Genomic DNA, 57,671 nt, shown 5'->3' on the forward strand with positions numbered 1-57,671 from the left:
TCGATTTCGTATCTGCTTGTCTCTCTGCTGTTAAAAGGAGATTACTATTCCATCTTTATGATGGCCAGCGTGCTTTTGGCAGCTGGCGGAGCCGCCAGTCTGATGAAAGCCATCCGAAAAGAGAAGCGCTCTGTCCATGAACAAGGCGGGGGCATTTAACTATTAATCTGAGTTTATTTATCTGTTAACTGGGAGGAAAATGTACTATGAGTCTAGCACCGCACGGAGGAACATTAGTTAATCGGGTGAATGAGCAGTATGATCTTACATCCGTCCAAAAAGAAATTGAGCTGGATTTGATTTCGTTTGCTGATTTAGAGCTGATCGGAATCGGTGCCTACAGCCCGATTGAAGGATTTTTCACAGAAAAAGATTACGTGTCAGTCGTTGAAAATATGCGTCTGGCATCCGGGGCCGTCTGGTCTTTGCCGATTACGCTTCCGGTCGATTCAGAAAAAGCGGCTGAGCTTGCTGTCGGAGACACCGTAAAACTGACTTACGGCGGAGAAACATACGGCGTAGTGGACATCGAAGATATTTATACGCCGGATAAACAAAAAGAAGCCGTTCACGTATATAAAACCGATGATGACGCTCATCCAGGAGTGAAAAAACTATTTTCACGCGGCGATACGTATGTCGGCGGGCCGATCACATTAATTAAAAAAGCGTCAAAGCAGTTTCCTGAGTTTACATTTGAACCTGCTGAAACGAGACGAAGCTTTGAAGAAAAAGGCTGGAAAACCATCGTCGGTTTCCAAACGAGAAATCCGGTTCACCGCGCTCACGAATATATCCAGAAAACCGCGCTTGAGACGGTTGACGGCCTGTTTTTGAACCCGCTCGTCGGTGAAACAAAATCAGATGACATTCCGGCGGATGTCAGAATGGAAAGCTATCAGGTGCTGCTCGATCATTATTATCCGAAAGACCGCGTTTTCCTCGGTGTATTTTTGGCGGCAATGCGGTACGCGGGACCGAGAGAAGCCATTTTCCACGCGCTTGTCCGCAAAAACTACGGATGCACGCATTTTATCGTCGGCCGCGATCATGCCGGCGTCGGTGATTACTACGGAACATACGAAGCGCAAGAGCTGTTTGATCAATTTACAGCGGATGAGCTCGGGATTACACCGATGAAATTCGAGCACAGCTTCTTCTGCCAAAAATGCGGCAACATGGGAACCGCCAAAACATGTCCGCATGACAGAGAAGACCACGTCATTCTGTCGGGAACAAAGGTCAGAGAAATGCTGCGAAGCGGCGTCATGCCGCCGGCGGAATTCAGCCGTCCTGAAGTTGTCGATGTGCTGATTAAAGGGCTGAAAACGAAAGAAGAAGCAGGCGTTTCTTAAGGAGGAAAAAAGAGTGACAAATCGTGATATCGTATGGCATGAAGCCTCAATAACGAAAGAAGAATACCAGCAGAAAAACAAGCATAAAAGCTCTATCCTCTGGCTGACGGGTTTAAGCGGTTCAGGGAAATCTACCATTGCAAACGCCGCAGCCCGCGAGCTGTTTGAACAGGGCTATCAAGTCATTGTGCTTGATGGAGATAACATCCGTCACGGCTTAAACAAGGACTTAGGATTTTCTGATGATGACCGCAAGGAAAATATACGCCGAATCGGGGAAGTGGCAAAGCTTTTCGTTCAGCAGGGCACCATCGTCATTACGGCTTTTATTTCTCCGTTCCGTGAGGACAGAGATCAGGTGAGAGAGCTGATGGCAGAAGGCGAATTTAATGAAATCTATGTAAAATGCGACCTCGATATATGTGAAAAGCGCGATCCGAAAGGTTTGTATAAAAAAGCCAGAAACGGCGAAATTCCGTTCTTTACGGGAATCGACTCACCGTATGAAGAGCCGAATGCGCCTGAGCTCGTACTTGATTCAGGAAAATATGAACGCGAAGAATGCACCGGCAGACTGATTGATTTTGTGAAAAACAGCTTAGCATAATAAGTCCGAAAAGGCCGCGCAATCAGCCGGATATCCTCCCTAATGGCGGGATACGGTAAAATAGCTGAGGTGCGGCCTCGCGGCTGTTCTGTGAAGATGTCAAAACGGATCGGGGAGACATGCTATGGGGAAAGTATTTATCGTTGGAGCCGGTCCGGGAGATCCGGACTTATTAACGGTCAAGGCAATGAAAGCCATACAGAAAGCGGACGTTATACTATATGACAGATTGGTAAATAAAGAGATTTTACAGTATGCAAGAGAAGAAGCGGATCTGATTTACTGCGGAAAGCTCCCGGATTTTCATATTATGAAGCAGGATACGATCAACCGTTTCCTTGTGAAGTATGCGAAAAAGGGAAAAACCGTGGTCAGGCTCAAGGGGGGCGACCCGTTTGTTTTCGGCCGCGGGGGCGAAGAAGCGGAGGCTCTCGCGCAAAACGCCATTCCGTTTGAGATCGTTCCCGGCATTACATCGGGAATCGCGGCAGCTGCTTACGCCGGCATCCCCGTTACGCACAGGGAGGCGAGCTCCAATGTCGCATTTGTTACAGGGCATTATAAACAAGAAGACGACTTTGAAGAAAAATGGAAAGCACTGGCGACGGGCATTGATACGCTGGTGATTTATATGGGGATTAAAAATATCCGGCAGATTGAAAGAATGCTGCTGGAAAACGGCAGAGACGGCGGCACTCCGGCGGCCTTTATTCATTGGGGAACGACGGACAGGCAAAAAACAGTCGTCTGCACCGTCAGCACACTTTCAGACACAGTGATAAAAGAAGAAATCAAAAATCCGAGCTTAATCGTCATCGGTGATGTCGTTAATTATCACTGCAAGCTGGACTGGTTTGAATCTGAACTGAAAAATCCGGATCTGAGCGAGGCGTTGTAAATGAAGCAGGCGATTTTATACATTGGGCACGGAAGCCGGCTGAAAAAAGCGCAGGCAGAATCGGCCGCGTTTTTAAAAGGGTGCATGCCGCACGCTGACGCCCCCATTCAGGAAATCTGTTTTTTAGAACTGCAGGAACCGTCTATTGAAGCGGGCTTTGAAGCATGTGTCAAACAAGGCGCCACTCATATTGCAGCTGTGCCGCTGCTGCTCTTGACCGCTGCCCACGCAAAGCATGACATTCCGGCTGAAATCGCCCGTGCAGCGGCCCGGCATCCCGATATAAAAGTAACATACGGTGTCCCGATCGGAGTGGATGATGAAGTCGTCAAAGCGGTGCATCATCGCATTGAGGACACCGGAGTGCCGATTGAGCAGGCGAAAGTGGTGCTGATCGGCAGAGGAAGCACAGATCCGGCGGTTAAAAATGCCGTCAGTGAGATTGCCGGAAAACTTGAGGCGATCACACCTGTTAAAGAAGTCATCCCTTGTTTTTTAACAGCCTGTGATCCCCACTATAAAGAAGTGTTTGCAGGCCTTGAAGAAGATGGCGGAGCACCCGTTTTTATCGTCCCGTATCTTCTGTTTACAGGGCTTTTAATGACTGAAATTCAACGGGAAGTCCAAAAGCTTCAGACGGTCAATCGAAATGTGCATCTCGCTTCATACTTAGGTTTTCACCCGCATATTAAGCAGGCGTTTTTGAACCGTGTGACAGAGGCTGTTCGAAACCCCGGCGGGCAGTTTGATTTTAAGGGGGGACAGTATGCTGCCTCTTCACATTAATCTCAGCGGAAAAAGAATTGTCATCGCGGGCGGGGGCAGTGTTGCCTTAAGAAGGCTCAAAACAGTGCTTCCGGAAGGCGCGGATATTACTGTAATCAGTCCCGATGTCCTGCCGGAAATTAAACAGCTTGCGGATGAAGGACGCATCCGCTGGATTGCCCGGAAAATTGAAATGAAGGATCTCACGCCCGCTTTTTTCATTATTGCCGCGACAAATGACCGAGGCGTGAATCAGAAGATAGCCGCAAGCGCTTCTGAAACGCAGCTGGTCAACTGTGTAAGCAACGCTGAACAGGGCACAGTATATATGCCGAAGATCATCCGCAAAGGACGCATTGAAGTATCAGTATCAACAAGCGGCGCAAGCCCGGTACATACGAAAAGACTGGCTGAAAACATTGAGCCCTTGATTACTGATGATTTGGCTGAAGAAGTGGATCGATTGTTTGAGAAAAGAAGAAGACTATAAAAACTATACCTTGTCTGTCATCAGGCAGGGTATTTTTTATGCTTTCCTGACTGTCTTGCTGCTTTCGAGACGAGGAGAAATGATTCAAAAAAAGGAAGCGGGCTGTTTCGTTCAGAATTTGCTTATGTGAACGCTGACACGGGGGTCACCGCCGTCCGGATACAAAGGACCAAGCCGATCTTTACTTGACGGGAAACCGTTCACATCCTTTAAAGATCGGTTCTGACGGCTGAGAGAGTGTCTCCATTTATGTTCAGAAATGAGGTAATAAAAAAACACCACCAAGCTGAGTGCGGTATCAGCTTGATGGTGCGTTTATTTTTTCAGCCGTATGACAAGATCGGCATCAGGTGTGACAAATACAGTATGCTGGCTGTCATAGGTGACGAAGCCGGGCTTTGCGCCGTTTGGCTTTTTCACATGTCTGATTTTTGTATAATCAACCGGTACGGAGCCGGAATCTTTCGCCTTGGAAAAATAAGCGGCGATCGCAGCTGCTTCCAATATGGATTGTTCATCCGGATCGCTGCTTTTAATCACAACGTGGGAACCTGGAATGTCTTTCGTGTGGAACCATACATCATCCCTTGCGGCGGCTTTTGTCGTTAAGTACTCATTTTGTTTATTATTTTTGCCGACAAGGATCGTCAATCCCTGCGAAGATTCATATTGCTCTAAAACAGGAACGTGCTGTTTCTGTTTTTTCTGTCCTCTTTGCTGTTTCGGACGCAGGTATTTGCCTTCGACAAGCTCCTCCCTTATTTCGTGAATATCCTTTGTGGAAGCGGAGGAAAGCTGCTGGATCAGCTGATCGAAATAAGCGATTTCCTCCTCGGCCAGGCGGATCTGTTCTTTTACAACCTCAACGGAATTCTTCGCTTTTTGATATTTTGTAAAATACATCTGCGCGTTTTCGGACGGTGTTTTGTTCGGATTTAAAGGGATGGTCACCGTCGGACTCTCTTCATCATAGTAATTGATGACGTTCGCTTCTTTGTCGCCTTTTTTCAGCATATACAAATTCGCCGTCAGCAGCTCGCCGTATAGCTGGAATTCTTTCGCGTTCTCTGAGTAGTCCAGTGTCTTTTCCAGTTTTTTGATCTTGTTGGCGTTCTTTTTTCGTTCATTTGCGACAAACCGCTCAAGATCCTGGGCCTGCTGTTTAACGCGGTCGCGCTCTGCTTTTCCGAAATAAAACCGGTCTAACAGTTCACTCAGTGATTGAAAGGTTCGCTCTTCTCCGTTTACATGCGTGAGAGACAGGAGATAAAAGTATTCCTTTCCGCCTGCTGTCGTGATGTTCGGTGTAAACCTGCAGTCCTTCACGCTGCGGAACATCTCTGTCAGCGTCTTCGGCAGCGTTATTTTGTTAGCGAGGCCCGCTCTGTGAACAGCTTCTTTTGCAAACAGCGGAGAAACCCCGGAGAAATGTGTGACGATCTGCTGGTCAAGCCGCCCTTCCTGAAAACTGAGATGACGCAAAATGTCCTCTTCATCCGCAGCAAGCGGCGAAATTTTTTCCTGAGCGGGAGGGAGTTTGTAATCATAGCCCGGCAGAACGGTCCGGTAGCTGTTCATCGACGGAGATAAATGCTTCAGTCCGTCAATGATGGCACCTTCTCCGTCAGTGAGAATAATATTGCTGTGGCGCCCCATAATTTCAACATACAGTGTTCTGACGGTTTCGTCGCCGATTTCATTTCTGCTTTTTATGCGGAATATCATAATCCGGTCTAATCCGGCCTGTTCTATTTTCTCAATAAAGCCGCCTTCTATATGCTTTCTGAGCAGCATACAAAACATCGGGGGCTCGCTCGGATTTTCATAGGCCTGGTTTGTCACGTGCACCCGTGAATAGCTCGGATGCGCCGATAATAATAATTTATGGTTTTTTCCGTTAGCGCGGATATGGAATATTACATCGTGCTTAAAAGGCTGATGGACTCTCGTAATCCGGCCTCCGGCGATCCGGCTGTTTAATTCATGTGTCATTCCGTATGTAAACATGCCATCAAAAGACATATAAAACACCCTTTCCTTCTTCCTGCATTCGATAATTATAGCATGAAAAGGGACGAGTCAGAATAAGCTTGTTTACAGAGTGACATCTCTAAAGCGAGGCAGGGGAGTGGACGAGAAGAATGAAGTTTCATGAAATGGGTCAAACCGATTTGCTGAAAGCAACAAATACGTCCATTAAACAGGGATTGACCGAAAAAGAGGTGAAAAAACGCCTTGAAAAGCACGGACCGAACGAGCTTCAGGAGGGCAAGAGGACACCGGCGATCGTCGTGTTTTTCGCCCAATTTAAAGATTTTATGGTGCTCGTGCTGCTTGTGGCAACCTTAATTTCCGGGTTTTTAGGCGAATATGTAGATGCCGTGGCGATTATGGCGATTGTATTTGTCAATGGGGTGCTCGGTTTTTTTCAGGAGAGACGGGCGGAGAAGTCTTTACATGCATTAAAAGAGCTGTCAACGCCGTATGTGTCAGCATTGCGGGACGGGAGCTGGAAGAAAATTCAGTCCAAGGAGCTCGTTCCCGGCGATATCGTGAAATTTTCAAGCGGCGACCGGATCGGCGCTGATGTCCGGATCGTTGAAGCGAAGAGCCTTGAAATCGAAGAATCGGCGCTGACCGGGGAATCGATCCCGGTTGTCAAACAAGCTGATAAGCTGAGAAAGCCGGATGTTTCTTTAGGCGATATCAACAATATGGCGTTTATGGGGACGATCGTAACGCGTGGCAGCGGTGTCGGCGTCGTCGTCGGTACAGGAATGAATACGGCAATGGGGAAAATCGCCGATATGCTGGAATCCGCCGGCAATCTTTCAACACCGCTGCAGCGAAGACTGGAAGAGCTCGGCAAAATCTTGATTATCGTCGCGCTGCTTTTGACGGTATTGGTCGTTGCAGTCGGCGTCTTACAGGGACATGAGCTTTACAGCATGTTTTTGGCCGGGGTGTCATTGGCCGTCGCAGCGATTCCGGAAGGGCTTCCCGCCATTGTTACGGTGGCATTATCAATCGGCGTTCAGCGCATGATCAAACAAAAATCAATTGTCAGAAAGCTCCCGGCAGTTGAAACATTGGGCTGCGCCTCTGTCATTTGTTCTGATAAAACCGGCACGCTGACACAAAACAAAATGACCGTCACCCATATGTGGTCAGGGGGAAAAACATTTAAAGTGTCAGGTATCGGCTATGAGCCGGCGGGAGTTTTTACACGCGATGAGCGGGAAATCAAGCCGAAAGATGAGAAGATGCTTGAACAGATGCTGGTTTTCGGCGCATTATGCAATACGTCCGAAATAGAACTGAAAGACGGTCATTATGTGCTTGACGGCGATCCGACAGAAGGAGCGCTGCTGACGGCCGCGAGAAAAGGCGGCTATTCAAACGACTGGCTCAGTGAACAATACCGGGTTGTTGCCGAGTTTCCGTTTGACTCCGTCCGCAAAATGATGACCGTCATCGCCGAAGATAAGGAAAAAAAGCGGTTCGTCATCACCAAAGGAGCGCCTGATGTGCTGATTGAACGCTCGTCACATATGATGCACGGCGGCAGAAGTGCGCCGTTTTCAGAAGAAAAGAAAGCTGAGGCAGAAGCGGTCTTGAAAGAACTGGCGTCGCAAGCCCTCCGGACGATCGCGATTGCTTATAAACCGTTAAATCCGGGTGAAAAGCCGACAATGGAGCAGGCGGAAAAGAACCTGACGATACTCGGCCTGTCCGGCATGATTGATCCGCCTCGTCCGGAGGTCAGACAGGCCATTAAAGAATGCCGTGAAGCGGGCATTAAAACGGTGATGATTACCGGTGATCACGTCGAAACGGCAAAGGCGATCGCGAAAGATTTGCGGCTTCTTCCGAAAAAAGGGCGTGTGATGGACGGAAAAACGCTGAATAAGCTTTCTGAAAAAGAGCTTACGGAGACAGTCGATGATATTTACGTATTCGCACGCGTATCACCTGAACATAAATTGAAAATCGTCAAAGCGTTTCAGGAAAACGGACACGTCGTCGCCATGACAGGAGACGGAGTAAATGACGCCCCGGCCATAAAGCAGGCTGATATCGGCGTTGCTATGGGCGTGACGGGAACGGATGTGGCAAAGGAAGCGTCCTCTCTTATTCTGGTAGATGATAACTTCGCTACGATTAAATCAGCCATAAAAGAGGGGAGAAATATCTATGAAAATATAAGAAAATTCGTCCGGTATTTACTCGCCTCCAACGTCGGTGAGATTTTAGTCATGCTGTTTGCGATGCTTCTCGCTCTGCCGCTGCCGCTCGTTCCGATTCAGATATTGTGGGTGAACTTAGTCACTGACGGGCTGCCGGCTATGGCGCTCGGTATGGATCAGCCGGAAGATGACCTGATGAGGCGGAAGCCGCGGCATCAGAAAGAAGGGGTATTTGCTAGAAAACTGGGCTGGAAAGTCGTCTCAAGAGGATTTTTAATCGGAGCCGCAACCATTTTAGCGTTTATCGTCGTGTATCACCGCAATCCTGAAAATCTCCCGTATGCACAGACCGTCGCATTCGCGACTCTTGTTCTGGCTCAGCTTATACACGTATTTGACTGCCGGAGCGAAACGTCTGTTTTCTCCCGTAATCCGTTTGAAAATATCTATCTGCTCGGCGCCATCGTTTCTTCTGTTTTCCTGATGGCCATCGTCATCTATTATCCGCCGCTGCAGCCTATTTTCAAAACTGTGCCGATTACGCCGGCCGATTGGATGCTGATTCTCGGCATGTCGGGCATACCTACTTTTTTGCTGGCGGGTTCACTTTTGACAAGAAAAAAATAATTCCATATGATATAATCTTAGGGGTAATAGCATGTCTATTGCCCTTTTATTTTGATAATGGGAAAGAATTGGGTGTTTCATATGATACGGAGTATGACAGGCTTCGGCAGCGCAAGCAGCACAAAAGGCGATCTTTCGGCAACCGTTGAGTTGAAATCCGTCAATTACCGGTTCAAAGAAGTGAACGCCCGTCTGCCAAGGCCTTTGCTATATGTAGAGGATAAGCTGAAACAAATCATATTGCAGCATATACAGCGCGGAAGAGTAGAACTGTTTCTTACTGTAAACAGTGACGCGCTCATAAAAAGAAGCCTGAAAATCGATTGGGAGCTCCTTGATGAATATGTGAGCGCCGCCCGCGTCATGAAAGATCGCTACAGCCTGGCCGCTGAACCCGACGCAATGGATTTCTTTGCTTTTGAACACATTGCACAGATTCATGAAGAGCAGATGCGTGATGACAAGCTTGAAGAAGTCATCACGGAGGCTGCTGAGCTGGCGGTAAAGGAACTTTGTGACATGAGGGAAAAAGAAGGCCGGCTTTTGGCGGAAGACTGCTTTCTGCACATTGAGCGGCTTGAGACGCTGTCCGAACGGGTGAAAGACCGCGCTTCGGCCGTTGTTACCCATTACCGCGAGCGTCTTTACGCCCGAATGAAGGAATGGACGGAGGACGCGATTGACGAAAGCAGGCTGATCACGGAATGCGCCATTTTCGCCGACCGTTCTGATATAACGGAAGAAATTACCAGATTAAAGAGCCATTTTGTTCAATTCCGTGATATATTAAAAGAAGGCGGTGCAGTCGGCCGCAAACTTGATTTCCTCGTTCAGGAACTTAACCGCGAAGCGAACACGATCGGCTCAAAAGCCAATGATCATCAAATCACAAAGCTTGTCGTGGAAATGAAAAGTTCTATTGAAAAATTGAAGGAACAAGTGCAAAATATAGAATAGCGACTGTGCGTATTGTTTACAGACGGTCTCTTCAGGTTACACTAGAGACGTCTATTTTACAGGGGGAACGTAGAAGATGACGATTAAACTGATTAATATCGGATTTGGCAATATCATCTCCGCCAATCGGATGATTTCGATTGTCAGCCCGGAGTCTGCGCCAATAAAGCGAATGATCCAGGATGCAAGAGACCGCGGAATGCTAATAGACGCTACATACGGACGAAGAACCCGTGCAGTTGTCGTCATGGATAGTGATCACATTATCCTATCTGCCGTCCAGCCTGAGACAGTTGCACACAGACTTTCTGTGAAAGAAGAAATTATGGATGAAGGGCAGGGGTAATTGCCGCATGAAAGAAAGAGGGTTATTAATCGTTCTCTCAGGTCCCTCCGGAGTTGGAAAAGGAACGGTTCGGCAAGCAATATTTTCACAAGAAGATACAAAATTTGAATACTCAATTTCAGTCACGACGAGAAACCCGAGAGAGGGCGAAGTCGACGGCGTCGATTATTTCTTTAAATCAAGAGATGAATTCGAACGCATGATTGAAAACAACAAACTGCTTGAATGGGCAGAATATGTCGGCAACTATTACGGAACGCCCGTTGATTATGTCGAACAGACGCTTCAAGAAGGAAAAGACGTCTTCTTAGAGATTGAAGTGCAGGGCGCGCTCCAAGTGCGGAATGCATTTCCGGAAGGCCTGTTTATCTTCTTAGCGCCGCCGAGTCTTTCTGAGCTGAAAAACAGAATCGTGACAAGAGGGACAGAAACAGACGATTTAATTGAAAACAGAATGAAGGCCGCCAAAGCTGAAATCGAAATGATGGACGCGTATGATTATGTCGTGGAAAACGACAATATCCAAACGGCTTGTGATAAAATTAACGCAATTGTTCTCGCCGAGCACTTAAAGCGTGAACGCGTTGCTCCGAGATATAAGAAAATGCTGGAGGTAGAATAACTTATGTTAGATCCGTCAATTGACTCTTTAATGAATAAATTAGATTCTAAATATACTTTGGTGACTGTGTCTGCAAGACGCGCGCGTGAAATGCAGATCAAAAAAGACCAGCAGATTGAACATACCATTTCTCACAAATATGTAGGCAAAGCTTTAGAAGAAATTGACGCGGGCCTGCTTTCGTTTGAAAGAGAAGACAGCGAATAACAAGCACACGTAGCAACCTATCTCTACATAGGTTGTTATTTTTTTCCGTTTGGGATTTGTCCAATGCTTTCATAAAGGAGAGAGACTTCATGAAAAACCGAAACATTCTGCTATGCGTAAGCGGAGGGATTGCCGTTTATAAAGCTTCCGCGCTCACGAGCAAGCTGGTCCAGGCCGGTGCGAACGTAAAAGTGATTATGACTGAGTCCGCGCGTGAGTTTGTTTCTCCGCTGACATTTCAGGCGCTGAGCCGGAATGAAGTGTATACAAATACTTTTAAAGAACAAAATCCGAAGGTGATTTCTCATATTGACGCCGCTGACTGGGCGGATTTAATTATCGTCGCACCCGCTACGGCAAATGTCATCGGCAAGCTTGCCAACGGAATTGCTGACGATATGCTCACAACGACGGTGCTGGCGGCGGAGGCTCCGGTGTGGGTGGCGCCTGCGATGAATGTCCATATGTATGATCATCCGGCGGTGAAACGGAACATTTCCGTGCTTTATCAGGACGGCGTCCGTTTTATTGAGCCGAGTGAAGGCTATTTGGCATGCGGATATGTCGGCAAAGGAAGGTTAGAAGAGCCGGAGCTTATTGTTGAGCGTGTCAGAGAGCATTTTAAGGAGCCGGAAGACGATGCGCCGCTGAAAGGAAAACATATTGTCATTACGGCGGGTCCGACGCGCGAAGCCGTGGACCCCGTCCGCTTTTTCACAAATAAATCCACCGGCAAAATGGGCTATGCCGCTGCCGAAGCTGCCGTCCGGCTGGGTGCGCGGGTGACGCTGATTTCAGGTCCGGTGTCAATAGAACCTCCTGAGGGGCTGTATCAGTTCCTTCCCGTGCAATCAGCAGCAGATATGAGAGACGCCGTGCTATCTGTGTTTGATTCATGTGACATCGTCATTAAGACGGCGGCCGTGGCCGATTTTACGCCGGCGGCTGTTTCTGAACATAAAATGAAGAAGAAAGACGGTTCACTCGTGATCGAGTTCAACCGTACGGCAGACATCCTGAAAGAACTCGGCGAACGGAAAACACACCAGCTTCTGATCGGCTTTGCGGCTGAAACACAAGACATCGAACGCTATGCGCGCAGAAAACTTGAACAGAAAAACCTTGATATGATCGTGGCGAATGACGTGAAAGCCGAAGGAGCCGGGTTTGGCACAGATACGAATGTCGTCACCTTCTATTTCCGGGACGGAAGAAAGCGGGAGCTTGCGCTTATGTCTAAACTTGACGTTTCCTTTGAAATGCTGAAGGAAATAACAGCTTTGAAAGACGAGGACCGAAAACCCGTATGAATGTAGCTGAAGTCATTGTTGATGTAAGCTCCAAAAACATTGACAGACCCTTTGATTACAAAATCCCCGATCATTTAAAGGGAATGATCGAAGTCGGCATGCGGGTGATTGTCCCGTTCGGCCCGCGCAAGCTTCAAGGGTTTGTGACCGGTTTGAAAGATTCGTCTGAATTAAACGGCGGGTCAATGAAGGAAGTGGAGAAGCTTCTTGATTTGACGCCCGTTCTGACTGAAGAACTGATGCAGCTGTCTTCATGGCTTTCTGACAAAACGCTGTCGTTTAAAATCACGGCGCTTCAGGCCATGCTGCCGGCAGCGCTGAAGGCGAAGTACGAAAAAGAGCTGAAAGTCGTTGACGAAGAAGCGCTGACACCGGACATCAGACAGCTTTTCAGAAATCAGAAAAGTCTTCTGTACTCGGATATTACCGATGAACGCCTTCTTTCGTCACTTCAAAAATTCGTGCGCAAAGGAAGCATTGATGTCACATATAAGGTCGCCCAGAAAACGAATAAAAAAATGATCCGCATGATCGAAGCGGGGGCAGACAAAGAGGAACTCACCCGGCACGCAGATTCATTGACAAAGCAGGCTGCTAAACAGCTCGCCGTGCTTACTTATTTTATCGGCGGGGGAGAAAAGATTTCCGCGGCTGAGCTTTGCAAAAAGACCGATTCCAGTTCAGCGACGCTGAAAACGCTTCTCAAAAAGGGGCTTCTTACGGAAAGTTTTGAGGAGGTTTACCGCGATCCTTATCAGGACAGAATGTTCAAAAAAACAGAGCCGCTAGCCCTTACTGAAGAGCAGCAGGACGCTTTTGAGCCGATTAAACAAGCCGTAGCCGATCATGTTCATCACGTCTTTCTGCTTCACGGCGTAACGGGAAGCGGCAAAACGGAAATTTACCTGCAGTCCATTGAAAAGGTGCTGGCAAAGGGAAAAGAAGCCATCGTGCTCGTTCCGGAAATCTCATTGACACCGCAAATGGTGAACCGATTTAAAGGCCGTTTCGGCTCTCAGGTTGCGGTCATGCACAGCGGTTTATCCACAGGTGAAAAATACGATGAATGGCGGAAGATTCAGCGCAAGGAAGTCCGGCTTGTCGTCGGAGCCAGGTCGGCCATCTTTGCCCCGTTTGAAAATCTCGGTATGATCATTATTGATGAAGAACACGAATCTTCCTATAAGCAGGAGGAAATGCCGCGGTATCATGCTAAGGACGTAGCCATCCGCCGGGCCGAGCATCATAACTGTCCGGTCGTCCTCGGGAGCGCCACGCCGACATTGGAGTCATTTGCGCGGGCGAAAAAAGGCGTTTATGAGCTGCTTCCGTTAAAACACCGCGTAAATCGCCAGCTCATGCCGGATGTTTCTCTCGTTGATATGAGAGAAGAGCTGAGAAACGGCAACAGGTCGATGTTTTCAATAGAGCTGATGGAACAGCTGGAAGAGAAGCTTGCGAAAAAAGAGCAGGCCGTTCTCTTTCTGAATAAACGGGGGTATTCTTCGTTTGTCATGTGCCGGGACTGCGGCTATGTACCGCAATGTCCGCATTGCGACATTTCAATGACGTATCACCGCTACGGGCAAAGGCTGAAATGCCACTACTGCGGTCATGAGGAGTCTGTTCCGGGAACATGTCCGGAATGCGGCAGTGAACATATCCGCTTTTTCGGCACGGGAACGCAGCGTGTGGAGGAAGAGCTTACCAAAGTGCTGCCACAGGCGCGCGTCATCAGGATGGATGTGGACACGACTTCAAGAAAAGGCGCCCACGAAAAGCTATTGTCCGCGTTCGGTGAAGGAAAAGCGGATATCCTGCTCGGCACGCAAATGATCGCAAAAGGGCTTGATTTTCCGAACGTGACACTCGTCGGAGTATTAAGCGCAGATACGACGCTTCACATCCCTGATTTCAGGGCGGCTGAGAAGACATTTCAGCTGTTGACCCAAGTAAGCGGACGGGCCGGGCGGCATGAAAAGCCGGGAACGGTGGTCATTCAAACGTATACACCGTCTCATTACAGCATTCAGCTGACGAAAACGCATGACTATGAAACTTTCTTTCAGCAGGAGATGGCGCACAGGCGGGCTCAGTCATATCCGCCTTATTATTACGTGGCGCTGGTGACCGTTTCTCATGAAGAAGCGGCAAAAGCGGCGGTCACCGCAGAAAAGATTACAAACTATTTAAGAGCGGGGTGCGGGCCCGACACGAAAATTCTTGGGCCGGCGGCTTCCCCGATTGCCAGGATCAAAGATAGATATCGCTATCAATGCGTGATAAAATACAGACAGGAAAACGAGTTGCAGATTCAGTTGAAAAAAATACTGGAGCACTATAAACGCGACATTGCACAAAAGCATGTAATGATTTCAATCGATATGAATCCGTACATGCTGATGTAACATTAGTTTTGGAGGGCAAAATTTTGGCTGTGAAAAAAATCGTCACACACCCCGCGGAAGTTTTGGAAACACCCGCTGAGGAAGTGACAGTGTTTGATAAAAAATTAAAAAAACTGCTTGATGATATGTACGATACGATGCTTGAAATGGATGGCGTCGGCCTCGCCGCGCCGCAAATCGGCATTTTAAAAAGAGCGGCCGTCGTTGATATCGGTGAAGAAAGCGGCCGGATCGACCTTGTAAATCCGGTTATTCTTGAAAAGAGCGGTGAGCAGACCGGAGTTGAAGGCTGCTTAAGCTTTCCTGGGGTTTACGGCGACGTCACCCGCCCGGATTACGTAAAGGTAAAAGCTTACGACCGTAAAGGAAAACCGTTTGTTTTAGAAGCGGAAGGCTTTTTGGCCAGAGCCGTCCAGCATGAAATGGATCATTTAGACGGCATTTTATTCACATCAAAAATTACGGCTTACTACACTGAAGAAGAACTGGCAGAAATGGAAGGATGATTGGATGACAAGGATCGTTTTTATGGGAACGCCCGACTTTTCAGTTCCCGTGCTGCGCACGCTTATTGAAGACGGATATGAAGTGGTTGGGGTCGTTACGCAGCCTGACCGCCCCAAAGGCAGAAAAAAAATCATGACGCCGCCTCCCGTAAAGGCTGAAGCTGAACGTCACGGCATCCCCGTGCTTCAGCCCGAAAAAGTAAGGCTTGAAGAAGAAATAGAAAAAGTGCTCAGCCTGAAGCCGGACTTGATTGTTACCGCGGCATTCGGACAGATCCTGCCCAAGCAGCTGCTTGACGGCCCGAAATACGGCTGCATTAACGTGCACGCGTCACTATTGCCTGAATTAAGAGGCGGAGCGCCGATACATTATTCGATTCTCCAAGGCAAGAAGAAAACGGGCGTGACGATTATGTATATGGTAGAAAAGCTTGATGCGGGTGATATGATTTCTAAAATCGAAGTGGAAATTGATGAAACGGATAATGTCGGCACGCTTCACGACAAATTAAGCATAGCGGGGGCGAAGCTTTTGTCAGAGACCGTTCCGAACGTCATTTCCGGAAATATTAAACCGATCAGACAGGACGAATCAAAAGCGACTTACGCGCCTAACATTAAGCGTGAGCAGGAGCGGATCGACTGGACAAAGCCCGGGGAAGACATTTACAACCAGATCAGAGGCTTAAACCCTTGGCCTGTCGCCTATACAACATTGAACGGACAAAATATCAAAGTATGGGCGTCTGAAAAAGTTGCGGCAAAAACTGAGGCAGCGCCCGGAACAGTCATCCGCACGGAGCAAAACGGCATTGTCGTCGCATCGGGAAACGGCACCGCTCTTTTGATCACAGAGCTGCAGCCGTCAGGTAAAAAACGGATGAAGGGCGAGGATTTTGTAAGAGGAAAAAATGTTCAGTCGGGTGACGTGTTAGGAGGAGCAGATGAAAAAAATTAATGTCCGTGAGCTTGCCCTTGAAGCGCTTGAGAAGCTCGAGCAAAATCAGGCATACAGCAACCTGCTTCTTACATCGGTTATCAAAACGAACACGCTCAGCGACCAGGACCGGGGACTGCTGACAGAGCTTGTCTACGGAACGCTCCAAAATAAAATCGCTCTAGACTATATACTGAAGCCTTTTATCCGCAAGCCTAATAAGGTGAAGCCGTGGGTGATTCAGCTGCTGCGTCTGTCCGCATATCAAATGGAATACTTAGAAAAAATTCCGGATCGCGCCGCTATCCATGAAGCGGTTGAAATCGCCAAAAAACGCGGGCATAAGGGAATCGCGTCCTTTGTCAACGGCATCCTGCGCTCCCTGCAGCGTGAGGGCGCGCCGTCATTTGCTGAAATTGAAGACCCGATTCTCCGCCTTTCAACAGAGACGAGCCATCCCGAATGGCTCGTAAAGGAGTGGGTTGAGGCGTACGGCTTTGAGGCGGCCGAAAAGATCTGCCGGATTCATCTCGTTCCGCCGAAACAGACGCTCCGTGTCAATCACATCAAGGCCGACAGGGAAAAGCTGCTGGATAAGATGGAAAATGCAGGTCTGGAAGCGGAAGCCGGAGACCTTTCTCCTGATGCGATTAAGCTTTTAAAAGGAAGCATCGCAAACACGGAATTTTTCCAAAACGGGCAAGTATCCATCCAGGATGAAAGCTCAATGCTCGTCGCGCGGGCGCTGGACCCGAAGCCGGGGGAAACCGTGTTAGACGCATGCGCCGCACCCGGAGGAAAGTCGGCTCATATCGCAGAATTAATGGAGAACGAGGGGAGCCTCACATCGCTTGATCTTCACCGCCATAAAGTGAAGCTGATTAAAGAAGGCGCGGAACGGCTCGGACTTACGATCATCGACGCGCAAACGATGGATGCCAGAAAAGCTGGGGACGCTTTTGGCGCAGAACGGTTTGACCGGGTTCTCGTGGATGCCCCGTGCTCAGGTTTCGGCGTCATCAGAAGAAAGCCTGATATGAAATATACAAAGACGCCGGATGACAGCAGACGGCTGTCAGAGATCCAGCTCGGTATTTTAAGGGAAATCGCCCCATTAGTAAAAAAAGGTGGCACACTCGTATACAGTACGTGTACAATGGACCGGACAGAAAATGATGAAGTTATGCATGCGTTTATACAAGAACACCCTGAGTTTGAACCCGATTTGTCTCTTGAAAAGCGGCTGCCTGAAAAGGCGAGACCCTTTGTTCAGGATGGAAGCCTTCAAATTCTTCCGCATTATTTCGGAACAGACGGTTTCTTTATTAGCAGCATGAGAAAGAAGGGATAAAAAATGACACAATTAAAAAAGACAAGCATACGGAAAGAGCTGCGGACTGAACAGCCGTCCATTTACTCTTTTGAATTAGATGAAATCAAACAATGGCTGACCGAGAATGGCGAAAAGCCGTTCCGCGCGGCACAGATTTTTGAATGGCTTTATGAAAAACGGGTTTCTTCTTTCGAGGAAATGACAAACCTTTCAAAAAGCCTGCGTGAAAAACTTGAGAGCAATTTTGTGCTGACAACGCTGAAAACGGCTGTAAAGCAGACGTCACAAGACGGCACGATGAAATTTTTATTCGAGCTTCACGACGGTTATACAATTGAAACGGTTTTAATGAGACACGAGTATGGCAATTCTGTATGTGTAACGACACAGGTCGGCTGCCGGATCGGCTGCACATTTTGCGCGTCAACACTTGGCGGACTGAAACGGAATCTTGAGGCGGGAGAAATCGTCGCTCAAGTCGTGAAAGTGCAAAAGGCGCTTGATGAAACGGATGAACGCGTCAGCTCAGTCGTCATCATGGGAATCGGAGAGCCGTTTGATAATTTCAATGAAATGCTCGCTTTCTTAAAAATCATTAACCATGATAAAGGACTGAACATCGGAGCGCGTCATATCACGGTTTCCACAAGCGGCATCATTCCGAAGATTTATGATTTCGCCGATCAAAAAATGCAGATCAATTTCGCGATTTCTCTGCATGCCCCGAATACGGAGATCAGAAGCCGTCTGATGCCGATTAACAAAGCCTATAAGCTTCCTGACCTTATGGAAGCCGTCAAATATTACATCGAGAAAACAGGCAGACGGATCAGCTTTGAATACGGCTTGTTCGGAGGCGTAAATGATCAGGTCGAACACGCGGAAGAGCTTGCAGAACTGTTAAAAGACGTGAAATGCCATGTCAACTTAATTCCGGTAAACTATGTGCCTGAACGGGATTACGTCCGCACACCTAGAGATCAGATTTTCGCATTCGAAAAAACGTTAAAATCCCGCGGTGTAAATGTCACGATCAGAAGAGAGCAAGGCCATGACATTGACGCGGCCTGCGGTCAGCTTCGCGCGAAGGAGCGTCAAGACGAGACGAGGTGAAGAGGTTGATTACAGCCTTAAAAACAGATACAGGTAAAGTCCGCCAGCATAATGAAGATGCGGCGGGCATTTTCACAAAAGAAGAAGCGGTGCTTGCGGTTGTCGCCGACGGCATGGGCGGTCATCTTGCCGGAGATGTGGCGAGCAGGATGGCGGTTGCAGCGATGGAAGAGCAGTGGAACCGGGCCGAATCCGTTCCGTCTCTGCCGTCTGATTGTGAGGTTTGGCTCAAAGACCGGATTCATGAGGCGAATGTCAGGGTGTATGAACACGCAAAAGCGAATGAAGAATGCCGGGGAATGGGCACCACCGTTGTCTGCGCTTTATTCACGGAGAAGTTTGTCACTGTGGCCCATATCGGAGACAGCCGGTGCTACCTGCTTCAAGAGGGTGAATTCGTTCAGCTGACTGAAGACCACTCGCTTGTGAATGAGCTGGTCAAGACGGGAGAAATTTCGAAAGAGGACGCCGAGCATCATCCGCGGAAAAATGTATTGACAAGAGCGCTGGGGGCAGATGAATCCATCAGCCCCGACGCCCGTTCTTTTGAGCTGTCTGACGGCGATCAGCTGCTTTTATGCTCTGACGGTCTGTCAAATAAACTAGAAGATCAAGAGATCAAACAAATGCTTCAAGCCGAATCTGCTCCTCAGGAAAAAGTAGACCTTCTCATCAGCAAAGCGAATCAAAACGGCGGCGAAGATAATATCACGGCTGTATTGATTGAGTTTTCCGCAGATGCAAAAGAGGGTGAAGACAAGTGCTAACCGGCAAGCGGATCAGCGGGCGTTATCACATCCTCCGGCCCATTGGAGGCGGCGGAATGGCGAACGTTTTTTTAGCTGAGGACATCATTCTCGAACGTGAAGTCGCAATTAAAATTCTGCGGTTTGACTTTGTGAATGACATTGAGTTTATCAGGCGTTTCAGAAGAGAAGCACAGTCGGCATCAAGCCTTGACCATCCGAATATCGTCAGTATTTACGATATCGGGGAGGAAGGCGATATTTATTACATTGTCATGGAATATGTGGAAGGCATGACATTAAAGGAATACATAACCGCACACGGACCGCTTCATCCGAAAGAAGCGCTGTCTGTTATGGAGCAGATCGTCTCAGCCATCGCCCATGCCCATCAAAATCATATCGTGCACCGGGATATTAAACCGCACAATATTTTGATAGATCATTCAGGGCATATTAAGGTGACGGATTTCGGAATCGCCACAGCCCTCACTTCGACGACAATCACACATACGAATTCTGTGCTGGGCTCGGTTCATTATTTGTCTCCGGAGCAGGCGAGAGGCGGTCTGGCAACGAAAAAATCAGATATTTACGCGCTCGGCATCGTACTGTTTGAGCTTTTAACAGGCAAAATCCCTTTTGACGGAGAATCAGCCGTAAGCATAGCATTAAAGCACTTGCAGACAGAAACGCCTTCCGCCAGAAAGTGGAACCCTTCGATTCCGCAGAGCGTTGAAAACATTATTTTAAAGGCAACCGCCAAAGATCCGTTTCACCGCTATGACAGCGCAGAGGACATGGAAGCGGACATCAGAACGGCTTTTGACGCCGGCAGGCTGAATGAACAAAAATTTTCCGTGCAGGATGATGAGGAAATGACGAAAGCGATTCCCGTTATTACTGACGGTGCAAAAACTGCGCCTCATGCGGAAACGCCGGAGGAGACGGACGATAAGGCACAGCAGCCCGCCAAAAAGAAAAAACGGAAATGGCCGTGGATTCTGATGGCTGTCTGCTTCATTTTCATTATGGCGGCTGTTCTTGCAGTCACTGTGTTCCCGTCTCTGTTTATGCCCAAAGATGTAAGCGTCCCCGACGTACGGGGCATGAAGTATGAAAAAGCGGAAGCCCTGCTGGAAAAGAACGGTCTCGAAGCCGACCCTGATATGGCGGACATTGAAGATGAAAAAATCGAAGAGGGATTAATGGTCAAAACTGATCCGAAAGCGGGATCTGCCGTTAAAGAAGGCTCTTCTGTAAAACTGTACAAAAGTATCGGGAAACCGAAAACCCAGCTGATCGACGTGAAAAGCCGGCAGATCGACGACGCGAAAAAAGCGCTGAAGGATAAAGGCTTCAAACATGTCAATGTAAAAGAAGAGAATGATGACAGTGCGGCAGGCACCGTAATTGATCAGAGCCCGTCAGCCGGCACCGACATGGTCGCAAGCGATGATGAAGTCAGCTTAACGGTCAGCCTCGGGCCGGCGGATGTTACGCTGAGGGACTTAAAAACTTACAGCAAAGAAGCGGCTTCGGGGTATCTTGAAGATAACGGCCTGCAGCTTGTTGAAAAAGAAGCGCATTCAGATGACGTGCCGGAAGGACAAGTCATGAAGCAAGAGCCGTCAGCCGGCACAGCGGTTAAGCCGGGAAGTAATGTTGCACTGACATTTTCGCTCGGACCTGAAGAAAAACCGGCGAAAACGGTAAAAGAAAAAATCAGCATTCCCTACGAACCCGAACATGAAGGGGACGAGCTTGAAGTGCAAATCGCCATCGATGATAAAGACCACAGCATCTCTGATACGTATGACTCCTTTAAAATTAAAGAGCCGACTGAAAAAACGATTGAACTGAAGATTGATCAGGGACAAAAAGGGTATTATCAAGTGATGGTCGATCATAAAGTCGTCAGCTATAAGACGATTGAATACCCTGAAGATAAAGACTGACCAAGGAGGGACCGTATGCCTGAGGGCAAAATTATTAAAGCATTAAGCGGATTCTATTATGTCTTGGATGAATCACAGAACAAGATCATTCAATGCAGGGGCCGGGGCATTTTCAGAAAAAATAAAATAACGCCTCTTGTCGGCGATTATGCCGTTTATCAGGCTGAAAATGATAAAGAAGGCTACCTGCTGGAAATCAAAGAACGAACAAACGAGCTGATCAGGCCGCCGATTTCAAACGTCGATCAGGCCGTTCTCGTCTTTTCCGCCGTTCAGCCGGCGTTCAGCACGTCATTATTGGACCGTTTTCTCGTCCTTGTGGAAGCCAACGGCATTCACCCGATCATCTGCATAACCAAAATGGACTTAGCTTCAGACGCGGAAACGAAAGAGAAGATCCTTTCTTATGTGAAAGACTATCAGGCGATCGGTTATGACGTATATGTGACGTCATCAAAAGAAAACAGCGGTTTAACAGACATTGTGAAACACTTTGAGAACAAAACCACGGTGTTTGCCGGCCAGTCCGGAGTCGGGAAATCTTCGCTTTTAAATGCGATCAGCCCGGAGCTTGAGCTGAAAACAAACGAGATTTCCGCACATTTGGGACGCGGGAAACATACGACGCGACATGTGGAGCTCATTCATACATCAGGCGGTCTTGTGGCGGATACTCCCGGGTTCAGTTCGCTTGAGTTTACCGATATTGAAGAAGAAGAGCTCGGCAGCACGTTCCCTGAGATCAGAGACATAAGCGCCTCGTGCAAATTCAGAGGCTGTCTGCATCTTAAGGAGCCGAAATGCGCGGTAAAGCAAGCGGTGGAAGAAGGAGACATCCGGACATACCGCTATGAGCATTACAAAGAATTTATGCAGGAAATAAAAGAGAGAAAGCCGAGGTATTAATATGATTAAGGTTGCGCCATCAATTCTTTCCGCCGATTTTGCTTCACTGGGCGAGGAAATTAAAGACGTGGAAAAAGGAGGGGCGGACTATATCCATATTGATGTCATGGATGGCCATTTCGTCCCTAACATTACAATCGGGCCGCTTATCGTTGAAGCCGTCCGTCCGGTGACTGATCTGCCGCTGGATGTCCATCTTATGATTGAAAACCCGGACCGCTACATCCCGGCATTCGCAAAAGCCGGTGCGGACATCCTTTCCGTTCACGCCGAGGCATGTCCGCATCTTCACCGGACCATTCAATTGATAAAAGAGCAGGGGATAAAAGCGGGAGTTGTGCTCAATCCGCATACGCCCGTTCAAATCATTGAACATGTGATCGATGAGCTGGACCTTGTGCTGTTAATGACGGTTAATCCGGGTTTTGGAGGACAGCGCTTCATTCATTCGGTCCTGCCGAAGATCCGTCAGGTCAAACAGCTGGCTGAGGAGAAAGGCCTTTCTGAACTTTTAATCGAGGTGGACGGCGGCGTTAATAAAGAAACAGCTCCTTTATGCGCTGAAGCGGGCGCCAACCTGCTTGTTGCCGGGTCTGCCGTATATAATCAGCCGGATCGGAAAAAAGCCATCGCTGACATCCGAAACGCAGAATAAACATGCTGAAAAAGAGCCCGGTGAAAGCCGCCGGCTCTTTTCGTATTTAAGAGAGAAAGGATAATATATGAAGACAATCAATATTGTTGCGGGCGGCCCCCGGGAGTTTATTCCCGAGCTGTCCGCGTACACAGACGGAGATACGACGTGGGTCGGAGTGGATAAAGGGACGGTCGCTCTTTTGGAGGCCGGGATCATTCCGCAGGAAGCTTTCGGTGATTTTGACAGCATTACGGAAGAAGAGCTCCTGCAGATTCAAGAAGCTGCGCCGTCCCTCCATGTGTATCAGGCGGAAAAAGATTATACCGATCTGGAACTCGCTCTTGACTGGGCTTTACAAAAAGAACCGGAGCACATTCGGATATTCGGTGTGACGGGCGGAAGAGCCGATCATTTTTTAGGGAACATTCAGCTGCTGTATAAAGCCGTAAATAAGGACACTGATGTTAAACTGATCGACAGGCAGAATGAGATTCAGATGTTCGGACCCGGCCGTTATACAATTGAAGAAAAAAGCAGCAGACGCTATGTTTCTTTTATTCCGTTTGCGGAAGCGGCAGACGGCCTGACGCTCGACGGTTTTAAATATCCTCTGGATAATTGTCATATTCCCATGGGTTCCACACTATGTATTAGTAACGAACTCATTCATTCACGAGGTACTTTTTCGTTTGCAAAAGGCATATTAATAATGGTAAGGAGCGCGGATTAAAAAAGCGGCTTCTGCCATATGCGGAAAAAACCATGAATCCTAAAGTGATGAACGCAGCGGATACGGAACTTATAGGAGGGGACAAAATGAAATTTTATACCATTAAATTGCCGAAGTTTTTAGGAGGAATTGTCCGGGCGATGCTGGGCTCATTTAGAAAAGAGTAGGCCCAAGGAGCTGAAATCGCCCTCTTTGAACGCATAAAAAACGCCTGCCGCATAATAGGGCAGGCGTTCATTTTTGCTTATACACGCTCAACTTTTCCGGATTTTAAAGCCCGGGCAGATACATATACTTTTTTAGGTTTGCCGTCAACGAGGATGCGGACCTTTTGAAGGTTGGCGCCCCAAGTACGTTTAGAAGCGTTCATTGCGTGAGAACGATTGTTTCCGGCTTTTGTTTTTTTACCTGTAATAAAACATTTACGTGCCATTTGTTTCCCTCCTAACTGCGCGAAACATCTTTTCAAACATAGTGTCTCAGATGCTTTCGTTATACAATACTTTAAATAATTTACCACAGCTAAAAACCGTTTGCAACTATTGTTTACCTTACTTTCAAGAAAAATCACTTGACATGTAAAACCAATCACATTTCCGCGCTGGAGCGCCGCTGTCTGTATCTTTTCTTTTCATAATGGGATACATATAGTAGAATAATGATAACTCTATGCACCTGAAGGAGGAACCTGTGTGTCCATTGAAATGAAGACAAAATACGGACAGATTGATATATCCAACGAAGTCATCGCAATGGTTGCCGGAGGCGCTGCCATTGACTGTTACGGAATAGTGGGGATGGCCTCTAAAAACCAGATTAAAGACGGTTTGTCTGAAATCCTCCGGAAAGAGAACTTCGCAAAAGGCGTACATGTCCGTCAGGAAGCAGAACAAATACATATCGACATGTACATTATTGTCAGCTACGGCACTAAAATATCAGAAGTAGCCCACAATGTTCAGACGAAGGTAAAATACACAGTAAATCAAACAATCGGACTTGCAGTTGATTCTGTAAATATTTATGTCCAAGGCGTACGAGTAACGAACCCGTAGTGAGGAGGATGAGTATTGTCTAGACGAAACTTAGATGGGAGAGCTTTTGCGGCAATGATTCTGGCGGGGGCTGAGACATTGTCTCAAAACGCATCCGCGGTGGATGCGCTGAACGTGTTTCCCGTGCCGGACGGCGATACCGGAACAAACATGAATTTATCGATGTCATCCGGTGCAAGAGAGGTAGAACACCTTGACTCACCTGACATCGGCAAAGTCGGCATCGCCCTGTCAAAAGGCCTGCTTATGGGAGCAAGAGGAAACTCAGGAGTGATCCTGTCCCAATTATTCAGAGGTTTCACAAAGAGCATTGAAAACAAAAAAGAAATAAACGCCCAAGAATTTGCCGCCGCACTCCAAGCGGGAGTGGATATGGCATATAAGGCGGTCATGAAACCGGTTGAAGGAACGATTTTAACCGTGGCCAAGGACGCGGCTAAAAAAGCGGTCGCCTCGGCCAAAGAAGAAACCGATATCATTGCTCTCATGGAGGCCGTTATTGAAGAAGCGGAAGCGTCGCTCAACCGCACGCCGGATCTGCTTCCTGTTTTAAAGGACGTCGGTGTCGTTGACAGCGGCGGAAAAGGTCTGCTTTGTGTATATGAAGGCTTTTTGGCTTCCTTAAAAGGAGAATCTGTACCGAAAAAAGCGGTTCTTCCGGCACTCGATGATATGGTGAATGCCGAACATCATAAAAGCGCGCAGAGCATGCTGAGTACAGAAGACATTGAATTCGGATTTTGTACGGAAGTGATGGTAAGACTTGACCAAGATAAACGGACGTTCAAAGAAGAGACGTTCAGAAATGAACTGAGCCGTTTCGGTGACTCATTGCTGGTCGTGGCTGATGATACGCTGGCGAAAGTTCACATTCATGCCGAAGAGCCAGGGAACGTGCTCAATCTCGCGCAGCGTTACGGCGATTTGATTAAAATCAAAATTGAAAACATGAGAGAGCAGCATACGTCCATCATCAGCCAAGAACATGATGAAAAAAAGCCGGCCGGTGTAATGAAAGAATCCCGTAAACCTTTTGGGATCGTGACTGTGGCAATGGGCGAAGGCATTTCTGAACTGTTTGCGAGCATCGGCGCCTCACACGTTATCGAAGGCGGCCAGACAATGAATCCGAGCACAGAAGATATTGTGGAAGCCGTTCAGTCTGTGAATGCGGAAACGGTTTTCATTCTTCCGAACAATTCCAATATTGTGATGGCTGCCAATCAGGCGGCGAGCGTGGCTGAAGAAAATGTCATTGTCATTCCTGCAAAAACGGTGCCTCAAGGCATGACCGCCCTGCTTGCGTTTAACCCTGACCAGCCGGCTGATGTAAATGAAGCCAATATGCTTGAAGCCATCCGGAATGTGAAAAGCGGACAGGTGACATATTCAGTCAGAGACACCCATATCGATGGCAAGGATATAAAAAAAGGTGATTTTATCGGCATTTTAAACAGTTCGATTATCGGCAGCGCCGAAGACCGGATAAATGCGGCGAAATTACTGCTGGATGAGATGATCGGGGAAGAAGATGAAATCGTCACCATTCTGTACGGAGAAGACGCGCCGGAAGAAGAAGCTGAGAAACTCGCTGAGTATATTACAAGTGTCTGTGAAGATATCGAAGTTGAAATCCATAACGGCAGACAGCCTCTTTATCCATATATATTTGCGGCAGAATAGAAGGGCTTATCAGGCCCTTCTATTCTTATGCCTTAATTTACCTGCGGCAGTGCGGCAGTGTGCCTGCTTGCCAATTGATAAATGTTCAATTAGTCTAAAGAAAAGCGCTGAATGAAGTGATGTTAAGGAGGAACAAACCAGCATGAAATATAGAAGCGTTTTTGATATTATCGGCCCGGTAATGATCGGCCCGTCCAGTTCACACACCGCAGGCGCAGCCCGGATCGGCAGAGTGGCCAGAAGCTTATTCAGACGGGAGCCCCGCCGGATCGTTGTGTCTTTTTACGGATCATTTGCAGAGACGTATAAGGGCCACGGCACTGATGTCGCGATTATCGGCGGCCTGCTTGATTTTGATACATTTGATGAACGGATTAAAACAGCGATTCAAATTGCTGAAGAGAAGGGCATAGATATAGAGTTCCGCACAGAGGATGCCGTGCCCGTTCATCCGAATACGGCGCGTATCATCATTTCTGATGATGAGGGTGAGCTTGCCTTAACCGGTATTTCAATCGGCGGCGGGAAAATAGAAATCACGGAGCTTAACGGCTTTGAGCTGCGACTTTCCGGAAACCACCCGGCTATTTTAGTCGTTCATAATGATAAATTCGGCACAATTGCAGGTGTTGCCAATGTGCTTGCGAAATTCTCAATCAACGTCGGACATATGGAAGTGGCGCGTAAGGACGTCGGCCAGCTTGCGCTGATGACGATTGAGGTCGATCAGAATATTGAAGAAGAAGTGCTGGACGAACTTTCAACACTTCCTAATATTATACAGGTTACTAAGATAGCTGACTAAAAAGTCAGGAGGAAAATGACATGTTTCGTAATGTAAAAGAATTAATAGAAATCACTCAAGAAAAACAAATTCCGATCTCAGAAGTGATGATCACCCAAGAGATGGAAGTGACACAAAAAACGCGGGAAGAGATCTTTCGAGGAATGGAACGCAATCTTTCCGTCATGGAAGCGGCGGTTGAAAAAGGGCTGAACGGCGTCACGAGCCAGACCGGTTTAACAGGAGGAGATGCCGTGAAACTGCAGGCATACATCCAATCGGGAAAAAGCCTGTCAGGCAATCTGATTTTAGACGCCGTGTCTAAAGCTGTAGCCACAAATGAAGTCAATGCGGCGATGGGAACGATCTGCGCTACACCGACCGCCGGCTCTGCCGGGGTTGTGCCGGGAACGTTATTCGCCGTAAAGCATAAGCTGAACCCTACGACGGAACAAATGATCCGTTTTCTGTTTACAGCCGGCGCGTTCGGTTTTGTCGTAGCAAATAACGCGAGTATTTCGGGAGCGGCTGGAGGCTGTCAGGCGGAAGTCGGATCGGCATCCGGTATGGCTGCCGCTGCGATTGTGGAAATGGCGGGCGGAACGCCTCAGCAATCAGCGGAAGCAATGGCGATTACGCTGAAAAATATGCTCGGTCTCGTATGTGATCCGGTCGCCGGCTTGGTAGAAGTACCGTGTGTCAAACGGAACGCAATGGGAGCCTCCAATGCGATGATCGCGGCGGATATGGCGCTGGCAGGGATTACGAGCCGCATTCCTTGCGATGAGGTAATAGACGCGATGTACAAAATCGGCCAGACGATGCCGACAGCACTGCGTGAAACGGGACAAGGCGGTTTAGCCGCGACACCGACGGGAAGAGAATTAGAGAAAAAAATTTTCGGAGGAGCGCTGAAATCAAGTGAAACACCATCAGCAAACTAGTATAGCGGAGATTAAGGGCATTGGGCCGGAAACAGAAAAAACATTGCATGAACTGGGTATCTATGACATTTCTGATCTTCTGAATTATTTCCCTTACCGTTATGACGACTATGAGCTGAGGGATTTAGAGGAAGTAAAACATGAAGAAAGAGTGACGGTAGAAGGGAAGGTTCATTCAGAACCTTCTCTTACCTATTACGGCAAAAAACGAAACAGGCTGACATTCAGAGTGCTTGTCGGCAATTATTTAATTACCGCGGTCTGTTTTAACCGTCCGTACTTAAAAAAGAAACTGACGCTCGGTTCTGTCGTCACGATATCCGGTAAATGGGATAAACACAGGCAGACCGTATCCGTGCAGGAACTAAAAAACGGTCCTCATCAAGAAGATAAAAGCATTGAGCCTGTTTATTCCGTTAAAGAAAACGTCACCGTTAAAATGATGAGACGATTTATTAAGGATGCGCTGCAGCATCATTTGGACAGTGCGGCCGATCCGCTTCCTGAAAAATTGAGAATCCGCTACAAGCTTCCTGATTACAAACAAGCCCTGCAGACGATGCATCAGCCGGAGACGAGGGAATCGCTGCAGCAGGCAAGACGCCGGTTTGTGTACGAAGAATTCTTATTGTTTCAGCTGAAGATGCAGGCGTTCCGTAAAGCGGAAAGAGAACAGTCAAAAGGCATCAGCCACGTGTTTCCTGCTGAAAAGCTCGCCGCTTTCACAGACAGCCTTCCGTTTTCGCTCACGAACGCACAGATGCGCGTGCTCCGTGAAATTACCGCTGATATGACATCGCCTTACAGAATGAACCGTCTGCTGCAAGGTGATGTCGGTTCGGGAAAAACGGCGGTCGCCGCCATCGCTTTGTACGCTGCGATTCTGTCGGGGTATCAGGGGGCATTAATGGTGCCGACAGAAATTCTGGCCGAACAGCATGCAGACTCTCTCGTATCGTTATTTGCAAATGAAGACGTGAATATCGCGCTTTTGACGAGTTCTGTAAAAGGAAAGCGGCGCAGGGAGCTTTTGGAGCGGCTTGCTCTCGGAGAGATTGATATTTTAGTAGGGACCCATGCTTTAATCCAGGATGAAGTGGAATTTAAAGCGCTGGGCCTTGTCATTACGGACGAGCAGCACCGGTTCGGGGTCGAACAGCGCAAAAAACTCAAGAATAAAGGCCAGGATCCGGATGTGCTGTTTATGACAGCCACCCCGATTCCGAGAACGCTGGCCATTACCGTCTTCGGAGAAATGGATGTTTCCGTGATAGATGAAATGCCCGCGGGACGAAAGCAAATCGAAACGTATTGGGTGAAACACGACATGCTGGAGCGGATTTTGACTTTTATTGAAAAAGAGCTGAAACAGGGCAGACAAGCCTATATAATCTGTCCGCTCATTGAAGAATCGGATAAGCTGGATGTGCAGAATGCGATTGACGTATATAACATGCTGTCTGATGTGTACCGCGGCAAATGGAATGTCGGTCTGATGCACGGGAAACTCCATTCTGATGAAAAAGATCAGGTGATGAGAGAATTCAGCGCCAATCAATGTCAGGTTCTCGTGTCAACAACCGTCGTAGAAGTCGGGGTGAACGTGCCGAATGCGACAATTATGGTCATCTATGACGCCGACCGTTTCGGATTATCTCAGCTCCATCAGCTCCGCGGCCGGGTCGGACGGGGAGACCATCAATCTTTCTGCATCTTGATGGCCGATCCGAAATCCGAAACCGGGAAAGAGCGGATGAGAATCATGTCGGAGACAAATGACGGGTTTGAACTGTCTGAAAAGGATCTTGAACTGCGCGGTCCCGGCGATTTCTTCGGAAAAAAACAAAGCGGTATGCCCGAGTTCAAGGTGGCGGATATGGTTCATGACTACAGAGCTTTGGAGACGGCCCGTCAGGATGCGGCCAATCTTGTGTCTTCAGTAGCTTTTTGGAAAGATGACGAGTACAGCATGCTTCGCGCTCAATTGCTTTCAAGCGGTGTCTTAGAAGGGGAGAAATTAAGCTGATTCTGCAAAATTCGGCGGCTTTCAAAAAACAATCATTGCATTCCAATCTATGAAATTATATACTACTATTAGTACCTAGTCTTAATTGTCCGGATGGTGTTTATAGATGAGAAGAAGCAAGAAAGAACGCCAAAAATTATTGCAGCAGACGATCAAATCGACACCCTTCATCACAGATGAAGAATTAGCGGGGAAATTCGGCGTCAGCATTCAGACGATCCGTTTAGACCGCTTAGAGCTCTCAATACCGGAGCTGAGGGAAAGAATTAAAAACGTGGCAGAGCAAACGCTTGAAGATGAAGTGAAATCACTGCCTTTAGATGAAGTGATCGGTGAAATCATTGATCTGGAGCTTGACGGCCAGGCCATTTCTATATTAGAAGTAAGACGCGAACATGTTTTCAGCCGCAATCAGATTGCGCGGGGGCATCATTTGTTTGCGCAGGCGAACTCACTCGCCGTAGCCGTCATAGATGATGAGCTGGCGCTGACCGCAAGCGCAAATATCCGCTTTACAAGACAGGTGAAAGAGGGCGAGCGCGTCGTTGCGAAAGCCAAAGTGACGGCAGTCGAAAAAGAAAAAGGCAGAACGGTAGTGGAAGTAAACAGTTATGTGGGAGAAGAAGTCGTATTCTCCGGCAACTTTGACATGTACCGTTCAAAACAATCATAAAGGTGGAGCATGCATGAGAATAGCTGTAGATGCAATGGGAGGCGACAATGCACCCAAAGCTGTTATTGACGGAGTAATGAAGGGTATTGAGGCATTTGACGATCTTCATATTACGCTGGTCGGTGACAAGACAACGATAGAATCACACTTGCCAACAACATCAGACCGCATCACCGTATTGCACGCCGATGAAGTGATTGAACCGACGGATGAACCGGTCCGCGCCGTACGCAGAAAGAAAAACTCTTCTATGGTGCTGATGGCGCAGGAAGTGGCTGAAAACAGAGCCGATGCCTGCATTTCAGCGGGGAATACGGGCGCATTGATGACAGCGGGGCTGTTTATTGTCGGCAGAATTAAAGGAATCGACCGGCCGGCCCTTGCGCCGACGCTTCCGACCGTATCAGGCGACGGTTTCCTTCTTTTAGACGTGGGCGCCAATGTCGATGCCAAGCCGGAGCACCTTGTCCAGTACGGAATAATGGGGTCTGTATATGCCCGGCAGGTTCTCGGAATCAGCTCGCCGCGCGTCGGCTTGTTAAATGTCGGCACGGAAGAAAAGAAGGGAAACGACCTGACAAAAAAGACGTTTGAATTATTAAAAGAAACAAACGTGAATTTTGTCGGAAACGTAGAGGCGAGAGACTTGCTGGAAGGCGCTGCTGACGTTATCGTCACAGACGGCTTTACGGGCAACGTCACGTTGAAAACATTGGAAGGTTCAGCGTTATCAATTTTCAAAATGCTGAAAGATACACTGACTTCAAGTTTTGTTTCTAAGCTGGCAGCAGGAGTGCTGAAGCCCAAGCTGATGGAAATGAAACTGAAAATGGACTATTCTGAGTACGGCGGGGCGAGTCTTTTCGGTTTAAAGGCGCCTGTTATTAAAGCGCACGGCTCTTCTGATGCACGCGCTGTTTATCACGCGCTGCGCCAGGCGAGAGAAATGGTCAGCCAAAACGTGGCCGCATTTATAGAAGAAGAAGTAAAAGAAGAAAAAACAGATGAGTAGTCTGGAGGTTATCACACCATGAGTAAAATTGCATTTTTATTTCCCGGACAGGGATCACAATATATCGGTATGGGAAAAGACCTGTACGAACGCGAAGAAGCGTCAAAACGTATTTTTGATGAAGCGGATGAAACGCTTGAAACAAAGCTGAGCTCGCTCATTTTTGAAGGCGATGCTGAAGAATTAACCCTTACATACAATGCGCAGCCTGCGCTGTTAACAACAAGCATTGCCGTATTGGAAAAGTTTAAAGAATCCGGCATCACGCCGGATTTCACAGCCGGCCACAGCCTCGGAGAATATTCGGCGCTCGTTGCGGCGGGAGCGATGACATTTAAAGATGCCGTTTACACGGTAAGAAAACGGGGAGAATTCATGAATGAAGCCGTACCGGCGGGAGAAGGCGCAATGGCCGCTATTCTCGGAATGGATGCGGAATCCTTGAAAAAGGTGACGGATCAAGTGACAGAAAACGGCCACCTCGTACAGCTTGCAAATCTGAACTGCCCCGGCCAGATCGTGATTTCCGGAACGGCAAAAGGCGTGGAGCTTGCTTCAGAAGAAGCGAAAAACAACGGGGCAAAACGGGCGATCCCGCTAGAAGTAAGCGGACCGTTCCATTCTGAATTAATGAAGCCGGCGGCGGAAAAACTCGAAGAAGTGCTCAGCGCATGTGAGCTGAAAAGTGCGGCTGTTCCCGTTATATCAAACGTTTCGGCTGACATCATGACAGAAAAAGACGATATCAAGAAAAAGCTGATCGAACAGCTTTATTCACCTGTACGCTTTGAAGAAACGATTAACAAACTGATTGACGAAGGCGTTACGACGTTTGTTGAAATCGGTCCCGGAAAAGTGCTTTCAGGCCTTGTGAAAAAAGTGAACCGCCGTCTGAAAACAATCGCGGTTTCTGACCATGAAACCATTGAATTGGCGATTCAAACGCTGAAGGAGGAGAATCAGGATGCTTAATGAAAAAACAGCAGTCGTAACGGGAGCGTCCCGCGGAATCGGGCGGGCGATCGCGCTTGATCTTGCGAAAAACGGATGTAACGTAGTTGTCAACTACTCCGGAAGTGAAGCGAAAGCGAACGAGGTCGTAGATGAAATCAAATCTTTGGGCCGAAATGCGATCGCGGTAAAAGCCGATGTATCAAATTCCGAAGAAGTACAAAACATGATGAAAGAGGCTGTCGCCGAATTCTCTTCAATCGACATTCTCGTGAACAATGCGGGAATCACAAAGGACAATCTCCTGATGAGAATGAAAGAAAATGAATGGGATGACGTCATCAACATTAACCTGAAAGGTGTTTTCAACTGCACGAAAGCCGTGACTAGACAGATGATGAAACAGCGCTCAGGCCGGATTATCAACGTATCATCAATCGTCGGCGTCAGCGGAAACCCGGGCCAGGCGAACTATGTGGCGGCAAAAGCCGGTGTGATCGGCTTGACAAAGTCATCTGCCAAAGAGCTTGCGAGCCGTAATATTACGGTCAACGCCATCGCTCCGGGCTTTATTTCCACGGATATGACGGACAAGCTTTCTAAAGAAGTCCAAGATGAAATGCTGAAGCAGATTCCGCTCGCGCGTTTCGGTGATCCTTCCGATATCAGCAGCGTTGTCACGTTCCTTGCTTCTGAAGGATCGCGTTATATGACGGGTCAGACCCTCCATATTGACGGCGGAATGGTGATGTAAAGATTTGTTTTTAAAATTTCATCCTAGTTTCTCTAGTTTTTTAAAAACGAATCCTCTATAATACTTGAGGGGAGGTGAATTGCTATGGCAGATACATTAGAGCGTGTAACGAAAATCATCGTAGACCGCCTTGGCGTTGATGAAGCTGACGTCAAACTTGAAGCTTCTTTCAAGGAAGACTTAGGTGCTGATTCCCTAGATGTAGTTGAGCTTGTTATGGAACTTGAAGACGAGTTTGATATGGAGATTTCTGACGAAGATGCTGAAAAGATTGCAACAGTCGGCGACGCTGTGAACTACATACAAAACCAGCAATAAGCTGATGCTAAAAGTCCCGCCTGACAGCGGGGCTTTAGCCCTTTAACCGTTCGGTTACCGGCGTCTGACGCTGTACGCGCTGCCGATTCCGTTTACGGCGGGAAGCGCGGTGAACCTGATGTGCCTATGGAGGTTACTATGTCAAAACACTCACATTTTAAAGATAAAAAAAAGTTCTATAAAAAAATAGAGCAATTTAAAGAGTTCCAAGAACGGATTTCGGTTCATTTTCAAAACGAGAAACTTTTGTATCAAGCATTTACACATTCATCTTATGTGAATGAGCATCGGAAAAAGCCGTATGAAGACAATGAAAGGCTTGAATTTTTAGGTGACGCTGTTTTGGAACTGACGATCTCCCAATTCTTATTTGCCAAATATCCGGCCATGAGTGAAGGAGATTTGACGAAGCTGAGAGCCGCTATCGTATGCGAGCCGTCACTCGTCTCACTTGCCCACGAATTGTCATTCGGCGATCTTGTTCTTTTGGGTAAAGGAGAAGAAATGACGGGCGGCAGAAAGCGTCCTGCGCTTTTAGCGGATGTGTTTGAAGCGTTTATCGGCGCACTGTATCTGGATCAGGGCCTTGAGCCGGTTCAGCAATTCCTGAAAGAGTACGTGTTCCCTAAAATAAACGATGGTGCTTTTTCTCATGTGATGGATTTCAAAAGCCAGCTTCAAGAATTTGTGCAGCGGGACGGAAAAGGATCGCTTGAGTACAAAATTCTCAATGAAAAAGGACCTGCCCACAACCGGGAATTCGAGGCGCTTGTCTCTCTTAAAGGTGAGGCGCTCGGCATCGGGAACGGACGTTCCAAAAAAGAAGCCGAGCAGCACGCAGCACAGGAAGCTCTTGCAAAATTGCAAAAACACCATACGAAACAATAAAATCCCCCTGTATCCCTAGGGGGATTTCAATATGTCTGCGCCTGATATAAGCGGGGGATTATGATAATATTGAGATACTTATACGATAAGGAGGATCTGGGATGTTCCTCAAACGTTTAGACGTTATAGGATTTAAATCATTTGCAGAACGGATATCCGTTGACTTTGTAAAAGGCGTCACGGCCGTTGTCGGTCCGAACGGCAGCGGAAAGAGCAACATAACCGAAGCCATCCGCTGGGTGCTCGGCGAACAATCAGCCCGCTCGCTTCGGGGCGGAAAAATGGAAGATATCATTTTTGCCGGAAGTGATTCACGCAAGCGGCTTAACCTTGCGGAAGTCACGTTAACGCTTGATAATGAAGATCATTTTCTCCCGATCGATTATCACGAAGTCAGCGTGACGAGACGGGTTTACCGTTCCGGAGAAAGTGAATTTCTCATCAATAATCAGCATTGCCGCCTGAAAGACATCATTGACTTATTTATGGACTCCGGGCTCGGGAAAGAAGCGTTTTCCATTATCAGCCAGGGGAAAGTCGAAGAGATTTTAAGCAGCAAAGCGGAAGACCGCCGCAGTATTTTTGAAGAAGCTGCCGGCGTGCTGAAATATAAAACACGCAAGAAAAAAGCGGAAAACAAACTGTTTGAGACGCAGGATAACTTAAACAGGGTGGAAGATATTCTTCACGAGCTCGAAGATCAGGTCGAACCGCTGAAAATCCAGGCATCAATCGCCAAAGACTACTTAGAAAAAAAGAAAGAGCTTGAGCACGTCGAAATCGCCCTAACAGCCTTTGATATCGAAGAACTGCATGGCAAATGGTCGGGTTTAAAAGACAAGGTGCAGGCTGCTAAAGAAGAAGAATTGGCGGAATCGTCGGCGATCTCCGCTAAAGAAGCGGCGATAGAAGAGACGAGAGATAAAATCCACGCGCTCGACGAATCCGTCAACGAGCTGCAGCAGGTTCTGCTCGTGACAAGTGAAGAGCTTGAAAAGCTGGAAGGCCGGAAAGAAGTGCTGAAAGAGCGCAAAAAAAACGCCGCGCAAAACCGGGAACAGCTTGAGGAATCCGTCACACATTACACAAAGAAAGAAGCAGAACTGAAATCGGCTATTGAAAAACAGTCTGCCGTCTTTGATAAGCTGCGTGCCGAAGTGAAGCGGTTAAATGCCCAGGTGAAAGAAAAGCAGCAGGCGCTCAGCCTTCATAATGAAAACGTCGAAGAGAAAATCGAACAATTAAAAAGCGATTACTTCGAATTGTTAAACAGTCAGGCGTCGATCCGCAACGAGCTGCAGCTTTTAGATGACCAGATGTCCCAATCTGCCGTCCAGCAGGCGAGACTGACCGCAAACAATGAAAAATATCTTCAGGAACGAAATGATATTTCCGTCCGCAAAGCGGCATGCGAAGAAGAACTGGCCGCAGTTGAAGCGGATATTGACAATCAGGTCGGCCGCTTTCGCGAAGTCCAGACCGCATATGAACAGAAAAAACGCCAGTATGAAAAGAAAGAATCAGCCCTGTATCAGGCGTATCAATTTGTACAGCAGGCCAGATCCAAAAAAGATATGCTTGAAACGATGCAAGGCGATTTTTCAGGGTTTTACCAAGGCGTAAAAGAAGTACTGAAGCAGAAGGAGCAGCTTGGCGGCATCCGCGGCGCCGTTCTCGAACTGATTTCCACTGAACAAAAATATGAAACGGCGATCGAGATTGCACTCGGCGCGGCGGCACAGCACGTTGTCACAGACGATGAGCAGGCGGCGCGGAAAGCGATTCAATATTTAAAACAGAATTCCTTCGGCCGCGCGACGTTTCTGCCGCTTACGGTCATGAAACCGCGCCAGCTCCAAACCCGTGATGAACAGACGGCTTCGAAGCATCCGTCTTTCCTAGGCGCAGCGAGCGGGCTTGTCACGTATGATGCGGCGTATCGGAATGTCATTGAAAACCTTCTCGGCACAGTGCTGATCACTGAAGATTTAAAAGGTGCGAATGAACTTGCCAAGCTTGTCGGGCACCGCTACCGCATCGTGACGCTTGAAGGCGATGTCGTCAATCCAGGCGGATCAATGACAGGCGGCGCAGTCAAAAAGAAAAACAATTCTCTGCTCGGCAGAAGCCGTGAGCTTGAGACGGTGACTGCGCGGCTCGCCGAAATGGAAGAAAAAACAGCTGTGCTCGAAAAAGAGGTCAAATCGCTGAAACAAGCCATTCAAGAGCTTGAACATACGCTGAACGGTCTCCGTGAAGACGGTGAGGCTTTCAGAACAAAGCAGCAGGATGTAAAAGGCAGGCTGTATGAACTCGAAGTCGCCGAAAAGAACATCAATACCCATCTGGAGCTTTACGATCAGGAGAAAGCATCATTGACGGAAAGCAGCCGGGAAAAAGAGGCGCGAAAATCAGCATTGGAAGAACAGCTGAGTGAGGCATCCGGCCAGCTGAAAGAGCTTGAGGAAGAGATGGACAGGCTGACAAAACAAAAGCAGACCCTATCCTCAACAAAAGAAACGCTCTCTCATGAGCTGACGGAATGTAAAGTGGCCGCGGCGAAAAAAGAACAGGCTTGCTCGAGTGAGGAAGACAACCTCAAAAGGCTGAAAAAAGAGCTTGAAGAAACGCAGCTCGCCCTGAAAGAAACACGGGAAGATTTAAGCCTCCTGACCTCAGAGATGACATCCAGCACAAGCGGTGAGGAGCAGCTTGAAGAAGCAGCCCATCATAAGCTTCACGATAAAACGAGAACGATCGAATTGATCGCCAGCCGGCGCGATCAGCGTGTGAAACTTCAGAGGGCGCTTGATACGAACGAGCTTGAGCTGAAAGAGATGAAGCGTCTGTACAGGCAGAAAACAGAAATTCTGAAAGATGAAGAGGTAAAACTCGGCCGGATGGAAGTTGAGCTTGATAACCTCTTGCAATATTTACGTGAGGAGTACAGCTTATCTTTTGAAGGGGCAAAAGAACAATATCAGCTCGAACTCGAGCCTGAAGAGGCGAGAAAACGGGTCAAACTGATCAAGCTTTCAATTGAAGAGCTCGGAACGGTCAATCTCGGCAGCATTGATGAGTTTGAAAGAGTGAACGAACGGTATCAGTTTTTAACGGAGCAGAAAAATGATCTGACGGATGCGAAAAATACACTGTTCCAAGTCATTGAAGAAATGGATTCAGAAATGACGAAGCGGTTCCATGAAACGTTTATCCAGATCCGTTCTCAATTCAACGACGTGTTCCGTTCCTTGTTCGGAGGAGGGCGCGCTGAACTGAAGCTGACCGATCCGAATGACCTTCTCAACTCAGGGGTGGACATTATCGCCCAGCCTCCGGGCAAAAAACTGCAAAACTTAAATCTTTTGTCAGGGGGAGAACGGGCGCTGACCGCCATTGCCCTTTTATTCTCCATTTTGAAAGTAAGGCCCGTTCCGTTCTGCGTGCTTGATGAAGTGGAAGCTGCGCTTGATGAAGCCAATGTATTCAGGTTTGCGCAATACTTAAAAAAATACAGCGGCGACAGCCAGTTTATCGTCATCACCCACAGAAAAGGCACCATGGAAGAAGCGGATGTCCTCTACGGTGTGACGATGCAGGAATCCGGCGTTTCCCGAATGGTTTCAGTCAAACTGGAAGAAACAAAAGAATTCGTTCAGTAACGAGGAAAGAGGTTGAAAGATGAGCTTTTTTAAAAAATTAAAAGAGAAAATCACGAAACAGACAGACTCCGTCTCTGAAAAATTTAAAGACGGTCTCGAAAAAACAAGAAATTCCTTCTCAAATAAAGTGAACGAGCTCGTCTCACGCTACCGGAAAGTCGACGAAGATTTCTTCGAAGAGCTTGAGGAAGTGCTGATTAGCGCTGACGTCGGTTTCACAACGGTCATGGAACTGATCGACGAGCTCAAAAAAGAAGTGAAGCTGAAAAACATCCAGGACCCTCAGGAAGTGCAGTCCGTCATTTCTGAAAAACTCGTCGACATTTATAACAGCGGCGACGAACAGATTTCTGAACTGAATATTCAGGACGGGCGCTTAAACGTTATTCTGCTTGTCGGCGTAAACGGCGTCGGAAAAACGACAACGATCGGAAAGCTTGCCCATAAGCTGAAGAATGAAGGCAAATCGGTTGTGCTCGCTGCCGGAGACACCTTCAGAGCCGGAGCGATTGAACAGCTTGAAGTGTGGGGGGAGCGTACTGGCGTGCCTGTCATTAAGCAGGCTGCCGGGAGTGACCCTGCGGCAGTTATTTACGATGCCGTACACGCGGCTAAAGCAAGAGGCGCGGATGTGCTGATTTGTGATACGGCCGGCCGCCTTCAGAATAAAGTAAACTTAATGAAAGAGCTTGAAAAAGTCAAACGCGTCATCGAACGCGAAGTGCCTGAGGCTCCGCATGAGGTTCTGCTTGCGCTTGACGCGACGACAGGTCAGAATGCGATGGCGCAGGCGAAAGAATTCTCCAAAGCGACGAATGTGACGGGTATCGCATTAACGAAGCTTGACGGCACCGCAAAAGGCGGTATCGTCCTGGCGATCCGCAATGAGCTTCATATCCCCGTGAAATTGGTCGGCCTCGGAGAAAAGGTTGACGATCTCCAGCGGTTTGATGCAGAATCTTACGTATACGGTCTCTTTTCTGATTTAGTTGAAAAAGCCGAGGATTAATGAATAAAAAACGAGTATAAAATGGACGGTTTTATACTCGTTTTTTTATACGCATTGATACTCGGAATGGAGGGGGCAGTTGTTGGACAAATGGCTGAAAGCTGAATTGGAAAGTAAGATCGGCGCGATAAACCATATGTCGCTGCTGGATGAACAGGGAGGCACTTCAACCGTTCGGAAAATAGTGACCGGCCAAGACGCATTTTTGCTGAAAAGTTCTTTTCAACAGAAGTATCGGGAATGGTTAATGAGAGAAGCCTTCGTTTTACAACAACTGACGGAAACTCGTCGTCTGCCTGTTCCTATTTATTATGGGATGATACAGGAACAGCATGCCAGCCATATCGTCATGTCATTTGAGGATGGAATCACCCTCACTTCTGCTTTAAGAAAAGCAAAAGGGGATACTGAAAAGAAAAAGCTGATCAAAAGTTTCGGCCAGTTTCTGCAACGGCTACATGAAACCGAAATGGTCCCTGGTTTACAGCCGGAAACAGACTGGCTCGATCTGCAAATCAAACGAGCCGGGGAATATGTCAAAAAAGGACAGGCTGAAGGAAGTGCAGAGCTTTTGAAGGATTTGGACTGGTACAGACCTGTTCCTGTTCAGCAGACAATGATTCACGGTGACTGCACGACTGATAATGTGCTGGTGAAAGACGGAGAGGTCTGTCTGTTTATCGATGCTGCGGGAATATCGGCGGGAGATCCGCGATATGATGAATCATTAGCGATCCGTCATTTTGTCACAAATGAAGCATGGCTCAATGCTTTTTACGAAGGCTATTGCCGCTATCGTGTATCAAAACAAGAATTCGAGTATTTTAACGGCGGTCTATACGAATTTTTTTAAAAACTGATTATGTAAAAAGAGCCTCATGCTTTGACAAGATAAAAACTTGACACACGCTCTGAAACCATGTAAACTATGTTTTTGTAAAGGGATTTGACTTAACAAAGGGGAGAGCTCAAATGTCGCTCGAAAAAACGACGAGAATGAACTATTTGTTTGACTTCTATCAGTCGTTGCTGACGTCAAAACAAAAGAGCTATATGTCGCTTTATTATCTGGACGATTTCTCCCTTGGTGAAATAGCCGAAGAGTATGACGTTTCAAGGCAAGCCGTTTACGATAACATCAAACGGACTGAAGCGATGCTTGAACAATATGAAGAAAAACTGCTCCTTTTTAAAAAGTTTCAGGAGCGTAAAGAAATGTTTACAAAGCTGAAAGAGCTTGCTTCCGGCTTGCAGGAAGAGGAAAAAATGACGGCTCTGATTGAAGCGCTTGAGAAATTAGATTAGGAGGCGGCAAACAATGGCATTTGAAGGATTAGCCGACCGACTGCAAAAGACGATTTCAAAAATCCGCGGAAAAGGAAAAGTCAGCGAACAAGACGTAAAAGAGATGATGCGTGAAGTTCGTCTTGCGCTTCTTGAGGCTGACGTTAACTTTAAAGTCGTAAAGGATTTTGTGAAAAAAGTAAGTGAACGGGCTGTCGGACAGGACGTCATGCAGAGTCTGACACCCGGTCAGCAGGTTATTAAAGTCGTAAAAGAAGAGCTTACCGAGCTGATGGGCGGCGAAGAAAGCAAAATTGCCGTCGCCAAACGCCCGCCGACCGTTATTATGATGGTCGGGCTCCAAGGTGCCGGTAAAACGACAACCACGGGGAAGCTCGCCAACCTGCTGCGCAAAAAACATAACCGCAAACCGCTGCTCGTGGCTGCAGATATTTACCGTCCCGCTGCGATTAAGCAGCTGGAAACACTGGGGAAACAGCTTGATATGCCGGTCTTTTCGCTTGGCGATCAGGTCAGCCCGGTGGAAATTGCCAGACAGGCGATTGAAAAAGCGAAGGAAGAGCATCATGATTATGTGATTTTAGATACCGCCGGACGGCTGCACATCGATCACGAACTGATGGATGAGCTCTCCGGCGTAAAGGAAGTCGCAAACCCTGAAGAAATTTTCCTTGTTGTCGATTCAATGACCGGTCAGGATGCGGTGAACGTCGCCAAAAGTTTTAATGACCAGCTCGGTTTAACGGGCGTCGTTTTAACAAAGCTTGACGGGGATACCCGCGGAGGTGCGGCGCTTTCTATCCGTGCAGTCACTGAAACGCCGATTAAATTCGCCGGAATGGGAGAAAAACTCGACGCTTTAGAAGCGTTCCATCCCGAGCGTATGGCATCCCGGATTCTCGGAATGGGTGACGTGTTAACCCTGATTGAAAAAGCTCAGGCGACAGTTGATGAAGACAAAGCCAAAGAGCTTGAGCAGAAAATGAGAACGATGAGCTTCACATTGGATGATTTTCTTGAGCAGCTCGGCCAGGTCCGAAACATGGGGCCTCTTGACGAACTGCTGCAAATGATGCCCGGCGCAGGCAAAATGAAAGGCTTAAAAAACATCCAAGTCGATGAAAAACAGCTGAATCATGTGGAGGCGATTATTAAATCAATGACTGTTCTTGAAAAAGAACAGCCGGATATCATTAACGCCAGCCGGCGGAAGCGGATTGCCAAAGGAAGCGGAACATCCGTTCAGGAAGTCAACCGTCTTTTAAAGCAGTTTGAGGAAATGAAAAAAATGATGAAGCAGATGACCAACATGACAAAAGGGAAGAAAAAAGGCTTTAAATTACCTTTTATGTAATCGGTTATACATGATAAAACCGTTGTTAAGAAAAAACACTTTACAAACACTTTTATCATTGTTAATATACTATCTTGTTGAAATATTTTCGGAGGTGCTAGTAAAATGGCAGTAAAAATTCGTTTAAAACGTATGGGAGCAAAAAAATCTCCTTTCTATCGTATTGTTGTAGCAGATTCTCGTTCACCGCGTGACGGCCGTTTCATCGAAACAGTCGGAACATACAACCCGGTTGCAAAGCCGGCTGAAGTGAAAATCAACGAAGAGCTTGCTCTTAAATGGCTGCAAACAGGAGCTAAACCTTCTGATACAGTCCGCAACTTGTTCTCAAGCCAAGGAATTATGGAAAAATTCCACAACGCTAAACAAGGCAAGTAATGACTGATCAGAACTTGGAAGATTTGATTGTCAGCATTGTGGCTCCGCTTGTCGACCATCCGGAAGACATAACGGTCACAAAAGAAGAGACCGATCAAAAGATTGCGCTGCGCTTATCTGTCAATAAGTCAGATACCGGTAAAATTATCGGAAAGCAAGGCCGGACTGCAAGAGCGATTCGAACCGTCGTTTTTGCAGCTGGCGCACAGTCTTCTAAGAAAGTTCAATTTGAAATATTTGACTGAAAGGGAGAGGGCTGGCACCTCCCCTTTTTTTACACGTAAAAAAGGCAAATGAACAGAAATATGTTGGAAGAGTGGGGAGTCTGGTCCTATGCAGATTATTCACAGGGTAACCGTTATGCAGGTTCTGACCGAGCAAAGCAAGGAAAAGCTTTTGGCCTCTTTTGCAGAAAAAAAGCAAACGCTTGAACGAGAATGCAGCCAGCTCTATTTTCAGCTTAGAAAACATGAAAAAGATCAGCAGAATCCCGATGTGGCGGAATCTTTTAAAAAAGCCATTGAAAAAAGACAAGACAAAATCAAAATGATCGATTTCCAAATAAGCCAGACACATTCGCTCCCGCTCGGAAGCGAAGTGAAGGAAAAGGAGATCGATGCGCTGCTTTCAATCAACGTCGGTGATAACTGGCATGAAAAAACAGCGGCAAATACCATCGTCATAAAAGACGGGGTAGTAATTGAAATTCGCCCGAGGTGATAATATGACAAACAGATGGTTTAATGTAGGCAAAATTGTAAATACCCACGGCATTAAAGGCGAAGTGCGGGTCATTTCTAAAACGGACTTTGCCGAAGAACGGTACAAGCCCGGCAATACGCTCTATTTGTTTGCGGAAGGAGCTGCGGAGCCAATCAAAGTAACGGTCAGCACCCACAGGCTTCACAAGCAGTTTCATCTGCTGCAATTCAAAGAAATGCCGAGTCTCAATGAAGTCGAACACCTAAGAAACATGGTAATCAAAGTCCCTGAAGAAGACTTGGGAGAGCTTGAAGAAGATGAATTTTATTTTCATGAAATCATCGGCTGCGAAGTGGTATCAGAGGACGGGGAACTGATCGGCACAGTGAAGGAAATCTTGACGCCCGGAGCTAATGACGTATGGGTGGTTGCAAGAAAAGGGAAAAAAGATGCGCTCATTCCGTATATCGCTTCTGTGGTCAAGGATATTAATATAAATGAGAAGAAAATTAAGATTCATGTAATGGAAGGGTTAATAGACGAATGAAAATCGACTTTTTAACACTGTTTCCCGAGATGTTTCAAGGGGTTCTCGGCTCATCCATCCTGCAAAAAGCACAGGAAAAAGAGGCTGTCCGTTTTGACGTCATCAATTTCCGGGCTTTTTCGGATAATAAACACCAAACGGTTGATGATTACCCGTACGGCGGGGGAGCCGGGATGGTGTTAAAGCCGCAGCCTGTGTTTGATGCCGTTGAAAAGCTGACAGCCGGTACGGACGCCAAGCCGCGCATTATTCTCGTCTGCCCGCAAGGTGAACGTTATACGCAGAAGAAAGCCGAGGAGCTGGCGGAAGAGGAACATCTGATGTTTATTTGCGGACATTATGAAGGGTATGATGAACGGATCCGGGAACACCTTGTCACGGATGAAATCTCCATCGGGGATTTTGTGCTGACAGGTGGAGAGCTCCCTGCCATGATGATTGCCGACAGTGTTGTCAGGCTTTTGCCGGGCGTCCTCGGAAAAGAAGCATCCCACGTGGAGGATTCCTTCAGCACGGGGCTTTTAGAGCATCCGCATTATACAAGGCCTGCAGATTATAAAGGCTTAAAAGTGCCTGAGACGCTTCTGTCCGGCAACCATGCGAAAATAAAAGAATGGCGCAATAAAGAATCAATCAGAAGAACCTTTTTAAGACGTCCGGATCTTCTTGAAAACTATCCTCTCACTGATGAGCAAAGAAAATGGATTTCCGAGTGGGAAAACGAATAGATTCTATTGCGCAGGTGATGAAGATATGATAAGATACTACTTGTGGCTTAAGGAGGCTTATCCTTCAGAAGCTTGAAAACGATGTTCCGCTGTGCCTTGCAGTTGTGGCCAAGAGCATCTGTTGGAAGGAGTTGAAAACGATGCAAAAACTAATTCAAGATATCACAAAAGAACAGCTTCGCACTGATCTTCCTGCGTTCCGTCCTGGTGACACTTTACGTGTACACGTAAAAGTTGTTGAGGGTAACCGTGAGCGTATCCAGATCTTCGAAGGTGTTGTGATCAAGCGTCGTGGTGGTGGAATCAGCGAAACGTTCACAGTTCGTAAGATTTCTTACGGTGTTGGCGTTGAACGTACATTCCCTGTACACACACCAAAAATCGCGAAAATCGAAGTTGTACGTTACGGTAAAGTACGTCGCGCTAAGCTTTACTACCTGCGTGAACTTCGCGGAAAAGCGGCTCGTATTAAAGAAATCAGACGATAATGATAACGAACGAAAAGAGCTTGTTACCCGTAACAGGCTCTTTTTTTATATGACATTTGTAAAAGCGGAACAAGCAACGTAAAATACATAAGAGATCACCGGGACATACAGTTCCGGCAAATAAGGCAGGTGTCGAAGTCACATGACCATTCAATGGTTCCCGGGCCATATGGCTAAAGCGAGACGGGAAGTAACAGAAAAACTGAAATTAATTGATATCGTCTACGAATTGGTGGATGCGAGAATACCGAAGTCATCGAGAAACCCGATGATTGAGGAAATTTTAAAAAATAAGCCGCGCATTATGCTTTTAAATAAAGCCGATAAGGCCGATGCGGCTGTAACGGCCCAATGGAAGGAACACTTTCAGGGACAGGGGATTCCCTCTCTTTCAATAAACTCCGTTAACGGACAGGGGCTGCATCAAATCGTGCCGTCCTCGAAAGAACTGCTGAAAGATAAGTTCGATAAAATGAAAGCAAAAGGCATTAAGCCAAGAGCGATCCGCGCATTAATCATCGGCATTCCGAACGTCGGGAAATCTACGCTCATCAACCGTCTGGCCAAAAAAAACATTGCCAAGACGGGAGACAGGCCCGGCATTACCACTTCCCAGCAGTGGGTAAAGGTAGGCAAGGAATTAGAGCTGCTCGATACACCGGGGATTTTATGGCCTAAATTTGAAGACGAGCTTGTCGGTTTGCGCCTGGCGATCACCGGGGCGATTAAAGATTCCATTATCAACCTGCAGGATGTGGCCATTTTCGGGCTGCGCTTTCTGGAAGAGCATTATCCAGACCGCCTAAAGGAGCGTTACGGACTTCAGGAAATCCCTGAGGATATTGCCGCTCTTTTTGACGCGATCGGTGAAAAACGCGGCTGTTTAATGGGCGGCGGACTGATTGACTACGATAAAACGACAGAAGTCATCATCCGGGACATCCGGACGGAAAAGTTCGGCAGGCTTTCATTTGAAACACCATCAGAATAAAGACGCGCAGCGATGCGGGTCTTTATTTTTTCCGCAGAATACCGATATACATAATGTAAGGGAGAAGAGAACGTGAATACATTAACCGTAAAAAGCGTAAAAGAACGCCTGCAAGAGGTCAAAGATGAAAGAGACCCCTTCCTTGCCCAATGTGAAAAAGATCCGAGAAAAAGCGTACAGACGCTTTTAGAGCAATGGCTGAAGAAACACGCGAAGGAAAAAGCCCTTAAAGAGCAGTGGCTGAACATGACGGCATACGAAAGGCTCTCATACAAAAAAGGTTTCCGCCTGATTGCAGGCGTTGACGAAGCGGGAAGAGGGCCGCTTGCCGGACCGGTTGTCGCAGGTGCTGTCATTTTGCCGGCAGAATGCGAGATTCTCGGACTCACGGACTCGAAGAAACTGTCGGAAAAGAAGCTCGGGGAGTATTACGATCGGATTACGGAAGAAGCCACAGCGATAGGAGTAGGCATTGTCCATGCGGATGTCATTGACCGGATCAACATTTATGAGGCCGCGAGACTCGCGATGGTAAAAGCGGTCAATGCTTTATCGGAAACACCTGATTATCTGCTTGCAGATGCCATGACGCTACCGCTGGACATTCCGCAGTCATCTGTTATAAAAGGGGATGCCAAAAGCGTGTCAATTGCCGCCGGAGCCTGCATTGCTAAAGTAACGCGGGACCGTCTCATGGCGGAATACGCCAAAACCTATCCCATGTACGGCTTTGAAAAAAATAAGGGCTACGGAACGAAAGAACATCTTGAAGCTCTTCAGGCATACGGACCGACAACTATTCACCGAAAAACATTCGCTCCCGTTCAATCTTATTGTTAGAAAAGAGGCTTAAGACATGAACATAAGCGGCGAAATCTCAGCGGCTTTCAGACAGCTGACGGCGGAAATCTCTCAGGATCGGCAAGACGGCGGTAAAGACAGCGGCGAAAAAAGACTGCTGTTAGGGAAGGTTCTCCGTTTGCTGGACGATCAAAGCGCGCTTATCCAAATCGGCGGCCGGACGATGCAGGGAAAGCTTGAAACCGCCCTCCGTCCTCAGGCATATTACTGGTTTTCTTATGACAGACAGCCGGCGGAAAAAATAGGCCGGCTTCATGTTGTTGACCAATTTGATGGAAGCCCGAAAACCGTTCAGGAAGCGGCGGGAAGACTGTTAAACGCTCTTTCCGTCAAACCGAACCCGGTATCTCTGCAGATTGCCGAAACGTTTATGCAGCAGAAGCTGCCAATGACGGAAAACAGCCTCAAAGCCTGCATCCGCTGGGCTGAATCGCTTCCGGCCGCCGAAGCGAAAAAGGCGGCAGAAACAATCGTATTTGCGTTGAAACGGGAACTGCCCGCGCACCCTGAAGTCTTGTCAGCCATTCATGCTGTTAAATTTCCGGTTCCGACCCGCCGCCTTCTTTCCGGACTGCTTCAGGCAATCAATCAGGCTCCGCAATCGGCAAAAGAGCTGTCCGCGCTTCAAGAGGCGGTTTCTGGCGTGCTAGACGCGGAAACGGATCTTCATGCAGAGCGCCTCTTGAAGAAGCTTGCCGAGGCCGCACGCATGCCGATTTCAGAAACCGGGCCGATGGATAAAGGAGAACGGACGGAATTAAAACAATCACCAATTGTCCGAGAGACTCGTGAAAACGTAAAGGCAGTCTCAAGCCGCCCTTCTCCTCCGCGTGCCCGGACAGATACGGAGCTGCCTGAAAAAGCGGCAAGACAGCTTATCGAAAAATTAATGACATCAGCCGAAAAGAATGAAAACCGTCCCGTAAAAGAAACGGCGGACATCATCAAGGCTTTCATTTCTCAAGATAAAACATCCAAAACAGCACCTGTTCTCCAAAACGTACAACTGACAGAACAGGAGGCGGCTGTTTTCGAAAAAGCCGTTCAGCTTACTGAACTGAAATATGCGGAAAAACATGAAGTATTAAGCCTTTTGCAAAGAATCAAAAAAGGGCTGGGCACCCGTGATGAATTATCATTCATTACAGCGCTTGAAAAAGGCGCGGCTCCGCAGCCGGAGAAACAAGCGCTGAAAACGGCTCTCCAAGCCGTCCGGACGCTTCAAGACGCGCCCCAATCCGTTAAACAAGAGGCAGAACCGCTCATTCATAAATTAAACGGACAGCTGTTTATTGAGCAGCAGAATCCATCTTTTACGCAGATGGTGCTGTCATTTCCGCTGGGAGCGTCCGCGTATGAGAATGACATCACAGTTCTCTTTAAAGGACGGAAGGAGCCGGACGGAAAACTCGATCCGTCACATTGCAGGCTTCTGTTTTTGCTGCACCTTGAAACGCTGCAAGAAACCGTTGTGGACTGTATGATTCAGCAAAATGTAATGACCATTACGGTTGAGACCGATTTTGAGCTTCAGGCGGCCATCGACCCTCTCGTACCGGCTTTAAAAGAGGCTGTAAAAGAGACGGGCTTCAGTCTGTCGGGCGTTACGGCTAAAAAGCGGCGACCGAAAGACCAGAGCGCTCTTGTGGAAGAGTTTATAGAAAAAGACGGCGGACGAAAAGTGGATGTGAAAATATGAAAGAACAAACGCCGTTAAGAAGAGCTGTCGCCCTGCATTACGACCGGCAGAAAGATCAAGCCCCGAAGGTTGTCGCAACAGGCAGGGGGCATGTCGCGGAAAATATCATAAAAGAAGCTGAGAAGGCGGGGGTTCCCATTCAGGAAGACAGAACCCTTGTCGAATTAATGCGCCATTTGACGGTCGACGATCAGATACCGGAAGCGCTTTATGAGACCGTTGCTGAAATTTTTTCATTTGTTTACCGACTGGATGAAAGCCTGAAAAACGAAAAATAAGGAACATTCATTTCCCGGACTCCGTATAAATTTATATTTTCAATAAAATAAAAGTTAGAATGTTCGGAAGGATATAAAGATTTTGTTTTGAACCCTAGACAATTCTTCCAGTATTATATAGAATGAAAGCGCAGTCTATTTTTAGTTTTGCTACATAAGTTAGGAGGATGGGAAATGAATATCCATGAGTACCAGGGAAAAGAAGTCCTCAGAAAATACGGGGTGTCTGTTCCTGAAGGTAAAGTGGCTTTTACAGCAGAGGAAGCAGTTGAAAAAGCAGAGAGCCTGTCAAGCTCGGTTTATGTCGTAAAGGCGCAAATCCATGCTGGCGGCCGCGGCAAAGCTGGTGGGGTAAAGATTGCAAAAACAATAGATGAAGTGAAGGGGTATGCAGAAGAACTGTTAGGCAAGACGCTCGTCACCCATCAAACGGGTCCGGACGGACAAGTAATAAAACGCTTACTTATTGAAGAAGGCTGCGATATTAAAAAGGAATACTATGTCGGGCTTGTACTTGACCGCGCCACTTCAAGAATCGTTTTAATGGCGTCTGAAGAAGGCGGAACGGAGATTGAAGAAGTAGCGGAAAAAACACCTGAAAAAATTAAAAAAGCGGTTATTGATCCGGCTGTCGGCCTTCAAGGCTATCAGGCAAGGGAAATTGCATTCGCAATTAACATCCCGAAAGAGCTTGTCGGCAAAGCCGCTAAATTTATGCTCGGTTTATATAAAGCATTTGTTGAGAAGGACTGCTCCATCGCCGAGATCAACCCTCTCGTCGTCACGGGAGACGGAAACGTCATGGCGCTCGATGCTAAGCTGAACTTTGACAGCAATGCGTTATACAGACAAAAAGATATTATGGAATACAGAGATTTAGATGAAGAAGACCCGAAAGAAATCGAAGCGTCAAAATACGATCTGAGCTACATTTCCCTTGATGGAAATATCGGCTGTATGGTAAACGGCGCGGGTCTTGCAATGTCTACAATGGATATTATTAAACACTACGGCGGAGAACCTGCAAACTTCCTGGATGTTGGGGGCGGCGCAACCGCTGAAAAAGTAACGGAAGCTTTTAAAATCATTCTTTCCGATCAAAACGTAAAAGGAATTTTCGTAAATATTTTCGGAGGCATCATGAAGTGCGATGTCATCGCCGAGGGCGTTGTTGAAGCGACGAGACAAGTCGGATTGACATTGCCGCTGGTCGTGCGCCTTGAAGGGACAAACGTAGATTTAGGAAAGAAAATCCTGAATGAATCAGGCTTAAACATTACATCTGCGGAATCAATGGCAGACGGCGCGCAGAAAATCGTATCCTTAGTTTAGGAAAGAATGAAAGGCAGGGGACCAGATAATGAGTGTTTTTATCAATAAAGATACGAGAGTTATTGTACAGGGGATTACAGGTTCTACCGCTTTATTTCATACAAAGCAGATGCTGGAATACGGCACGAATATCGTTGGCGGTGTAACACCTGGTAAAGGCGGAACGGAGGCGGAAGGCGTACCGGTATTCAATACGGTCGCAGAAGCGGTTCATACAACGGGCGCTGATGCGTCAGTCATTTACGTGCCGGCTCCGTTTGCGGCGGACGCAATTATGGAAGCGGTTGACGCGGAAATTGATCTTGTCATTTGTATCACTGAGCACATTCCGGTTTTGGACATGGTGAAAGTGAAGCGCTTTATGGAAGGCAAGAAAACGAGATTAATAGGGCCGAACTGCCCTGGTGTTATTACGCCTGAAGAATGCAAAATCGGCATTATGCCGGGATACATTCATAAGAAGGGGCATGTAGGCGTTGTATCCCGTTCGGGAACATTGACATACGAGGCCGTCCATCAGCTTTCAGAAGCCGGCGTAGGCCAATCTACCGCTGTAGGAATCGGCGGTGACCCGGTCAACGGCACGAACTTTATTGACGTGTTAAAAGCGTTCAATGAAGATCCTGAAACACATGCCGTCATCATGATCGGAGAAATCGGCGGCACAGCTGAAGAGGAAGCGGCTGAGTGGGTGAAAGCAAACATGACGAAGCCTGTTGTCGGCTTTATCGGCGGTAAAACCGCTCCTCCGGGAAAACGCATGGGCCATGCGGGCGCCATCATCTCCGGAGGAAAAGGCACGGCAGAAGAAAAAGTCAAAACAATGAACGCCTGCGGGATTGAAGTGGCGGAAACCCCTTCTGTAATGGGCGAAACGCTGATTAAGGTGTTAAAAGAAAAAGGCTTATTTGAAACGTGCAAAACGCACTGAACGAAGCAGGGGCAGCCGTAACGGCTGTTCCTGTTTTTACTGTAAAAAAAAGAGGAGGTTGCCAGATTTGGATCAAGCATCGCGCTGTTTAATGGTCTGCAGTATCAATCAAATTATTTCCCCGTCTCTTCTATTAAAATGGTGGAAAGCTGATCACTCCCTGTCTTTTTTACGGGATCCGCATCCATTAACCGTTTTGTCAGAAGGGAAAACAGCTCCGAAAGCCATTTTTCGAGAAATAGAGCGCAAGGATTCGGAACTCGATGAAGTTCTGTCCGATTACCGCCGCGAAGGCATTACAGTCATCCCGATTTCATCGAGCCGCTATCCTTCATGGCTTAAAACGATTTATGATCCGCCGGCTGTCTTGTTTGCAAAAGGGAATACGCAGCTTCTTGAAAAAGGCCGAAAAATTGGGATTGTGGGCACGCGGAAACCGACGGAAGACGGAATAAAAGCGGTTGGGCATCTTACCGCCGAACTCTCAAAAAAAGGCTGGGTCATCGTAAGCGGGCTTGCATCCGGCATAGACGGATTGTCTCATAAGGCGAGCATCAGGGCAAAAGGGCTTACGATCGGCGTGATAGCCGGCGGATTCCATCACATTTATCCCCGGGAAAATCTCCTGTTAGCAGAATACATGGCTGAACACCACCTCCTACTCTCAGAACATCCTCCTGAAACAAAGCCGAAAAAGTGGCACTTTCCGATGAGAAACCGTATAATCAGCGGATTAAGTGAAGGAATTGTAGTCGTGCAGGGAAAAGAAAAAAGCGGTTCATTAATCACAGCTTATCAGGCCCTCGATCAAGGGAGAGAGGTATTTGCAGTTCCCGGTTCCATATTTAATCCATATTCCGGAGGACCTATAAAACTCATTCAAGAAGGGGCGAAAGCTGTATTGTGCGCAGAGGATATTGACGGAGAGCTGACCGCCCGAGGCGTTCAGTATACGGAACCCTTTTGAAATATCGTTTGACAAACGGTATTGTAATATTTAATAATAGTGAGGATTTAAAGTTGCACATTATTTTCATGTATAAAATGACGTTCATCATAAAGAATGAAATGTTGAAAGCCATAAAAAGGCAGCTCTAAAATGAATTGATACTTGAAAAGAGAGAGAACACCTCTTGAGGGGGATGAAAATGTCTGATTATCTAGTCATCGTGGAATCGCCGGCAAAGGCGAAAACGATTGAACGTTATTTAGGAAAGAAATATAAAGTCAAAGCTTCAATGGGACATGTCCGGGATCTTCCAAAAAGTCAAATGGGAGTTGACATCGAACAGAACTTTGAACCGAAATATATTACGATCCGCGGAAAAGGCCCTGTTTTAAAAGAATTAAAAACAGCGGCAAAGAAAGCAAAAAAAGTCTATCTCGCGGCCGACCCCGACAGAGAAGGGGAAGCGATTGCATGGCATCTCGCGCACAGTCTTGATCTGGATCTCAACTCTGACTGCCGGGTCGTCTTTAATGAAATAACAAAAGACGCCATTAAAGAATCATTTAAACATCCGCGCATGATTAACATGGATCTTGTCGATGCGCAGCAGGCGCGCCGCATACTAGACAGACTCGTCGGATACAAAATCAGCCCGATTCTTTGGAAAAAAGTAAAAAAAGGCCTCAGTGCGGGCCGCGTGCAATCTGTTGCGCTCCGGATCATCATTGACCGGGAAAAGGAAATCAACGACTTTAAACCTGAAGAGTACTGGACGATTACCGGCTCATTTCTAAAAGGAAAAGAGACGTTTGAAGCCGGCTTTTTCGGAAAAAACGGCAAAAAGCTTCCTTTAAAAAGTGAAGAAGACGTAAAAGCCGTCCTTGCTGAGCTGAAAGGCAATAAGTATACAGTAGACAAGGTTACGAAAAAAGAGCGGAAACGAAATCCCGCTCTGCCGTTTACAACGTCCACCCTGCAGCAGGAGGCTGCAAGAAAGCTGAATTTCAGAGCGAAGAAAACGATGATGATCGCTCAGCAATTATATGAAGGAATTGATCTCGGCAAAGAAGGTACAGTCGGACTCATCACGTATATGAGAACGGACTCAACGAGGATTTCCAACACAGCCGTTGAAGAGGCGTCAGCTTTTATTGATCAGGCGTACGGAAAAGAGTACTTAGCGGGAAAACGGAAACCGGCAAAGAAAAATGAAAACGCTCAAGATGCCCACGAAGCGATCCGCCCGACTTCAGTACTCAGAAAACCAGCCGATTTAAAAGCGGTGCTTGGCAGAGACCAGCTCAGATTATACAAGCTGATTTGGGAGCGCTTTGTTGCAAGTCAGATGGCGCCAGCCGTTCTGGATACGATGAGTGTCGATCTCAGCAATAACGGATTGACATTCCGGGCAAACGGAAGTAAAGTCAAATTCGCCGGCTTCATGAAAGTCTATGTAGAGGGTAAAGACGATCAGCTGGAAGAAAAAGACCGCATGCTTCCGGACCTTAAAGAGGGAGACACGGTTTTGTCGAAAGATATTGAGCCCGAGCAGCACTTTACTCAGCCGCCGCCGCGTTACACAGAGGCGCGCTTGGTTAAAACGCTTGAAGAACTCGGTATCGGCCGTCCTTCCACATATGCGCCGACTCTTGACACCATCCAGCGGCGCGGTTACGTGGCATTAGACAATAAACGGTTTGTGCCGACTGAGCTCGGGCAGATTGTACTGGATCTCATCATGGAGTTTTTCCCGGAAATCATTAACGTTGAATTCACGGCAAAAATGGAAAGAGACCTTGACCATGTTGAAGACGGTCAGACAGAATGGGTTCAAATCATTGACAGCTTCTATTCCGATTTCGAAAAGCGTGTGAAAAAAGCGGAAGCCGAAATGAAAGAAGTGGAAATTGAACCTGAATACGCCGACGAAGATTGTGAGTTATGCGGCTCTCGGATGGTTTATAAAATGGGCCGGTACGGCAAATTCATGGCGTGCTCCAACTTCCCTGACTGCCGGAATACAAAACCGATTGTTAAACAAATCGGCGTGAAATGTCCTAAGTGTCATGAAGGAAACATTGTCGAACGAAAATCAAAAAAGAAACGCGTCTTTTACGGCTGTGACCGTTATCCTGACTGTGACTTCGTATCTTGGGATAAACCGATTGAACGAAAATGCCCGAAATGTGAAAATATGCTCGTAGAGAAAAAGCTTAAAAAAGGCATACAAGTCCAATGCGTCGAATGCGATTATAAGGAAGAACCACAGAAGTAGCGGTGAGCAGAGCCTTGCTCACCTTCTTTGTGTGGAAGTAACAAACAACAGGAGATGAAAAGAAATGAACCAGCAAACAGTTAATGTAATCGGAGCAGGCCTTGCCGGAAGTGAAGCAGCATGGCAGCTTGCAAAACGAGGAATTCAAGTAAAACTATATGAAATGCGGCCCGTAAAGCAGACGGCAGCCCATCACACTGATAAATTTGCCGAACTGGTATGCAGCAACTCCCTCCGTTCAAATACGCTTGCCAATGCGGTAGGCGTATTAAAGGAAGAAATGCGGGCCCTTGACTCAGCAATCATTCAATCTGCTGATAAATGTTCGGTTCCGGCAGGGGGAGCGCTTGCCGTTGACCGTCATGAATTTGCGCAAAGCGTGACGGATCTTGTGAAAAACCATCCGAACGTAACGGTACTTACTGAGGAAGTAACAGAGATTCCGGAAGGCCCGACAGTTATTGCGACCGGACCGCTTACGTCAGAATCGCTTTCACAGCAGCTGAAAGAACTCACCGGAGAAGAGTACCTGTATTTTTATGACGCGGCGGCGCCGATTGTTGAAAAAGACAGCCTTGATATGGATAAAGTCTACTTAAAATCCCGTTATGACAAGGGAGAAGCGGCATACTTAAACTGCCCGATGACAGAAGAAGAGTTTGACCGTTTCTATGAAGCGCTGACGACGGCTGAGACGGTTCCGTTAAAAGAATTCGAGAAAGAAATTTTCTTTGAAGGCTGCATGCCGATTGAAGTCATGGCGAAAAGAGGCAAGAAAACGATGCTGTTCGGACCGATGAAACCGGTCGGGCTGGAAGATCCTAAAACAGGCAAGCGGCCTTATGCAGTCGTGCAGCTCAGACAGGATGACGCGGCAGGAACGCTATATAATATTGTAGGTTTTCAGACACATTTAAAATGGGGAGACCAAAAAGAAGTGCTTAAACTGATCCCCGGACTTGAAAATGTTGACATCGTCAGATACGGCGTCATGCACAGAAACACATTTATCAACTCGCCTAGCCTCTTGAATCCGACATATCAATTTAAACAGCGGAACGACCTGTTTTTCGCAGGCCAAATGACCGGCGTAGAAGGTTATGTTGAATCTGCTGCTTCAGGCCTTGTGGCGGGAATCAATGCGGCCAAACTTGTGCTCGGTCAGGACCTTGTGACATTCCCTCAGGAGACGGCGATCGGAAGCATGGCTCATTACATTACGACGACGAACCAGAAGAACTTCCAGCCGATGAACGCAAACTTCGGCCTGTTAAAAGAACTGCCTGTTAAAATTAAAAACAAAAAAGAACGAAATGAAGAATACGCTAAACGCGCAATTGAAACTATTCAAACTATTTCGAAAACGATATAGCTTTTCATTGCAACTTCAATGCATTATATGATACCATTTAAAAGCCCTTCGGAGAGGAAGGTCATAATAATGGCGGAGAATGTTAACTTTTTTTTAAAGTTATTCGTTGAATATTTACAAATTGAAAAAAATTATTCACAATATACTATTGTGAATTATGTTAATTCGATTGAAGAATTTGGGATGTTTCTGCATGCTCAAAATATAAATGGATTGAAAGAAGCTGCATATCATGATGTGAGAATATTTTTGACAGAAGCTTATGAAAAAGGCCTGTCAAGAAAAACAATCAGCAAGAAGATTTCAGCTTTGAGAAGCTTCTATAAATTTTTGATGAGGGAAAAGCTTGTTGAAGAGAATCCGTTTCAGCTTGTTCATCTGCCGAAACAAGAAAAACGGATTCCGAAGTTTCTTTATGAAAAAGAACTTGAGGAACTATTCGCTGTTTCAGACAGAAGCAAGCCGTCAGGGATGCGCGATCAGGCCTTGCTTGAGCTTCTATATGCGACCGGAATGAGGGTCAGTGAGTGCTGTACGCTCACTGTCGGCGATCTTGACTTATCTATGGATACGGTGCTCGTTCACGGGAAAGGCAGGAAGCAGCGCTACATCCCGTTCGGCTCATATGCCCGTGATGCGCTGGAGCTGTATATCAATAGCGGAAGGCAGTGCCTGCTTGAAAAAGCAAAAGAGCCTCATGATTTGCTGTTTGTCAATCAAAGAGGCGGTCCGCTTACCGCCAGAGGCATCCGGTATATTTTAAGCGGGCTTGTAAAAAAGGCATCCGGCACTTTACATATACACCCGCATATGCTTCGGCATACGTTTGCGACTCATCTGCTGAATGAAGGGGCTGACTTAAGAAGCGTCCAGGAGCTTTTGGGCCATTCTAATCTGTCTTCCACGCAGATATACACGCATGTATCGAAGGAAATGCTGAGAAACACATATATGTCCCACCATCCGAGAGCTTTTAAAGAAAATTAAAAGGAGGCCCTTCTCATGTCATCTTTTCATGCGACAACGATTTTTGCCGTCCAGCATAAAGGAAAAAGCGCTATGTCAGGAGACGGCCAGGTCACATTCGGTCAGGCTGTAGTCATGAAACATACTGCGAGAAAAGTGAGAAAGCTGTTTAACGGAAAGGTTCTGGCCGGCTTCGCGGGATCTGTTGCAGACGCTTTCACACTTTTTGAAATGTTTGAGGCGAAGCTTGAAGAATACAACGGCAATTTAAAACGTGCGTCGGTTGAGCTTGCGAAAGAATGGCGCAGCGATAAAGTGCTGCGCAAGCTGGAAGCGATGCTGATTGTCATGAACCAGGATACCTTGCTTCTCGTATCGGGAACAGGTGAAGTGATTGAGCCGGATGACGGCGTTTTGGCAATCGGCTCCGGCGGAAACTACGCCCTGTCAGCAGGAAGAGCGCTGAAAACTTATGCCGGAGAAAACCTGTCCGCCAAAGAAATTGCAAAAGCCGCTTTGAAAATCGCAGGCGAGATTTGTGTGTACACAAACGATCAGATCATTTTGGAAGAACTTGAATAGAAAGGACTTGAGGCGCATGGAAAACAAACCGTTAACACCGAGACAAATCGTAGATCGGTTGGATCAATACATTGTAGGACAGCAGGATGCAAAAAAAGCTGTCGCCGTGGCATTAAGAAACCGCTATCGCAGAAGTCTTCTTGATGAAAAACTGAGAGATGAGATCGTTCCCAAAAACATCCTGATGATGGGTCCGACAGGGGTGGGGAAAACAGAAATCGCCAGACGGATCGCCAAGCTTACCGGTGCGCCATTTATAAAAATTGAAGCGACAAAATTTACAGAAGTCGGCTATGTAGGCAGAGATGTCGAATCAATGGTCAGAGACCTTGTTGAGACATCCGTGCGGCTCATTAAAGAAGAAAAAATCAGCGAAGTGAAAGAACAGGCTGAAGAAAATGCAAACAAACGCATTGTGAGGCTTCTCGTTCCGGGAAAGAAAAAACAAGCGGGTGTGAAAAATCCATTTGAAATGCTTTTCGGAGGAAGCCAGCCGTCAAGCGATGATGAAAGCGATCAGCAGGAAGAA

59 protein-coding genes (2 of these 59 only partly in view) are annotated in these 57,671 nt (G+C 47.3%); 57 read left to right on the plus strand and 2 right to left on the minus strand.

Going from position 1 to position 57,671, the window contains the following annotated elements:
• The 6 genes from AD710_RS15510 to AD710_RS15535 all read left to right on the plus strand — a co-directional run.
• On the plus strand, window positions 1-159 hold the end of the coding sequence (locus tag AD710_RS15510) for a sulfate permease (protein WP_016936176.1). Its footprint begins 906 nt before the window's first position; the window shows 159 of its 1,065 coding nt (coding positions 907-1,065); its start codon lies off the left edge, out of view; it ends in the stop codon at window positions 157-159.
• Between the two features lie 47 nt (window positions 160-206).
• Window positions 207-1,355, plus strand: coding sequence for a sulfate adenylyltransferase (sat, locus tag AD710_RS15515; protein ID WP_049628445.1), 1,149 nt, complete (start codon window positions 207-209; stop codon window positions 1,353-1,355).
• Between the two features lie 13 nt (window positions 1,356-1,368).
• Window positions 1,369-1,962 carry an adenylyl-sulfate kinase gene (gene cysC / locus AD710_RS15520; protein ID WP_049628446.1) on the plus strand — a complete coding sequence of 198 codons (594 nt, stop codon included), beginning with the start codon at window positions 1,369-1,371 and terminating at the stop codon, window positions 1,960-1,962.
• Window positions 1,963-2,086: 124 nt separating this feature from the next.
• Window positions 2,087-2,860, plus strand: coding sequence for a uroporphyrinogen-III C-methyltransferase (gene cobA / locus AD710_RS15525; protein WP_016936173.1), 774 nt, complete (start codon window positions 2,087-2,089; stop codon window positions 2,858-2,860).
• Window positions 2,861-3,646, plus strand: coding sequence for a sirohydrochlorin chelatase (locus tag AD710_RS15530; protein WP_016936172.1), 786 nt, complete (start codon window positions 2,861-2,863; stop codon window positions 3,644-3,646). It begins immediately after the preceding gene.
• Window positions 3,627-4,115, plus strand: coding sequence for a precorrin-2 dehydrogenase/sirohydrochlorin ferrochelatase family protein (locus tag AD710_RS15535; protein ID WP_049628447.1), 489 nt, complete (start codon window positions 3,627-3,629; stop codon window positions 4,113-4,115). Before AD710_RS15530 ends, AD710_RS15535 begins: the two co-directional genes overlap by 20 nt.
• A 315-nt stretch (window positions 4,116-4,430) precedes the next feature.
• On the opposite strand, the gene AD710_RS15540 is transcribed toward AD710_RS15535, so the two are convergent.
• Complete coding sequence (locus AD710_RS15540) at window positions 4,431-6,137, minus strand: Rqc2 family fibronectin-binding protein (protein ID WP_045926124.1); 1,707 nt, start codon at window positions 6,135-6,137, stop codon at window positions 4,431-4,433.
• 119 nt (window positions 6,138-6,256) lie between these two features.
• On the opposite strand from AD710_RS15540, the gene AD710_RS15545 reads away from it, so the two are divergent.
• The 17 genes from AD710_RS15545 (at window position 6,257) to spoVM (ending at window position 23,812) form a co-directional block, all read left to right on the plus strand.
• Window positions 6,257-8,929, plus strand: coding sequence for a calcium-translocating P-type ATPase, SERCA-type (locus AD710_RS15545; protein ID WP_049628448.1), 2,673 nt, complete (start codon window positions 6,257-6,259; stop codon window positions 8,927-8,929).
• Between the two features lie 81 nt (window positions 8,930-9,010).
• Complete coding sequence (locus AD710_RS15550) at window positions 9,011-9,886, plus strand: YicC/YloC family endoribonuclease (RefSeq protein ID WP_049628831.1); 876 nt, start codon at window positions 9,011-9,013, stop codon at window positions 9,884-9,886.
• Window positions 9,887-9,962: 76 nt separating this feature from the next.
• The gene (gene remA, locus AD710_RS15555; protein ID WP_003154355.1) at window positions 9,963-10,232 is read left to right on the plus strand and encodes an extracellular matrix/biofilm regulator RemA; all 270 of its coding nucleotides are present in this window, start codon (window positions 9,963-9,965) and stop codon (window positions 10,230-10,232) included.
• 7 nt (window positions 10,233-10,239) lie between these two features.
• Window positions 10,240-10,854: a guanylate kinase gene (gene gmk / locus AD710_RS15560; protein WP_016936166.1), complete on the plus strand. Its 615-nt coding sequence runs from the start codon at window positions 10,240-10,242 to the stop codon at window positions 10,852-10,854.
• Between the two features lie 3 nt (window positions 10,855-10,857).
• The gene (rpoZ, locus tag AD710_RS15565) at window positions 10,858-11,061 is read left to right on the plus strand and encodes a DNA-directed RNA polymerase subunit omega (RefSeq protein WP_003154346.1); all 204 of its coding nucleotides are present in this window, start codon (window positions 10,858-10,860) and stop codon (window positions 11,059-11,061) included.
• 89 nt (window positions 11,062-11,150) lie between these two features.
• Complete coding sequence (coaBC, locus tag AD710_RS15570; RefSeq protein WP_049628449.1) at window positions 11,151-12,371, plus strand: bifunctional phosphopantothenoylcysteine decarboxylase/phosphopantothenate--cysteine ligase CoaBC; 1,221 nt, start codon at window positions 11,151-11,153, stop codon at window positions 12,369-12,371.
• Window positions 12,368-14,779: a primosomal protein N' gene (priA, locus tag AD710_RS15575; protein ID WP_049628450.1), complete on the plus strand. Its 2,412-nt coding sequence runs from the start codon at window positions 12,368-12,370 to the stop codon at window positions 14,777-14,779. The genes coaBC and priA overlap by 4 nt, the downstream gene beginning before the upstream one ends.
• 23 nt (window positions 14,780-14,802) lie before the next feature.
• Window positions 14,803-15,285, plus strand: coding sequence for a peptide deformylase (gene def / locus AD710_RS15580; RefSeq protein ID WP_016936163.1), 483 nt, complete (start codon window positions 14,803-14,805; stop codon window positions 15,283-15,285).
• A gap of 4 nt (window positions 15,286-15,289) precedes the next feature.
• Window positions 15,290-16,243, plus strand: coding sequence for a methionyl-tRNA formyltransferase (gene fmt / locus AD710_RS15585; RefSeq protein WP_049628451.1), 954 nt, complete (start codon window positions 15,290-15,292; stop codon window positions 16,241-16,243).
• On the plus strand, window positions 16,230-17,573 hold the full coding sequence (rsmB, locus tag AD710_RS15590) for a 16S rRNA (cytosine(967)-C(5))-methyltransferase RsmB (RefSeq protein ID WP_049628452.1): 1,344 nt from the start codon (window positions 16,230-16,232) through the stop codon (window positions 17,571-17,573). Before fmt ends, rsmB begins: the two co-directional genes overlap by 14 nt.
• Window positions 17,574-17,576: 3 nt before the next feature.
• Window positions 17,577-18,668 (plus strand): dual-specificity RNA methyltransferase RlmN, encoded by a 1,092-nt coding sequence (gene rlmN, locus AD710_RS15595; protein ID WP_016936160.1) that lies wholly within the window; start codon window positions 17,577-17,579, stop codon window positions 18,666-18,668.
• Between the two features lie 5 nt (window positions 18,669-18,673).
• Window positions 18,674-19,435: a Stp1/IreP family PP2C-type Ser/Thr phosphatase gene (locus AD710_RS15600; RefSeq protein ID WP_049628453.1), complete on the plus strand. Its 762-nt coding sequence runs from the start codon at window positions 18,674-18,676 to the stop codon at window positions 19,433-19,435.
• A complete protein-coding gene (pknB, locus tag AD710_RS15605) occupies window positions 19,429-21,372 on the plus strand; it encodes a Stk1 family PASTA domain-containing Ser/Thr kinase (RefSeq protein WP_049628454.1) in 1,944 nt (647 codons plus the stop codon). The genes AD710_RS15600 and pknB overlap by 7 nt, the downstream gene beginning before the upstream one ends.
• A 15-nt stretch (window positions 21,373-21,387) precedes the next feature.
• The gene (gene rsgA / locus AD710_RS15610; protein ID WP_047475063.1) at window positions 21,388-22,278 is read left to right on the plus strand and encodes a ribosome small subunit-dependent GTPase A; all 891 of its coding nucleotides are present in this window, start codon (window positions 21,388-21,390) and stop codon (window positions 22,276-22,278) included.
• Between the two features lies 1 nt (window position 22,279).
• Complete coding sequence (gene rpe, locus AD710_RS15615; protein WP_049628455.1) at window positions 22,280-22,933, plus strand: ribulose-phosphate 3-epimerase; 654 nt, start codon at window positions 22,280-22,282, stop codon at window positions 22,931-22,933.
• 67 nt (window positions 22,934-23,000) lie between these two features.
• Window positions 23,001-23,645 (plus strand): thiamine diphosphokinase, encoded by a 645-nt coding sequence (locus AD710_RS15620; RefSeq protein WP_049628456.1) that lies wholly within the window; start codon window positions 23,001-23,003, stop codon window positions 23,643-23,645.
• A gap of 86 nt (window positions 23,646-23,731) precedes the next feature.
• Window positions 23,732-23,812 (plus strand): stage V sporulation protein SpoVM, encoded by an 81-nt coding sequence (gene spoVM / locus AD710_RS15625; RefSeq protein WP_003154329.1) that lies wholly within the window; start codon window positions 23,732-23,734, stop codon window positions 23,810-23,812.
• Window positions 23,813-23,889: 77 nt separating this feature from the next.
• On the opposite strand, the gene rpmB is transcribed toward spoVM, so the two are convergent.
• Complete coding sequence (gene rpmB / locus AD710_RS15630; protein ID WP_003154328.1) at window positions 23,890-24,078, minus strand: 50S ribosomal protein L28; 189 nt, start codon at window positions 24,076-24,078, stop codon at window positions 23,890-23,892.
• A gap of 259 nt (window positions 24,079-24,337) precedes the next feature.
• Here rpmB and AD710_RS15635 point away from each other — a divergent pair, with 259 nt between their 5' ends.
• The 34 genes from AD710_RS15635 to hslU all read left to right on the plus strand — a co-directional run.
• Complete coding sequence (locus tag AD710_RS15635) at window positions 24,338-24,700, plus strand: Asp23/Gls24 family envelope stress response protein (protein WP_016936154.1); 363 nt, start codon at window positions 24,338-24,340, stop codon at window positions 24,698-24,700.
• Between the two features lie 15 nt (window positions 24,701-24,715).
• A complete protein-coding gene (locus AD710_RS15640) occupies window positions 24,716-26,383 on the plus strand; it encodes a DAK2 domain-containing protein (protein ID WP_049628457.1) in 1,668 nt (555 codons plus the stop codon).
• Window positions 26,384-26,525: 142 nt separating this feature from the next.
• On the plus strand, window positions 26,526-27,188 hold the full coding sequence (gene sdaAB, locus AD710_RS15645) for an L-serine ammonia-lyase, iron-sulfur-dependent subunit beta (RefSeq protein ID WP_016936152.1): 663 nt from the start codon (window positions 26,526-26,528) through the stop codon (window positions 27,186-27,188).
• Window positions 27,189-27,208: 20 nt separating this feature from the next.
• Window positions 27,209-28,111 carry an L-serine ammonia-lyase, iron-sulfur-dependent, subunit alpha gene (sdaAA, locus tag AD710_RS15650; RefSeq protein ID WP_049628458.1) on the plus strand — a complete coding sequence of 301 codons (903 nt, stop codon included), beginning with the start codon at window positions 27,209-27,211 and terminating at the stop codon, window positions 28,109-28,111.
• Window positions 28,089-30,137, plus strand: a complete 2,049-nt coding sequence (gene recG, locus AD710_RS15655) for an ATP-dependent DNA helicase RecG (protein WP_049628459.1) — start codon at window positions 28,089-28,091, stop codon at window positions 30,135-30,137. The genes sdaAA and recG overlap by 23 nt, the downstream gene beginning before the upstream one ends.
• 106 nt (window positions 30,138-30,243) lie before the next feature.
• Entirely contained in the window at window positions 30,244-30,810 is a 567-nt protein-coding gene (gene fapR / locus AD710_RS15660; RefSeq protein ID WP_016936149.1) for a transcription factor FapR, read from the plus strand.
• 13 nt (window positions 30,811-30,823) lie between these two features.
• Window positions 30,824-31,822, plus strand: coding sequence for a phosphate acyltransferase PlsX (plsX, locus tag AD710_RS15665; protein ID WP_016936148.1), 999 nt, complete (start codon window positions 30,824-30,826; stop codon window positions 31,820-31,822).
• Between the two features lie 18 nt (window positions 31,823-31,840).
• Complete coding sequence (gene fabD / locus AD710_RS15670; protein ID WP_016936147.1) at window positions 31,841-32,794, plus strand: ACP S-malonyltransferase; 954 nt, start codon at window positions 31,841-31,843, stop codon at window positions 32,792-32,794.
• On the plus strand, window positions 32,787-33,527 hold the full coding sequence (gene fabG, locus AD710_RS15675) for a 3-oxoacyl-[acyl-carrier-protein] reductase (protein WP_016936146.1): 741 nt from the start codon (window positions 32,787-32,789) through the stop codon (window positions 33,525-33,527). Before fabD ends, fabG begins: the two co-directional genes overlap by 8 nt.
• 84 nt (window positions 33,528-33,611) lie before the next feature.
• Window positions 33,612-33,845, plus strand: a complete 234-nt coding sequence (gene acpP / locus AD710_RS15680; protein ID WP_003154310.1) for an acyl carrier protein — start codon at window positions 33,612-33,614, stop codon at window positions 33,843-33,845.
• 138 nt (window positions 33,846-33,983) lie between these two features.
• Window positions 33,984-34,733 (plus strand): ribonuclease III, encoded by a 750-nt coding sequence (gene rncS, locus AD710_RS15685; protein ID WP_003154303.1) that lies wholly within the window; start codon window positions 33,984-33,986, stop codon window positions 34,731-34,733.
• A gap of 101 nt (window positions 34,734-34,834) precedes the next feature.
• Window positions 34,835-38,395, plus strand: coding sequence for a chromosome segregation protein SMC (gene smc / locus AD710_RS15690; protein WP_016936145.1), 3,561 nt, complete (start codon window positions 34,835-34,837; stop codon window positions 38,393-38,395).
• Window positions 38,396-38,414: 19 nt separating this feature from the next.
• The gene (gene ftsY / locus AD710_RS15695) at window positions 38,415-39,404 is read left to right on the plus strand and encodes a signal recognition particle-docking protein FtsY (protein WP_047475039.1); all 990 of its coding nucleotides are present in this window, start codon (window positions 38,415-38,417) and stop codon (window positions 39,402-39,404) included.
• An 82-nt stretch (window positions 39,405-39,486) separates the two neighbouring features.
• Window positions 39,487-40,257, plus strand: a complete 771-nt coding sequence (locus tag AD710_RS15700; protein WP_049628460.1) for a phosphotransferase family protein — start codon at window positions 39,487-39,489, stop codon at window positions 40,255-40,257.
• A 119-nt stretch (window positions 40,258-40,376) separates the two neighbouring features.
• A complete protein-coding gene (locus AD710_RS15705) occupies window positions 40,377-40,709 on the plus strand; it encodes a putative DNA-binding protein (RefSeq protein WP_003154299.1) in 333 nt (110 codons plus the stop codon).
• A gap of 13 nt (window positions 40,710-40,722) precedes the next feature.
• Window positions 40,723-42,063, plus strand: coding sequence for a signal recognition particle protein (gene ffh / locus AD710_RS15710; protein WP_047475037.1), 1,341 nt, complete (start codon window positions 40,723-40,725; stop codon window positions 42,061-42,063).
• A 105-nt stretch (window positions 42,064-42,168) separates the two neighbouring features.
• Window positions 42,169-42,441, plus strand: coding sequence for a 30S ribosomal protein S16 (gene rpsP, locus AD710_RS15715; protein ID WP_003154296.1), 273 nt, complete (start codon window positions 42,169-42,171; stop codon window positions 42,439-42,441).
• The gene (locus AD710_RS15720) at window positions 42,441-42,686 is read left to right on the plus strand and encodes a KH domain-containing protein (protein ID WP_007611392.1); all 246 of its coding nucleotides are present in this window, start codon (window positions 42,441-42,443) and stop codon (window positions 42,684-42,686) included. The genes rpsP and AD710_RS15720 overlap by 1 nt, the downstream gene beginning before the upstream one ends.
• An 88-nt stretch (window positions 42,687-42,774) precedes the next feature.
• Window positions 42,775-43,161 carry a YlqD family protein gene (locus AD710_RS15725; RefSeq protein ID WP_016936141.1) on the plus strand — a complete coding sequence of 129 codons (387 nt, stop codon included), beginning with the start codon at window positions 42,775-42,777 and terminating at the stop codon, window positions 43,159-43,161.
• Window positions 43,162-43,165: 4 nt separating this feature from the next.
• A complete protein-coding gene (gene rimM, locus AD710_RS15730; protein WP_016936140.1) occupies window positions 43,166-43,690 on the plus strand; it encodes a ribosome maturation factor RimM in 525 nt (174 codons plus the stop codon).
• Window positions 43,687-44,418, plus strand: coding sequence for a tRNA (guanosine(37)-N1)-methyltransferase TrmD (gene trmD / locus AD710_RS15735; protein WP_045926117.1), 732 nt, complete (start codon window positions 43,687-43,689; stop codon window positions 44,416-44,418). Before rimM ends, trmD begins: the two co-directional genes overlap by 4 nt.
• A 140-nt stretch (window positions 44,419-44,558) precedes the next feature.
• The gene (rplS, locus tag AD710_RS15740; RefSeq protein ID WP_003154288.1) at window positions 44,559-44,906 is read left to right on the plus strand and encodes a 50S ribosomal protein L19; all 348 of its coding nucleotides are present in this window, start codon (window positions 44,559-44,561) and stop codon (window positions 44,904-44,906) included.
• Window positions 44,907-45,048: 142 nt separating this feature from the next.
• Entirely contained in the window at window positions 45,049-45,897 is an 849-nt protein-coding gene (gene ylqF / locus AD710_RS15745) for a ribosome biogenesis GTPase YlqF (RefSeq protein WP_049628461.1), read from the plus strand.
• A 72-nt stretch (window positions 45,898-45,969) separates the two neighbouring features.
• The gene (locus tag AD710_RS15750; protein ID WP_049628462.1) at window positions 45,970-46,737 is read left to right on the plus strand and encodes a ribonuclease HII; all 768 of its coding nucleotides are present in this window, start codon (window positions 45,970-45,972) and stop codon (window positions 46,735-46,737) included.
• Window positions 46,738-46,753: 16 nt separating this feature from the next.
• Window positions 46,754-48,457 carry a hypothetical protein gene (locus AD710_RS15755; RefSeq protein WP_049628463.1) on the plus strand — a complete coding sequence of 568 codons (1,704 nt, stop codon included), beginning with the start codon at window positions 46,754-46,756 and terminating at the stop codon, window positions 48,455-48,457.
• Window positions 48,454-48,735, plus strand: a complete 282-nt coding sequence (locus tag AD710_RS15760; RefSeq protein WP_016936135.1) for a FlhB-like flagellar biosynthesis protein — start codon at window positions 48,454-48,456, stop codon at window positions 48,733-48,735. Before AD710_RS15755 ends, AD710_RS15760 begins: the two co-directional genes overlap by 4 nt.
• A 174-nt stretch (window positions 48,736-48,909) precedes the next feature.
• Window positions 48,910-50,067, plus strand: coding sequence for an ADP-forming succinate--CoA ligase subunit beta (gene sucC, locus AD710_RS15765; protein WP_016936134.1), 1,158 nt, complete (start codon window positions 48,910-48,912; stop codon window positions 50,065-50,067).
• A 28-nt stretch (window positions 50,068-50,095) separates the two neighbouring features.
• Window positions 50,096-50,998 (plus strand): succinate--CoA ligase subunit alpha, encoded by a 903-nt coding sequence (gene sucD / locus AD710_RS15770; protein WP_003154281.1) that lies wholly within the window; start codon window positions 50,096-50,098, stop codon window positions 50,996-50,998.
• 67 nt (window positions 50,999-51,065) lie between these two features.
• Entirely contained in the window at window positions 51,066-51,965 is a 900-nt protein-coding gene (gene dprA, locus AD710_RS15775) for a DNA-processing protein DprA (RefSeq protein ID WP_049628464.1), read from the plus strand.
• A 181-nt stretch (window positions 51,966-52,146) separates the two neighbouring features.
• Window positions 52,147-54,222 carry a type I DNA topoisomerase gene (gene topA / locus AD710_RS15780; RefSeq protein ID WP_045926121.1) on the plus strand — a complete coding sequence of 692 codons (2,076 nt, stop codon included), beginning with the start codon at window positions 52,147-52,149 and terminating at the stop codon, window positions 54,220-54,222.
• 64 nt (window positions 54,223-54,286) lie between these two features.
• Window positions 54,287-55,594: an FADH(2)-oxidizing methylenetetrahydrofolate--tRNA-(uracil(54)-C(5))-methyltransferase TrmFO gene (trmFO, locus tag AD710_RS15785; protein WP_016936130.1), complete on the plus strand. Its 1,308-nt coding sequence runs from the start codon at window positions 54,287-54,289 to the stop codon at window positions 55,592-55,594.
• 69 nt (window positions 55,595-55,663) lie between these two features.
• Window positions 55,664-56,581 carry a tyrosine recombinase XerC gene (gene xerC, locus AD710_RS15790; protein WP_016936129.1) on the plus strand — a complete coding sequence of 306 codons (918 nt, stop codon included), beginning with the start codon at window positions 55,664-55,666 and terminating at the stop codon, window positions 56,579-56,581.
• A gap of 15 nt (window positions 56,582-56,596) precedes the next feature.
• Window positions 56,597-57,142, plus strand: coding sequence for an ATP-dependent protease subunit HslV (gene hslV, locus AD710_RS15795; RefSeq protein WP_016936128.1), 546 nt, complete (start codon window positions 56,597-56,599; stop codon window positions 57,140-57,142).
• 16 nt (window positions 57,143-57,158) lie between these two features.
• Window positions 57,159-57,671: the 5' end (the start) of an ATP-dependent protease ATPase subunit HslU gene (gene hslU / locus AD710_RS15800; protein WP_049628465.1), read on the plus strand. Its footprint extends 891 nt past the window's final position; only the first 513 of its 1,404 coding nucleotides appear in the window; its start codon is at window positions 57,159-57,161; its stop codon lies off the right edge, out of view.

Source organism: Bacillus sp. JFL15, from assembly GCF_001184225.1.
In the GTDB taxonomy this organism is placed as follows: Bacteria; Bacillota; Bacilli; order Bacillales; family Bacillaceae; genus Bacillus; species Bacillus siamensis.

Bases quoted from the DNA above. Each gene is read 5' to 3' on its own strand.
- sat (WP_049628445.1), top strand. From the start codon at position 207: ATGAGTCTAGCACCGCACGGAGGAACATTAGTTAATCGGGTGAATGAG.
- cobA (WP_016936173.1), top strand. From the start codon at position 2,087: ATGGGGAAAGTATTTATCGTTGGAGCCGGTCCGGGAGATCCGGACTTA.
- AD710_RS15530 (WP_016936172.1), top strand. From the start codon at position 2,861: ATGAAGCAGGCGATTTTATACATTGGGCACGGAAGCCGGCTGAAAAAA.
- AD710_RS15535 (WP_049628447.1), top strand. From the start codon at position 3,627: ATGCTGCCTCTTCACATTAATCTCAGCGGAAAAAGAATTGTCATCGCG.
- AD710_RS15540 (WP_045926124.1), bottom strand. From the start codon at position 6,137: ATGTCTTTTGATGGCATGTTTACATACGGAATGACACATGAATTAAAC.
- AD710_RS15545 (WP_049628448.1), top strand. From the start codon at position 6,257: ATGAAGTTTCATGAAATGGGTCAAACCGATTTGCTGAAAGCAACAAAT.
- AD710_RS15550 (WP_049628831.1), top strand. From the start codon at position 9,011: ATGATACGGAGTATGACAGGCTTCGGCAGCGCAAGCAGCACAAAAGGC.
- remA (WP_003154355.1), top strand. From the start codon at position 9,963: ATGACGATTAAACTGATTAATATCGGATTTGGCAATATCATCTCCGCC.
- gmk (WP_016936166.1), top strand. From the start codon at position 10,240: ATGAAAGAAAGAGGGTTATTAATCGTTCTCTCAGGTCCCTCCGGAGTT.
- rpoZ (WP_003154346.1), top strand. From the start codon at position 10,858: ATGTTAGATCCGTCAATTGACTCTTTAATGAATAAATTAGATTCTAAA.
- coaBC (WP_049628449.1), top strand. From the start codon at position 11,151: ATGAAAAACCGAAACATTCTGCTATGCGTAAGCGGAGGGATTGCCGTT.
- priA (WP_049628450.1), top strand. From the start codon at position 12,368: ATGAATGTAGCTGAAGTCATTGTTGATGTAAGCTCCAAAAACATTGAC.
- fmt (WP_049628451.1), top strand. From the start codon at position 15,290: ATGACAAGGATCGTTTTTATGGGAACGCCCGACTTTTCAGTTCCCGTG.
- rsmB (WP_049628452.1), top strand. From the start codon at position 16,230: ATGAAAAAAATTAATGTCCGTGAGCTTGCCCTTGAAGCGCTTGAGAAG.
- rlmN (WP_016936160.1), top strand. From the start codon at position 17,577: ATGACACAATTAAAAAAGACAAGCATACGGAAAGAGCTGCGGACTGAA.
- rsgA (WP_047475063.1), top strand. From the start codon at position 21,388: ATGCCTGAGGGCAAAATTATTAAAGCATTAAGCGGATTCTATTATGTC.
- rpe (WP_049628455.1), top strand. From the start codon at position 22,280: ATGATTAAGGTTGCGCCATCAATTCTTTCCGCCGATTTTGCTTCACTG.
- AD710_RS15620 (WP_049628456.1), top strand. From the start codon at position 23,001: ATGAAGACAATCAATATTGTTGCGGGCGGCCCCCGGGAGTTTATTCCC.
- spoVM (WP_003154329.1), top strand. From the start codon at position 23,732: ATGAAATTTTATACCATTAAATTGCCGAAGTTTTTAGGAGGAATTGTC.
- rpmB (WP_003154328.1), bottom strand. From the start codon at position 24,078: ATGGCACGTAAATGTTTTATTACAGGTAAAAAAACAAAAGCCGGAAAC.
- sdaAB (WP_016936152.1), top strand. From the start codon at position 26,526: ATGAAATATAGAAGCGTTTTTGATATTATCGGCCCGGTAATGATCGGC.
- sdaAA (WP_049628458.1), top strand. From the start codon at position 27,209: ATGTTTCGTAATGTAAAAGAATTAATAGAAATCACTCAAGAAAAACAA.
- fapR (WP_016936149.1), top strand. From the start codon at position 30,244: ATGAGAAGAAGCAAGAAAGAACGCCAAAAATTATTGCAGCAGACGATC.
- plsX (WP_016936148.1), top strand. From the start codon at position 30,824: ATGAGAATAGCTGTAGATGCAATGGGAGGCGACAATGCACCCAAAGCT.
- fabD (WP_016936147.1), top strand. From the start codon at position 31,841: ATGAGTAAAATTGCATTTTTATTTCCCGGACAGGGATCACAATATATC.
- fabG (WP_016936146.1), top strand. From the start codon at position 32,787: ATGCTTAATGAAAAAACAGCAGTCGTAACGGGAGCGTCCCGCGGAATC.
- acpP (WP_003154310.1), top strand. From the start codon at position 33,612: ATGGCAGATACATTAGAGCGTGTAACGAAAATCATCGTAGACCGCCTT.
- rncS (WP_003154303.1), top strand. From the start codon at position 33,984: ATGTCAAAACACTCACATTTTAAAGATAAAAAAAAGTTCTATAAAAAA.
- smc (WP_016936145.1), top strand. From the start codon at position 34,835: ATGTTCCTCAAACGTTTAGACGTTATAGGATTTAAATCATTTGCAGAA.
- ftsY (WP_047475039.1), top strand. From the start codon at position 38,415: ATGAGCTTTTTTAAAAAATTAAAAGAGAAAATCACGAAACAGACAGAC.
- AD710_RS15705 (WP_003154299.1), top strand. From the start codon at position 40,377: ATGTCGCTCGAAAAAACGACGAGAATGAACTATTTGTTTGACTTCTAT.
- ffh (WP_047475037.1), top strand. From the start codon at position 40,723: ATGGCATTTGAAGGATTAGCCGACCGACTGCAAAAGACGATTTCAAAA.
- rpsP (WP_003154296.1), top strand. From the start codon at position 42,169: ATGGCAGTAAAAATTCGTTTAAAACGTATGGGAGCAAAAAAATCTCCT.
- AD710_RS15720 (WP_007611392.1), top strand. From the start codon at position 42,441: ATGACTGATCAGAACTTGGAAGATTTGATTGTCAGCATTGTGGCTCCG.
- AD710_RS15725 (WP_016936141.1), top strand. From the start codon at position 42,775: ATGCAGATTATTCACAGGGTAACCGTTATGCAGGTTCTGACCGAGCAA.
- rimM (WP_016936140.1), top strand. From the start codon at position 43,166: ATGACAAACAGATGGTTTAATGTAGGCAAAATTGTAAATACCCACGGC.
- trmD (WP_045926117.1), top strand. From the start codon at position 43,687: ATGAAAATCGACTTTTTAACACTGTTTCCCGAGATGTTTCAAGGGGTT.
- rplS (WP_003154288.1), top strand. From the start codon at position 44,559: ATGCAAAAACTAATTCAAGATATCACAAAAGAACAGCTTCGCACTGAT.
- ylqF (WP_049628461.1), top strand. From the start codon at position 45,049: ATGACCATTCAATGGTTCCCGGGCCATATGGCTAAAGCGAGACGGGAA.
- AD710_RS15755 (WP_049628463.1), top strand. From the start codon at position 46,754: ATGAACATAAGCGGCGAAATCTCAGCGGCTTTCAGACAGCTGACGGCG.
- AD710_RS15760 (WP_016936135.1), top strand. From the start codon at position 48,454: ATGAAAGAACAAACGCCGTTAAGAAGAGCTGTCGCCCTGCATTACGAC.
- sucC (WP_016936134.1), top strand. From the start codon at position 48,910: ATGAATATCCATGAGTACCAGGGAAAAGAAGTCCTCAGAAAATACGGG.
- sucD (WP_003154281.1), top strand. From the start codon at position 50,096: ATGAGTGTTTTTATCAATAAAGATACGAGAGTTATTGTACAGGGGATT.
- topA (WP_045926121.1), top strand. From the start codon at position 52,147: ATGTCTGATTATCTAGTCATCGTGGAATCGCCGGCAAAGGCGAAAACG.
- trmFO (WP_016936130.1), top strand. From the start codon at position 54,287: ATGAACCAGCAAACAGTTAATGTAATCGGAGCAGGCCTTGCCGGAAGT.
- xerC (WP_016936129.1), top strand. From the start codon at position 55,664: ATGGCGGAGAATGTTAACTTTTTTTTAAAGTTATTCGTTGAATATTTA.
- hslV (WP_016936128.1), top strand. From the start codon at position 56,597: ATGTCATCTTTTCATGCGACAACGATTTTTGCCGTCCAGCATAAAGGA.